Here is a 55,958-nt window from a genome sequence, read left to right on the forward strand (position 1 = left end):
CCCGCCGCCTCTCGCACGCCCCCCGCGCCCATGGCAGGTTCGCGCGCCATGCCTCTCCTCCGCCAACGCCGCTTCCTCGTCCTCCTCGCCCTCGGCTTCTCCGCCGGCGTGCCCCTGCCCCTGGTGGCCGGCCAGGTGCTGCGCCAGTGGTTCACCGAAAGCGGTATCTCCCTCACGGATATCGGCCTCACCGCCCTCATAGGCCTTGCCTATTCGCTGAAGTTCCTCTGGTCCCCTGCGCTGGACACGGTGGCGCCGCCCTTTCTCTCCCGCCTGGGGCGCCGGCGCGGCTGGCTGCTGCTCATCCAGCCCCTGCTGATCCTCGCCATCCTCGCCACCGGCTTCAGCAACCCCGCCACCGGCCCGCTCGGCACCGCCGCACTGGCCGCCTTCGTCGCATTCCTCTCCGCCAGCCAGGACATCGTGGTGGATGCCCACCGCATCGAGATCCTGGAGGAGGAGGAACAGGGCTACGGCCTGGCCTGCTACATCTGGGGCTACCGCCTGGCCCTGCTGGCCAGCGGCGGCGGCACGCTCTGGCTGGTGGGCGCCCTCGGCTGGGGCGGCGCCTATGCCTATGCCGCCGCGCTAATGCTCGTCGGCGTCGCCGCCACGCTCGCCTCGCGCGAAGCCCCTGCCCCCGTCACGCCGCCCGTCCCCTGGTCCACCCGCCTCAACACCTCGGTCGTCCAGCCCTTCGCGGATTTCATGCGGCGCCCGCTCTGGCTGGCCATCCTGCTCTTCATCGCCCTCTTCAAGCTGGGCGAGGCGCTGGCGGGCATCATGACCACGCCCTTCTACCGCTCCCTCGGCTTCACCCGGGAGGACGTGGCGGCGGTCGCCACCGTCTTCGGCCTCTTCGCCACGCTCGGCGGCGCGCTGGCCGGCGGCTGGGTGGTCGCCCGCCTCGGCACGGCGAAGGCCCTGGTCTTCACCGGCCTGGGCCAGATGCTCTCCAACCTCATGTATGTGGCGCTGGCCCATGCCGGGCATGACTACCCCATGCTCTGGGCCCAGGTCGGGATCGAGAACTTCACGGATGGATTGGCCGACGCCGCCTTCGTCACCTATCTCTCCAGCCTCACCAGCCGCGCCTTCACCGCCACGCAATACGCGCTGCTCTCCTCCCTCGCCGCCGTCCCGCTCCGCACCCTCGGCGCCTCCTCGGGCTGGCTCGCGGAATCCCTGGGCTGGCCCGGCTTCTTCCTGATGACCACCGCGGCCGCCCTGCCGGCCATGGCCATCATGGTCTTCCTCCTCTGGCGCCTGCCGCCCCCCGAGCCCGCGCGCGCCGTGGAACCCGTGCTGTGACGGAACCCGGCGGCCGCCCCTCCACCCCCTGGCGCGTGCTGGCCTGGCTGGCGGCCCATGCCCCGCGCCGGATGCAGGCGCAGGATTTCGCCCGCCTCGCGGGCTATCTCCTCTCCGCCATCGCCATCCTCGGCTTCGCCGGCCTCGCGGCCGAGGTTCTGGAAGGCGAGACCCTCGCCTTCGACCGCGCCGTCCTCCTCGCCCTGCGCGACGCCGGCGACCCTTCCGAACCCATCGGCCCCCGCTGGTTCGAGGAAGTGGCGCGCGACATCACCGGCCTCGGCAGCCATGTCATCCTCATCGGCCTCACCCTGGCCGTCACGGGCTACCTCGTCCTGGTCCGCAAGCGCGCCGCGGCCCTGCTCGTCCTCGCCTCCATCGGCGGCGGCACCGCCCTCAGCGCGGGGCTGAAGGTCCTGTTCCAGCGCCCAAGGCCGGACCTCGTGCCCCATGCCGTGGAGGTCTACACGGCCAGCTTCCCCAGCGGCCACGCCATGCTCTCGGCCGTCACCTATCTCACCCTCGGCGCCATCATCGCGCAGGTGGAGGCGCGCTGGCGCACCCGCGGCTACGTCCTCTTCCTCGCCATCACCACCACCCTCCTGGTCGGCGCCAGCCGCGTCTATCTCGGCGTGCACTGGCCCACAGACGTGCTGGCCGGCTGGTGCCTCGGCGCCGCCTGGGCGCTGCTCTGCTGGCTCGTCGCCCTCACCCTCCAGCGCCGCGGACAGGTGGAAACGCCGGACTCCGAGTCATGAGCAACGCCCTGCTCTGGACGCCGCTCCTCCTCATCGGCTCGAACGTGCTGATGACCTTCGCCTGGTACGGGCACCTCAAGCAGCCCTCCTGGCCACTCTGGCTCGCCATCCTCGTCTCCTGGGGTATCGCCTTCCTCGAATACTGCCTCGCCGTGCCCGCCAACCGCATCGGCTACGGCACCTTCACGGGCCAGCAGCTGAAGGTGATGCAGGAGGTGATCACCCTCTTCGTCTTCGCCGGCTTCTCCGTCGCCGTGCTGGGCGAGCCGCTGCGCTGGAACTACTTCGCCGCCATGCTCTGCCTCGTCGCGGCGGTGGGCTTCATCTTCCTGAAGGTGGAGTGAGGAAGGGGCGCCGATGCGCGTCTCCCTCCACGCGCTCGGCACGCGCGGCGACGTCCAGCCCTGCATCGCCCTCGCGCTCGGGCTGATGCGGCGCGGCCATGCGGTGCAGCTGGCCGCCCCGGCCCAGTTCGAGCGCATGGCCGCGGCGCGCGGCGTGCCCTTCGCACCGCTCCCCGGCGAATTTCTCGCCCTGCTGGATACGCCCGAGGGCAAGGCCGCCATCGCGGGCAGCAAGGGCTTCGGCGCGGGGCTGAAGCTCCTCAAGCCCCTGCGCCCCCTCATGCGGCGCCTGCTGGATGCCGAATGGGAAGCAGCCCGCGCCTTCGCGCCGGACCTCATCCTCCACCATCCCAAATGCATCGGCGCGCCGGCCATGGCCGGGCGGCTCGGCTGTGCCCACATCCTTGCCTCGCCCTTGCCGGGCTTCACCCCCACCGCCGCCTTCCCCAGCCCGCTCCTGCCCTTCGCCTCGCTCGGCCCCCTCAACAGGCTGAGCCACTGGCTGGCCATTCGGGGCGCCCAGTCCCTCTTCGCGCGGCTGCTGCGGGCATGGCGGGCCGAACAGCTGGGCGGCGCGGCCCCACGCCCCTCCGCCGGCACGCTCTATGCCTATAGCCGCCACATCCTCCCCCTGCCTGACGACTGGGGGGAGGATGTCTGCGTCACCGGCAACTGGTTCCTCGACGAGCCCGCCTGGCGCCCCCCGGAAGCCCTCGCCGCCTTCCTCCAGGCCGGCCCTCCGCCCGTGTATATCGGCTTCGGCAGCATGCCCGGCCTCGATCCGGCGAGGCTGACCGCGATCATCGCCGAAGCCCTGTCCCGCACCGGCCGGCGCGGGCTGCTGGCGCGCGGCGGCGGCGCCATCGGGGCGGCCGCCCTGCCACCCGGCATCATGGCCATCGACGAAGCCCCGCATGACCAGCTCCTCCCGCTGGTCCATGCCGTCATCCACCATGGCGGCGCCGGCACCACGGCCGCCGCACTCCGCGCCGGCAAGCCCTGCGCCATCCTCCCCTTCTTCGGCGACCAGCCCTTCTGGGCCCGCCGGATCACAGGCCTGGGCGTCGGCCCGCCGACCCTCGACCGCCGGACCCTCTCCGCCGAAAGCCTCGCCACCGCCATCGCCGCCCTGGACGCCCCGCCCATGCGCGCGCGCGCCGCGTCGCTCGGCGCCCGCATCCGGGCGGAGGACGGGATCGCGGCCGCCCTGGCCTTCATCGAAAAACGGATGCGGCGGGCGGGCTGAACCCCGCGCGGCCGGCCACCGCCGAACGCCGCCTCGGCCCCCGCCGCATGGCGGCTGGGCAGGGCCCAAAATTCCCCTTGCAGAAAGATGGAGGTTTCTCCATCTTCGCTCCTGATCCGGGCCCCTCTGGCGACCCGGCGGCCCCGTGCCCCTGCCCCCGTGGCAAGGCACGGCAGCTGCCCCGCGATGTCGGATCGTCTTCTCGCGCAATCGGGCCCGGTGCGCACCTTCCGCGATGTTCGCAGCCACCACTGCGTCTCGCTGCCGGCCGGGCCCCCTTCCTTGAGGAGCCGTACCGGTGGAAGCATCACTGTCGTTCTGGATTTTGTTCAACGCGGCCGTGCTCGGCCTGCTGCTGCTCGACCTCGGCGTCTTCGCGAAAAAGGACGCCAATGGCGACCCGGCCCCCGTGCCGGTGAGGACCGCCATCATCAAGTCGGCCGCCTATATCACCCTCGCCCTCGTCTTCTTTGCCTGGCTCCGCATGAGCTATGGCGCAACGCCCGAGGAACGCAGCGCCAAGAGCCTCGAATTCCTGACAGGCTACGTCATCGAATGGTCGCTCTCGGTCGACAACATCTTCGTCTTCATCCTGCTCTTCGCGAAATTCGGCGTGCCCGCCGCCTACCAGCACCGCGTGCTCTTCTGGGGCATCCTCGGTGCGCTGGTGATGCGCGGCATCATGATCCTCGTCGGCACCGCGCTGATGCGCGAGTTCGACTGGATCATGATCGTCTTCGGCCTGTTCCTGATCTGGAGCGGCTGGAAGATGCTGCGCGCGGCGGATGAGGAGGCGGACCCGACCGACAGCCCCATCCTCCTCTGGCTGCGCCGCCACCTGCCGGTCACGGATGGCTTCCGCGGCAACGCCTTCACCGTGCGGGAGGCGGGCAAGCTCATGGTCACGCCGCTTGCCCTCGTGCTGATCCTGGTGGAGCTGACGGACCTTCTCTTCGCGCTGGACAGCATCCCCGCCATCTTCGCGGTCTCGACCGACCCGTTCATCGTCTATACCGCGAATGTCTTCGCCATCCTCGGCCTGCGCGCCATGTATTTCGCGCTCGCCGGCATCATCCACCGCTTCAAGTACCTGAAGCACGGCCTCTCGATCGTGCTGATGATCGTGGGCGCGAAGATGCTCGCCAACTGGTTCGCGGGCGGCAAGGCGGTGCCGGTGGAATACGCGCTGGCTCTCACCGCCTCCATCATCGCGGGCTCCGTCGTCCTCTCACTGTGGAAGACCCGCAACAACCCGGCCCTGGAGGAGGTTCCCCCCATGGCCGAGCAGCCCCGCGGCTGACCGGGCCGGGGGCTGGGGCACTGCCCCGGCCCCCCACGCCGCCGCACCCCGCTCACCCGCGCATGGTCCCCTGGATGGAACCCGGGCACGATCACGCAAATGAGAACGAAACACCTATCTCCGGTTAATCCGCGAAGGTCGCTCCGTCACTATATGTCTGTGGATAAGAACAGGCTGTCGGAGGCGTGCCATGTCATATGGCCCTTCACTGGAATCCACGCCCAGCCGGGACCGCATCAACCTGGACGACCCCTACGAGGTCCGGAACTGGTCGAAGCTGTTCGGCGTCTCTGACCTGGATGTCGCCATCGCGGTCCGCAACGCCGGGCCGAAGCCGGCCGATGTCGCCTTCGTGCTCGGCCGCCCCTGGCCACCCGCAAGGCGCCCGCGCATCACGGACATCCTCCGCGACAGCGTGCGCGCCCCCGACAGCAACGACGCCTGAGGCAGGAACGCCCGAGGCCGCCGCGCGGCGTGGCCCGGGCCTCTCCCCGGGGCGGATCGCCGTTCCCGGCGGCCCGCCCCTGATCCTCAATCCTCCTCGTCTCCGCCGATCTCGCCCGGCCCACGCTCCAGCCGGCTGCGCACGGCCGTCAGTTCCTCCAGCCAGCGGTCCAGCATCGCCCGCAGCCCCTCGGGCGTGACGCCCTCCACGCCGTCCAGCCGCGAAACCACCACGCGCCGGTCGTCCGGCAGCTCCACCCGCGCCCAGCGGGTCAGCGCGTGCAGGGCCAGCGCCAGGGCCAGCGCATCCCCCTCCTCCACATTGATGGCCAGGGAGAAGATGATCGTCCCGTAATGCCAGGCCATGGCCGGGGGATCCTCCTCCTCCACCGGGTCCATCAGCTCCACCTGGAAAGGCAGCGGGGCGCCGTGCTGCACCAGGAAGGTGGGGGCCTCGTCCTCGTCCTCCGGCTCCCCTTCCACGATCTCCAGCCCGGCCTCGCGCAGCAGCCCCTCCACATGGATCGGCCGCAGCCCATCCAGGAAAGCCTCCGCCTCCCGCAGCGCGGTCTCATGGATCACCGAAGCCTGCAGCGGCACCGAGGGGTCCCATCCGAATCCCTCGGTCAGCGCCTCCATCACCATGCGCGCGAGGGAGGCACAGCCCGCCTCGTCCAGCGGCGGCAGGTCCTTGGACCAGTCCTCCCGCCCCTGCGGCGCCAGCGTCAGCCCCAGTGTCTTGAACACGCCCGCCCGCTTGCGCGGCGCCACCGGCAGGCGCGCGAACACGCCCTTCGGCGCGAAGCGGCCGGAGGCCACCTCCACCGCGCTGCTCGCATAAGGGGCGGAGAACACCTGCGCATAGGCCGCCTCCCCCACCCCCGGCAGCATCGCGGACACGGTGAGGAAGCGCATATCCCCCAGCGACCAGAGCGTGCCCTCCTCCTGCGGGTCCCACAGGCAGGTGGACATGATCGCCCGGGTCAGCTTTCGCAGCACCTCGGCCTGGGTGGCCCGGCCGCCCCCGCGATGCAGGGTCCAGCCACGGGCGCGTCGTTCCATCGTCATACCCCGTATTGTTTGCTGCCGAGGACGCCGCGCCAAGTGGTCCCCTCCGAACGGATGGGGCCAGCCCGCCGGCCCTGCTCTAAGCCCTGGCCGGGGAATGGATGCCGCCCCCGCATCCCGCCCCGACCGGAGACCGCCGAATGCGCCATGCCCTGCCCGCCATCCTTGTCCTGGCACTCACCCCCGCCGGGCCCGCCGCAGCCCAGGAACAGCCCCTGCCCATGCCCACGCGCGACGTGGCCGTGACCTACCAGGTGCCGAACACCCGCCCCTCCACCGACAGCGTCGCCTGGAAGCCTTCCGAGGGCCTGATCCGCACCGAGGGCCGCGCCATGATCAACCGGGTGACGCATCTGATCGACACGCGCAGCGGCAGCGTGACCGCCGTGGTCGATGCCGACCGCAGCTTCCACCACCTCGGCCGGATGGCCTCGGTGATGACGCAGGAGATCCTCCCCGTCCGCCCCCGCCAGACCCGTGTGAAGGAGGGCACCGACACCATCGCCGGCCAGCCCTGCACCATCTGGCGCATCGAGGAGGAGGGAGACGCCAGCCCGGAGGAGGCCGGACATGCCTGCATCACGGCGGATGGCGTGCCCCTGCGCCTGGTCACCGGCAGCGGCCCCCGGGCCCGCACGCGCTATGTCGCCACCCAGGTCACCTATGAGGCCCAGGACCCCGCGCGCTTCCGCGTCCCGGCCGGCTACCAGCCCCTGACGGGCCGCTGAACCAACGCCGCCTCCCAACCGCGGCCGTCCTTCCCGGGGCGGCCGCTCACTCCCGCGCGAAATCCAGCAGATCCGCGCCCAGCCGAAGCCTTTCGGTGAAGAACAGCCCGTGCGGCGCGCCGCCATAGGTGTTCAGCCGCGCCCCCAGGATCATCCGCGCCGCCGCACGCCCGGTCACGTCCACCGGCACCGTGTTGTCGGCATCACCGTGGATCACCAGCGTCGGCACGGCGAAGGCCCGCATGTCGTCCCGGAAATCCGTCTCGGAGAAGGCGCGCACGCAATCCAGCGTGGCCTTAGGGGAAGCCTGCATGGCCAGCCCATGCGCCCATTGCAGGATCTCGCCCGTCACCGTGAAGTTCAGCATCCCCGCGCCGAAGAACTGCCGCACGAAGCTCGTCAGGAAATAGGGCCGGTCGTTCCGCAGCCCCTGCACGATCTCGTCGAAGGTCTCGCGCGGCACGCCCTCCGCATGGTCCGGCGTCTTGAGCAGGAAGGGCGTCACGGCGCTCACCAGTACCGCCTTCGCCACCCGCGCGGCGCCATGGCGCCGGAGATAGCGCGCCACCTCCCCCCCACCCATCGAAAACCCGACCAGCATGGCCCCCTGCAGGTCCAGCCCATCCATCAGCACCGCCAGGTCATCCGCCAGCGTGTCGTAGTCATAGCCGGACCACGGCTTCCCGCTCTCCCCGAAGCCCCGCCGGTCATAGGTGATCACCCGGAACCCGTTCTCGGCCAGGTGAACCGCCTGGTACTCCCACATGGCCCCGCTCAGCGGCCAGCCATGGATCAGCACGATCGGCCTTCCGCTCCCCCAATCCGTGTAGTGAAGGGCCACGCCGTCCTGGGTCGTGATGAAGGGCATGGGCCGGGATCCTCCTCGGAAATCCCGGCCTGAACGGCCCGCCTCCCGCCGTGGTTGCCGCCGCGCACATGGCAGCCATGCCGCGCCGCACCCGCGCATCCTGCCGCCCCGGTCCCAGATAGGCCCCCAACCGCCGGGCCCCGGGCCCGGCCCCAGGCCGAAGGACCAACCCCTTGCCCGACAACGCTTCCAGCCCGCTCTTCCAGCCCACCCGGGTCGGCGCCATCGAACTCGCCAACCGGGTGGCCATGGCCCCGCTCACCCGCAGCCGCGCCCTGAAGGGCGATGTCCCCCGCCCCTCCGCCACCACCTACTACGCCCAGCGCGCCAGCGCCGGCCTCATCATCACCGAGGCCACCCAGATCAGCTGGACCGCCAAGGGCTACGCCTTCACCCCCGGCCTCTTCACCGAGGAGCAGGTGGCCGCATGGCGCCCGGTGACCGAGGCGGTGCACGCCAGGGGCGGCAGGATCGTCACCCAGCTCTGGCATGTGGGCCGCATCTCCCACCCCTCGCTGCAGCCCGGCAATGCCCGGCCCCTCGCCCCCTCCGCCGTCACGCCCAAGGGCCAGGCCTTCACCGAGACCGGCTTCCAGCCCCATGAGGAGCCCCGTGCCCTGGAGCTGGAGGAAATCCGCCAGGTCGTGGCCGATTTCGCCCATGCCGCCAGCATGGCCCGCCAGGCCGGGTTCGACGGCGTGGAGATCCACGGCGCCAATGGCTACCTGATCGACCAGTTCCTGCGGAACGGCGCCAACAAGCGCACCGACCTCTATGGCGGCAGCATCGAGAACCGCACCCGCTTCCTCTTCGAGGTGGTGGAGGCTGTCTCCCAGGCCATCGGCGGGGACCGCACCGGCCTGCGCCTCTCCCCCGTCACCCCCGCGAATGATTCGAACGACAGCGACCCCTTCCCGCTGTTCAGCCATGCGGTGGAAGGCCTGAACCGCTTCGGCCTCGCCTATCTCCACATGATCGAGGGCGCGACCGGCGGCCCGCGTGACGTGGCGCCGGGCTTCGACTTCCAGGCCCTCCGCCGCGCCTTCCGCGGCCCCTACATGGCGAACAACGGCTATGACTTCGCCATGGCCGACGCCGCCATCCGCGAGGGCCGGGCGGATCTCGTCGCCTTCGGCCGCCCCTTCATCGCCAACCCCGACCTGGTGGAGCGCATGAAGGCCGGCGCCCCGCTCGCCACCCCGGACCGCGAGACCCTCTATGGCGGCGACGAGCACGGCTACACGGATTATCCGGCGCTGGCGGCGTAAGCGGCCAGTCGCCCCGGCGCTGGCGGCGTAAGCGGCCGCACCACCGTCCCGATGCAGCCCGGCGCCCCCAAGCGCCGGGCTTTTTCATGTCAATCCCGGGCCGGGCAGCAAAAGCCCTGCCACAAGCCAGGCTGCTCCCGGATTCTTTGCTTCAAACAGCACGGGATCGATGGTCCCTGGGCCTCCGACGAAGACACGATTCCTCGATCAGGGGCGCAGCATCTTGGGACTCATCATCAACCCCCGCGGCACGGGCGGCTCGGGCAAGACCGAGCTCGCCCGCCGCATCCTCGCCGCCTATGGCTGGGGCAACCCCGGCCAGGTGCAGCCTATCCACCGCCCCGGGCGGGACCAGCCCATCGCCTACCGGCTCCGCCACCCATGCGGCGGCCGCCCCCTCCTCGTGCTCGGCCATTACGAGCGCCGCTCCGGCGGCTGCGACACCATCCCCGCCTCCCATGGCGGGGCGGAAGCGATCTTCCGCCTCGCCGATGGCGGCGCCGCGGCCGGCCATGACGTGCTGCTGGAGGGCTCGGCCTGGAGCGCGGAGCATATCCGCTCCACCCTGCTGGCCCAGCGGCACAGGCTGCACGTCCTCGCCCTGGCCACCCCGCCGGAGCAGGCGGCGCGCAACCTCGCCGCCCGCCGCCGCGCGCGCCGGGACAGCTGGCCGCTGATCACCCGCGCCGTCCTCGCCCAGCGCGACACGATCGAGGCCGCCTGCGCCCGGCTGCGCGGCCTCGCCGCCGTGGAGGCGCATGGCTTCGACGCCGCCCTCGCCCGCGCGAAGGAGCTGCTCGGGCTCGACACCGCCGGGGGCTCGGCCGCCAGCGGCGGCAGGCTCCGGGCCGCCTGAGCCACCATACCCACAACAGAAGAAGGAGAAGCCGCATGGCCAACACCATCCGGCAGGAGCGCCGCATCCTGACCGATGCCGAGTTCGAGACCGTGGCCGCCAGCCACTACCCCGCCATCTGCGACATGCCGCGGGAGGAGCTGGTCAGCCTCGCCCGCCGGCTGCGCGAATACCATGGCAAGGCCCGCGACCTCACCCACCACCGCCGGCGCGAGCAGCGCGGCAAGGCCGAGCCACGCGGCACCACCCCCGCCCCCAGCGAGGCCGGCACCAGCCGCAAGAAGCAGGTCTTCGCCGCCGCGCTGAAGCGGCTGAACCGCCAGATCGCCCGGCTGGACGACCTTGATCGCGGCCCCAGCCAGGGCGAGATCGCCCGCCGCGCGCTGGAGATGAAGCGCGCCAACCAGCGCCGCCACCATCCCAGCGCGGGCCGCAGCGCCGGCCGCGGCATGCAGGCCAGGCCCAGCACCGCCCCCACGCTGCGCACTGACCCGCGCGAAATCGGCCGCGTCTCGCAATTCGTGCGTGACGCCCAGCTCCGCCGGGACGGCTGATCCCGGCCCCTTTCCCCTCCCGGCGCCGATGAAGCAGCAACTTGCATCCATCGGCGCCGGGAATTGTTCCATCGCCGCATCGCCCTCACCGGGCGCCCGACTTCACGAACCGGAGAACACCGCATGGCCGCGCCCGCGAGGAGCGACAACCCCCGCCCCGTCTCGATGTTCCGGGCCTTCCTGGACAACTCGGCCTCCGGCGGCCTCGTCCTCATGGCCGCCGCCGCCCTCGCGCTGGTCATCGCGAACTCGCCGCTCGGTGGCGCCTACAACGCCGCGCTCCACGCCTATGTCGGCCCGCTCAGCCTGCTTCACTGGATCAACGACGGGCTGATGGCCGTCTTCTTCCTGCTCGTCGGGCTTGAGATCAAGCGCGAGGTGCTGGACGGCCAGCTCGCTACCTGGAGCCGCCGCGTGCTGCCCGGCGTCGCCGCCGCCGGCGGCATGGTCGTGCCCGCGCTCATCTTCGCCGCCTTCAACTGGAACGATCCGAACACGCTGCGCGGCTGGGCCATCCCCGCCGCCACCGACATCGCGTTCGCGCTGGGTGTCCTCGCGCTGCTCGGGCCGCGCGTCCCCACCTCGCTGAAGGTGTTCCTCACGGCGCTCGCCATCATCGACGACCTCGGCGCCGTCATCATCATCGCCCTCTTCTACACGGGCGATCTCTCCACCATGGATCTCGGCCTGGCCGCCGCCGTGCTGGCCGCGCTCTTCGCGATGAACCGCATGGGGGTCACGCGCCTGCTGCCCTACATGCTGCTCGGCGCGCTGCTCTGGTTCTTCGTCCTGCGCTCGGGCGTCCACGCCACCATCGCCGGCGTGCTCCTCGCCTTCACCATTCCCATCTTCCCCGCCCCCGCCCGGCCGGACGACATGCAGCACTCCCCGCTCCACCGGCTGGAGCACGGGCTGCACTACTGGGTGGCCTTCCTCATCATCCCGATCTTCGGCTTCGCCAATGCCGGCGTGTCCTTCTCCGGCCTCACCATGGACGCGCTGCTGGACCACCTCACCCTCGGCGTCGCCCTGGGCCTGCTGCTGGGCAAGCTCTTCGGCGTCTTCGGCACGGCCTGGCTCACCATCCGCCTCGGCTTCGCCGACCTGCCCATGGGCGCCACCCGCGCCCAGCTGCTGGGCGTCTCGCTCCTCTGCGGCATCGGCTTCACCATGAGCCTCTTCATCGGGATGCTGGCCTTCGCCAACGACCCCGCCCTGCAGGACGAGGTGAAGATCGGCATTCTCGGCGGCTCCATTCTCGCGGGAATCCTCGGCTGGGCGGTGCTCCGCATCGCCCCGCGCGAGGCGCCGATCCCCCGCGCGGACCGGGAAGCCTCGGAAGGCCGCGCCATCGGCTGAACCGCCTGTTCCGGGAGGGGCGCCCGCCCCTCCCGGCGCCGTGCTAACCGCCTGCCCCCAGCCCCGCCGGAACGTCCTCCGGCATCGCCGGCCCAAGCCCCAGCGCCGCTCCGATCCGGGCGCAGAAGACCTCCGGCCCATGCGTAGCCACGTAGCGGGCAATCCCCTCCCGCCGGTCCGCCCCGCCCGCGATCTCCTCGGCCATCACGGCCGCCAGCGCCTCCGCCGTGATGCCGGGCGGCACGGCGCGCACGGCATCCCCGAATTCCAGGAAGCTCCCGGTCGCGGACACCACGACCGGCGTGCCACAGCCGAGAAGCTGCGGCACCACGCCGGAGCTCTCGCCCCGGTTCCCGCTGCGAAGCTGCACCGCGAGATCGACGGACCGCATCATCCCGAGCAGCGCCCCGTCGGAAGGCGCATCCACCACCCGCAGATAGGGCAGCCCATCCAGCCCCATCCGCTGCGCATAGTCCCCCGCACCATACCCGGCCAGCAGCAGCACCGCCTCCGGCATGCGCTGCCGCAGCAACGCCATCGCCTCCAGCACCACCTCCGTCTGCTTGTACGGGGAAGGAACGCCGAAGCTGCCGATCACCGGCCTCCCCGCGCGCGGCGCCGCCGTCAGCGCAACATCCGCCTCCGGGAAGACAGGGTGGAAAAGCTGCAGCACCTGCTCCGGCCGGAGCGACGGCATCTCCGCCAGCAGCAGCTCCCGCGCCGCCGCCGAATTCACCAGCAGGCGATCGATCGGCAGCCCGTCCAGCAAGGCGCGCACGCCCAGGATTCCCCGCTCCGCCAGCAGCCCCGGGTCTTGCTGCGCCCGCGCCATGTCGAGCCCGCCCAGGCGGTCCGCGTAATGGGCGCGGAGCATGGGAGCCAACCCGCCCCGCAGCCCGGCAACGGGGGCGAGCAGATGCATCAGGCCGGGGTCGTGCACATGCACCCACAGCCTGCCCGCGGGCGGGAAGTCCCGGCTGCGCCGCAGCGCCTCATAGACCGGCAGGTTGTGATCCGAATTGCCGAGGACATAGATCTCCGCGGCATAGTCATTCGCCTGCCGCCCCATCGCCAGCGCCTGCAGTGCGAACACCCGCGCCGGGGAATCCTTCAGCGCGGGATCATGCAGCCGGTCCGCGTAATCCTCGAAGGAGAAGCAGGGCGCGTAGATGTCCACCGGGTATCCAGCATGGCGGAAGCTCGCGCGCGTGAAGGTCGCGATCCCCGTCTCCGCCGGCGGCATCACGGATATCACCGCGATGCCCCCGCGCCGCGGCCCTTCCGCCAGCCGGGCCAGCGAGTGCCGAAGCGCCGTCCCGTCCTGCGGCCGGATGGCGGCCGCATGGCGCAGCCGCTGCAGCTCGGCCAGCACCTCCGCCATCCGTGCGCCGCGCAAGGTCCCGTACACATCCCGCAGCAGCTGCCCCAGCCAGGGCGAGGCGCGGTCCAGCATCCGCATGGCGGCCCGTTTCATGCGAAGCTCCTCTCCCCGTGCCGCCCGGGAACGGCGCGCTTCGCGGGCACGCATGGCAGCCTGGGCATCAAGGACAACCTCCTCGGACAGGGCCCAACCGCACGGCATCCTGACCGCCGCGCCCTGCGCGCATACCAAAGGAAGCGCCCCGTAACATGGGCGGACCCGCCCGGCCAGGGCGCGGCGGGCGCCTCGTCGGGGATGCAGCCGGGACGCGTGCGGCCCCAAGGAAGGAGAAAGAATTCTCCCTCCTGGACCTCCCTCATCTTCTTCTACCGGTTTCAGCGATAGGGCTGGCGGTGCGCCTCCGGTCCAGGACCGGAGGCAATTGCAAGGGCAGCACCATGGGATGGGGGCCCCGTCCTGCACCGCATCCGTGGCAGCCCCTCCGCCTCAGCCCGCGCCGAGCGGCACCAGCGCCTCCCGGAACCGCGCCGCGCAGGCCGCCCAGGAGAAGCCTTCCGCATGCGCGCGGCACGCCGCCCGGTCCACCGGCAGCGCCGCCAGGCAGGCCGCGCGCAGGTCCTCGTCCAGCGCTCCCACCGGCGCATCGCCGATCACGTCCAGTGGCCCGCTGACGGGATAGGCCGCGACCGGCGTTCCCGCCGCCAGCGCCTCCAGCAGCACCAGCCCGAAGGTGTCGGTGCGGGAGGGAAAGACGAACACATCGGCCGAGGCATAGGCCGCCGCCAGCTCCCCGTTCTCGCGGTATCCCGTGAACACCGCCCCGGGAAAGCGCCGCTGCAGCGCCGCGCGCTGGGGCCCATCGCCCACCACCACCTTCGTCCCGGGCAGGTCCAGCGAGAGGAAGGCCGCGATGTTCTTCTCCACCGCCACCCGCCCGGCATAGAGGAAGACCGGCCGCGCCATCCCCGGGAAGGCATCCGGCAGCCCCGGCCGGAACCGCGCCAACTCCACCCCGCGCGACCATCGGCGCACGCGCGTGAAGCCACGCTCCCCCAGTTCCCGCTCCAGCGATCCCGTGGCCGCCAGCACCGCGGCCGATGGTGCATGGAAGCGCCGCATCACCGCCCAACTCCAGGAAAGCGGCGCGCCCATGCGGGCCTGCATGTATTCGGGAAAGCGCGTGTGGAAGGAGGTGGTGAAGGGCCAGCCCCGCCGCAGGCAGATGCGCCGCATCGCCCAGCCCAGCGGCCCCTCGGTGGCGATATGCACCGCATCCGGCGCGAAGCGCTCCGCCAGCTTCCGCAACCGCCGCCCGGGCAGCACGGCCAGCCGGATCTCCCGGTATCCCGGCGTGGGGACCGAGCGGAACTCCGCCGGCCCCAGCACCTCCACCACGTCCCCCGCCGCGCGAAGGTGCTGCACCACCTGTTCCATGGTGCGCACCACGCCATTCACCTGCGGATGCCAGGCATCCGAGACGATCAGGATGCGCAGCGGCCCACCCTCACTCCGCCGGCAGCGGCGCAGGCGCCGGCTGCACGGCGCCGCGCCGCGTGCGGAAGAAGGAAAGCCGCCGCTCCGCCGCCCAGTCCACCAGCTCGAACCGCCCGTCCGCGTGCTCCACCAGCGCCGTGCAGCTCTCCACCCAGTCGCCGTCATTCATGTAGAGCACGCCGTCGATCTGGCGCATCTCGGCGTGGTGGATATGCCCGCACACCACCCCGTCGAAGCCGCGCTTGCGCGCCTCCAGCGCCAGCGCCCCCTCGAAGCGGTCGATCGCCTTCACCGCCCCCTTCACCTGCCGCTTCAGCCATTGGCTCAGCGACCAGTAGGGATAGCCGAAGCGCCGCCGCGCCAGGTTGAACAGCCGGTTCAGCTCCAGCGCCGTGTCATAGGCCCAGTCGCCCAGCAGCGCGATGAACTTGGCGTAGCGCACCACGCTGTCGAAGGCGTCGCCATGCACCACCAGCAGCCGCCGCCCATCGGCGGCCAGGTGCTCCGCCTCGCCCGCCAGCCGCACCCCCGCGATCTCCAGCCCCAGCCAGTCGCGGAACATCTCGTCATGGTTGCCGGGGATATAGACCACCTCCGTCCCGTGCCGCGCCATGCGCAGCACCAGCCGGATCACCTCGTCATGATGCGTGTCCCAGTACCAGGACTTCCGCAGGCGCCACCCGTCCACGATGTCGCCGACAAGGTAGAGCTTCTCGCACTCCACCTGCTTGAGGAAATCCGCCAGGAAATCCGCCCGGCATCCCCGCGTGCCCAGATGCACGTCCGAAAGGAAAACGCTCCGGTACCGGCGCCGCGCCCCGGCCCCGTCGCCCCTGGATTGGTGCATCTCGGCCCCGTCCATCTGCATGGCCGGCGGAGTAGCCCCCGCGCCGGGACATCCCCGTGACCCTCGCATGACCATCGCGCGACACGGGTTGAACCCACACCCGCCCCCGGACGTTCCCCGGCAACACCCCAAGGGAGAACCAACCCATGTCCGATATCGGCCCCGCCGGCATGACCCCCACCCCCGCCGGCCTCGACAGCAACCGCCGCCTCATCTCCGCCGACAAGGTCGAGGGCACCGCCGTGTACAACCGCGCCGGCGACCGCCTCGGCACGATCGAGGACGTGATGATCGACAAGATCTCCGGCCGCGTCGCCTTCGCCGTCATGTCCTTCGGCGGCTTCCTCGGCATGGGCGAGAACCACCACCCCCTTCCCTGGTCCGTCCTCACCTATGACACCGCCAAGGGCGGCTATGTCGTGGACCTCACCCGCGAGCAGCTCGAAGGCGCCCCCAGCTACGCCGCCGCCGAGAATGTGGACCTCAGCGACACGCATGGCCGCCGCGTCTACGACTACTACAAGGCCCAGCCCTTCTGGCTCGACGTCGCGTAACCGCCCCACTTCCCCCCGCCCGCATTCCGCCCCAAAACGGGCGGGCAACGCGGGCAGGGGGAACCACCACATGACCAAGATCGGCATCCTCGGCATCTCCGGCCGCATGGGCCGCCTCCTGGCCGAGGAAGTCTCCACCGCCGGCGCCACCCTCGCCGGCGGCACCGCCCGCCGGGGCGAGCAATGGCCCGCAGACCCCAGGGCCCTCGCCCGCGTCTCCGACGTGCTGATCGACTTCACCACCGCAGAGGCCGCCGAACCCCACCTTCAGGCCGCGCTGGAAGCCCGCAAGCCCCTCATCCTCGGCACCTCCGGCCTCAACGGCGCCCAGGAAGCCGCCCTCGCCGAAGCCGGCCGCGACATCCCGATCGTCTACGCCGCCAACTTCTCCCCCGGCGTGAACCTTCTCCTCGCCGTCGCCGAACGCCTCGCCGCCGGCCTCCCCCCCGAATCCTACGACGCCGAAATCGTCGAAACCCACCACCGCCAGAAGATCGACGCCCCCTCCGGCACCGCCATCGCCCTCGGCCGCGCCGTCGCCGCCGGGCGCGGAACCACGCTGGAAGAAGCCGGCATCGAATCCGGGCGGGACGGCCACACCGGCCCCCGCAAGACCGGCGCCATCGGCTTCGCCGCCCTCCGCGCCGGCCAGGTGGTGGGCGAACACACCCTTCTCTTCGCCAGCGGCAGTGAGCACATCGCCCTCACCCACCGCTCCTTCGAACGGCGCGTCTACGCCACCGGCGCCGTCCGCGCCGCCCTCTGGGCCGTGCGGCAGCCACCCGGCCTCTACGGGATGAAGCACGTCCTCGGCATGGGTTGAGGGCGAAAAGGGAATGACGGAATTCGCCCACCGCATCCCCCAGCTCTTCCACGTCACCCAGCGCAGCGCGCTCGAATCCATCCGCGCCCAGGGCCTCCGCCCCGCGGCCGAACTGGCGGCTCACCACCCCGAAGCCATCACCGAGAACCGCCGCGCCTGGACCCCCATCCCCCGCCCCGGCGCCCCGACGGCCTGGCTCCGTTGGCAGAACATGCCCGACGGCCCCATCGCCACCCGCCTCGCCCCGGGCATCACCCCCGCCCAGTGGCGCCGCTTCATCAACTCCTTCGTCTTCTTCTTCCCCACGGAAGCCGATGCACGCCGCCTCCAGGCCTCGCCGAAGGACAAGGGGCAGAACCAGGCCATCCTCCGCTTCGAAACCGCCGCCCTGCTGCAGGCCGGCGTCACGCTCCTCACCTGCCGCTGGAACAACGGCTACCTGGACCGCGACCCGCCCGAACGCCGCCGGCTCCGCGGCTTCGCCGATTACCGCCCCGCCCATCTCTGGCGGCGCGGCGAAAACCTCGGCGAAATCACGGCCCAGGGCGGCACCCCGCCCGGCCTGCCCTTCGCCATCATCGACTGAACCGCGCCATGCAACGCCCCGCGTGATCCTGGGCCAGCAGAGCGCAGCTTCGCCCGCCCAACCGCGTTCCGCCGCAAGATCGCAGCAACCAAGGAACGCACCACCATGCGCGACACCACCCGCCGCCACCTGGCGACCCGCCTCCTCCCGGCCACCGCCCTCGCCCTGGCCGCCCCCGCCCTGCTCCGCCCCCGCCCGGCACAGGCCGCCACCCGCGCCGAGATCGACGCCGAAGTCCGCGCCGCCCTCGTCTCCCTCCGCCAGCGGGAGGAAACCCGGAACCTCTTCCGCCAGGCCCGCGCCACCCTCATCTTCCCCCGCATCATCCAGGGCGGCTTCATCGTCGGCGGCCAGTACGGCGAAGGCGCGGCCCTGCGCGGCGACACCATCCAGGGCTACTACAACATCGCCGGCGCCTCCTTCGGCCTCCTCGTCGGCGCCCAGGCCGCCGGCCTCGCCATGTTCTTCATGACCGACGAAGCCCTCGCCGCCCTCATGCGCGCGGATGGCTGGGAAATCGGCACCGGCCCCTCCGTCGTCGTGCTGGACCGGGGCGACCAGGTGAACTTCACCGCCACCACCCTCCGCGAACCGGTCTACGCCATCACCTTCAACCAGCAGGGGCTGATGGCCTCCATCTCCCTCAACGGTACGAAGATCACCCGCATCAACCCGTCCTAAGGCCCGCCACCGGCCCGGGGGAGGCACCGCCTCCCCCCATTCCCCCTCCGCCGGGGGGTGGACGCACCCCCCGGACCCCGCGATCTAATACGCGGATGGAAAACGTCCTCACCGTCCCCGCGGAACTGCTGCACCGCCAGCTCACCACCGTCTTCACCACCTGGGGCATGTCCCAGGACCACGCCGACATCGCCGCCACCATCATGGTCGAAACCGACCTGACCGGAATCGACTCCCACGGCATCGGCATGCTCCCGCACTACCAGAAGCTCCTCCGCGAAAACCGGCTGGACCCCCGCGCCACCCCCACCATCGCCCGCGACAACGGCCCCGCCGTGCTGGTGGACGGCAACAAGGCCATCGGCCACGTCCCCGCCCATTTCGCCAACGCGATCGCCATCGAGAAAGCCCGCCAGCACGGCATCGGCATCGCCGCCGTCACCAACTCCAACCACTACGGCGCGGCCGGCTGGTATGCCCGCATGGCGGCGGAAGCGGGGATGATCGGCATCTCCCTCACCAACGCCTCCCACCTCCTCGTTCCCATCCACGGCACCCAGCCCGCCCTGGGCACCAACCCCATCGCCTTCTCCGCCCCCACGCGGGACGAAACCCGCCCCGTCCTGCTGGACATGGCCACCACCACGGTCGCCTACGGAAAGGTCTCCATCGCCCGCCGCGCCGGCAAACCCCTGCCCCCGGGCTGGGCGCTGGATGAAAACGGCAACCCCGAAACCAACTCCGCCCGCGCCGCCGAAACCCGCCGCCTCGCCCCTCTCGGCGGCACGCGCGAACAGGGCGCCCATAAGGGCTATGGCCTGGCCCTGATGGTCGAAATCCTCTGCGCCACCCTCACCGGCGCCGGCTCCGCCCAACTCCGCACCGGCCACTTTTTCCTGGTGCTGAACCCCACCGCCTTCCGCGACCGCGAGGACTTCCAGGCCGATCTGGACGACCTGATCGCCCGCCTGCGCGGCAACACGCCCGCCGAGCCGGGCCAGCCCGTGATCATCCCAGGCGACCCGGAGCACGACACCTTCATCCAGCGCCAGCGGGACGGGATTCCGATGATGCCAACGCTGGTGGAGGAGGTGCGGGCGGTGTGTGAGGAGAGTGGAGCAGGCTTCATCCTTACCTGAAGCAGGCGGAAATCAGCCAATAACAGCTAGGAACGATTTCGACGCAATTCCTGGAACTTGCTCTCTTGGAGGAGGGTGAACGCACTCCTCCGATTCCGCCTCTGCAGAAGGCAACTGGCGGCCATAGAACCGGTCCCGCCCGGAAATTAAAGGGCTCCGATAGTGAAAAGCACAACTTTATCGCCGAATGAGGAAAACCGCGCCCGCGACAAGCAAGAGATCGCGCACGAGCCTCGGTACCGGCGCTTGGACACGACGAGCCTCAAAACCACCAACCTTCATCTTCCGGCCAAGATCGGGAACCAGTTCATGGATCGCCCAGGCGAGCTCCATGCGATCTGCATCCTGCCTCATCTTCCTTGCGAGCCATAGCGAGGCGATGGTCCAGATCACGCCGGGAATTATCACGAACAGGATTCTTGCCCGCTCAGAACCCCAAATCCCGGCATTGATGAGGTCGGGAATGAAAAGACCGATGGTGAAACCGATGACAACCGCGCAGGCACAGGTTTCGCCAAGATAATTGTAGCTTCTCCTCCGCCGTGCCCACTCGATCAGGTGCTGCGGAGCGGTTCTGTGATAGATCGATACGAACACACGATCGTCGACGCCCGAATCGAGCAGATCACCGAAGGTGCTCCGCCAATTCGCGTCCGAATGAATCGCTTCCCTGAAGCGCCGGGCCACAAGGCGGCGAGCATCATCCGTGAACATGTCCCGGCGTGTATAGCGGAAGATAAGCACCAAGCTTTGCAGACAAATGCCGATAACCGGAGTCGCCGCCGCCACAAGCGCTACGACCAGTGATTGCACGTCTGTCAACGCCCCGAAAACTCTGGCCGCATCGTCTGGTGACGTGGCCCACATTCCCGCGAAAGCGAGAGCGAGAAAAATCCCGCCGGCGATACCGTTTCGGATCAGGAAGTGGAAATCCACGTCTCCCTCCCGACAACTTGGTAGCGCAACAAAATCCGAAATCCGAAGCCAATTGCAAGTACATTCGCGCTTGGAGCCTCTGGTCGCTGTCGAGCCGATGCAATGGATGGCGGCCGAGGACCTCGTGCGCCCTCCTGTCCCAATCCTGGGAGCAGGGACGCATGGATGGGGTTGCAGATGACCGGCCGGACCCGCTTCCAACTTGGCCACCTGCCACGCTCACTTCGAAGCGGGCCGAGCAGCGCCCCGTCCGGCTCAGCCTTGGCCGGGAGGCGGCGCAACAGCGCCAACGAACGAAATTCCCGTCCTCGTGCAGGCTGCCACGAAGGGACACCAAATCCGGACGCGTCAAGATCCCCCTTCTTGACCCCCCCTCTCGCGCCTGCGAAACCCCCTCGCCGCCCGGATTCCCGGGATCCGGTTTCCACACCCGCGACAAGAGGCCGAATCACGCCATGCGCGATCAGGGCGAGTACCTTTTCACGTCGGAATCCGTTTCCGATGGCCACCCGGACAAGGTGGCGGACCGCATCTCGGATACGGTGCTCGACACCTTCCTGGAAGCCGATCCCTACGCCCGCGTGGCGTGTGAAACCCTGGTGACGACGAACCGCATCGTCATCGCCGGCGAAACCCGCGGCCCCGGTGACATCACGGCCGATCTGCTGATGCACGCCGCCCGCATGGCCGTGCGCGAAATCGGCTATGACCAGGAAGGTTTCTCCTGGCGCAACGCCCATGTGGAATGCCACCTCCACGCCCAGTCCGCGCATATCGCGCAGGGCGTGGATGCCGCCGGCAACAAGGATGAAGGCGCCGGCGACCAGGGCATCATGTTCGGCTACGCCTGCCGCGAAACGCCCGATCTGATGCCGGCCCCCCTCTACTACTCCCACCTGATCCTCCGCCGGATCAGCGAAGCCCGCCGCAACAGCGACATCTCGGCCAAGGGCCTCCTGCCGGACGCCAAGTCCCAGGTCACCCTCCGCTACGTCGATGGCAAGCCGGTCGGCGCCACCTCCGTCGTCGTCTCCACCCAGCATGAGGAGGGGATGAGCCAGGAAGACGTCCGCGCCCTCGTCCTCCCCTTCATCGAAACCAGCCTCCCCCCGGGCTGGATGCCCTCGGCCGAGGAAATCTACGTCAACCCCACCGGCACCTTCGTCATCGGCGGCCCGGATGGTGACTGCGGCCTCACCGGCCGCAAGATCATCGTGGATACCTATGGCGGCGCAGCCCCCCATGGCGGCGGCGCCTTCTCCGGCAAGGACCCCACGAAGGTGGACCGCTCCGCCGCCTACGCCGCCCGCTACGTCGCCAAGAACGTCGTCGCCGCCGGCCTGGCCGATCGCTGCACCATGCAGGTCTCCTACGCCATCGGCGTCGCCAAGCCCCTGTCGATCTACTTCGACCTCCACGGCACCGGCCACGACGTGGACGAGGCCAAGCTGGTCAAGGTCATCAGCGACATGGTGAACCTCTCCCCCCGCGGCATCCGGGAACACCTGCACCTGAACCGCCCGATCTACGTCCCCACCTCCAGCTACGGCCATTTCGGCCGCACGCCGGATTCGGAAAAGGGCACCTTCACCTGGGAACGCACCGACCTCGCGGCCGAGCTGAAGCGCGCCTTCAACCGCTAGGCGGAACGGGCACGGGAACGAATCTGTTGACGTTTTGTTCTCGTTAACCTATCTCTCACCTCGCCGGGCACCCCCAGGCCCGGCCGGCCTCCCCCAAGGCCGGACCAGAGCGTGATCACGTGAAGCAAAGGGCCGTCCCGCACCCCCTGCGTGGCGGCCCTTCCCCCTCAGGCACCACGCTCATGGCCTACGATACCAACCGCCCCTCGCCCCCCGCCGAAGGCATCCCCGACCGTCTCTATGGCCGCCGCCGCGGCCATCCGCTGCGCCCCCGCCAGCAGCGCCTGCTCGATCTCACCCTTCCCCGCATCACCCTCGCCCCCCCCGAATCCCCCCGCGCCGGCTTCCCGATGGAGGCCGAGTCCCTCTGGCTCGAAGTCGGCTTCGGCGGCGGCGAACACGCCCTCGAACTCGCCCGCGCCAACCCCCGCGTGGCCCTCATCGCCTCCGAGGTCTTCGAGAACGGCCTCTGCTCCCTCCTCACCCACCTTGTCCCCGAGGAGCAGGAGGCCACGGCCCCCCTGCCGCCCAACCTGCGCCTCTGGCCGAAGGATGCCCGCCACCTCCTCCAGGCCCTGCCGGACGCCTCGCTGGACCGCCTGTTCCTGATGTTCCCGGACCCCTGGCCCAAGGCCCGGCACGCGAAGCGCCGCTTCGTTCACCCGGCCCTGCTGCCCCTGCTCGCCGCGAAGCTGAAGCCCGGCGCCGAATGGCGCATCGCCAGCGACGATCCCACCTACCAGGCCTGGGTGGACGAGGTGATGGGCGCCCAGGACCTCTTCGGGCTCAGCGCCCACCACGACGCCCCGCCCGCCGACTGGCCCCGCACCCGCTACGAGGCCAAGGCCCTGCGCGAGGGCCGGCATCCCCGCTACTGGATCTGGCGCCGCCGGTAACATCATGGCGCGGCCCCGGAAGATCCTTGCTCCGGCAGCCGCGCCGCTCTATATGCCGGATACAAGACAATCCGCCGATTTAGGGGGGTGGCCTTCGCGGGCCGCCTTTTTTGTTTTTTGAGCGACGACACCCCACAGCATGAGGGCCTTGAGGCCCGCATCGCCTCCGCCATCGCGCCCACCCTCACCGCCATGGGCTATGAGCTCGTGCGCGTGCAGATCCAGGGCAAGGAACGCCCGACCGTGCAGGTCATGGCGGACCGCGCCGATGGCAGCCTGATCGGCGTGAAGGACTGCGAGGCGATCTCCCATGCCGTGGGCGCCGTGCTCGACGTGGACGATCCCTTCCCCGGCGTCTGGAACCTTGAGGTATCCTCCGCCGGCATCGACCGCCCGCTCACCCGCACCAAGGACTGGATCCGCTTCGCCAGCCAGGTGGCCACGGTGGAGATGGTCGTGCCCCAGGATGGCCGCCGCCGCTTCCGCGGCCGCATCCTCTCGGCCGACGAGAACGAGGTCCGCCTGAAGCTGGACGAAGGCGGCGAGATCACCCTTCCCCGCGGCAATATCCGCCGCGCCAAGCTGGTGCTGACGGATGAGCTGATCGCCGCCACCGCCCAGCCCGAATCCGAAGGCGAAGACGCCGAGGCGGCCCCGCGAAAGGCCCCGAAGCGCTGGCGCCCACCGTCTGAGAGGAACTGAGAACATGGCCGTGGATGTCGCCATCGCTCGCCCTGAGCTTCTCCAGGTCGCGGATGCCGTGGCCCGGGAGAAGATGATCGAGCGCGAAGAGGTGCTCGAGGCCATGGAGCAGGCCATGTCCAAGGCCGGCCGTGCCAAGTACGGCCAGGAGAAGGACATCCGCGCCACCATCGACCGCCGCAACGGCGAGGTGCGTCTCTCCCGCTGGACCGAGGTGGTCGAGGCAGAGCCCGTCGAGAACGAGGCCACCCAGATCCCGCTGCGCATCGCCCAGCGCATCAAGCCCGGCATCGCCGCCGGCGAGTTCATCGTCGATCCGCTGCCCCCCATCGATTTCGGCCGCATCGCCGCGCAGACCGCCAAGCAGGTGATCGTGCAGCGCGTGCGCGAGGTGGAGCGCAAGAAGCAGTTCGACGAGTACAAGGACCGCGTCGGCGAGATCATCAACGGCGTCGTCAAGCGGACCGAATACGGGAACCTCATGGTCGATCTCGGCCGGGCCGAGGCCCTGCTGCGCCGCGACGAGACCATCCCGCGCGAGGCCTTCCGCAACGGCGACCGCGTGCGCGCCTATATCTACGACGTGCGCGAGGAGCAGCGCGGGCCGCAGATCTTCCTGTCCCGCACCCATCCGGGGTTCCTGGCGAAGCTCTTCGCCCAGGAAGTGCCCGAGATCTACGACGGCATCATCGAGATCAAGGCCGTGGCCCGCGATCCCGGCAGCCGCGCCAAGATGGCCGTGATCAGCCGCGACAGCTCCATCGACCCTGTCGGCGCCTGCGTCGGCATGCGCGGCAGCCGCGTGCAGGCGGTGGTGGCCGAGCTGCAGGGCGAGAAGATCGACATCATCCCCTGGTCCGGCGACCAGCCGACCTTCATCGTGAACGCCCTGGCCCCGGCCGAGGTGAGCAAGGTGGTGCTGGACGACGACAACCGCCGGGTCGAGGTGGTGGTACCGGACGACCAGCTCAGCCTGGCCATCGGCCGCCGCGGCCAGAATGTGCGCCTGGCCTCCCAGCTCACCCGCTACGACGTGGACATCCTGACCGAGGCCGAGGAGAGCGAGCGGCGCCAGGCGGACTTCCACAAGCGCACCTCCCTCTTCGTCGAGGGGCTGGACGTGGACGACGTGATCGCCGGCCTGCTGGTGACCGAGGGCTTCACCTCCCTCGAGGAGGTTGTCGAGGTCGATGACGAGGAGCTCGCCTCCATCGAGGGCTTCGACGAGAACGTCGCCGCCGAGCTGAAGCGCCGCGCCCAGGCCAGCCTGGAGCGCCGCGACCAGGAGCTGGACGAGAAGCGCCGCGAGTTGGGCGTCGAGGACAAGGTCGGCGAGACCGGCGGCTTCACCCCGGCCATGATGGTCGCGCTCGGCGAGAAGGGCGTGAAGACGCTTGACGACCTGGGCGACCTGGCGGCCGACGAGCTGATCGAGATCCTCGGCGAGGACAGCGTCGACGAGGAAACCGCCAACGCCATCATCATGGCCGCCCGCCAGCGCGCCGGCTGGTTCGGCGAGGAGGAGAAGGCCCGTGCGGAGGCGGAAGCCGCTGCGGCCGCCGCCGCCGCCGCCGCCGCCGCGGCCGAGCTGGGGGATGAGGGCGAGTTCGAGGGCGAGGGTGATGCCGAAACCGGCATGACCGCCGAAGGCGAGGCCCAGGACGAGCCCGGGGATGACACCCAGGGCGAGGAGAACGGTGACGCCCGGGCCTGACCCCCAGACCCCGCCCCCGGAGCCCCGGGACAAGGAGGCCGGCAACCCCGACCTTCCCGGGCAGGCCCCTGGCCTGCCCGATCCCGAGGAAAAGGGTCCCCGCCGCCGCTGCGTGGTGACGCGGGAGTCCCTTCCCAAGGAGGCGATGATCCGCTTCGTCCTCGGCCCGGACCGCGTCCTGGTGCCGGACCTTGCCGGCCGCATGCCCGGGCGGGGAATGTGGTTGAGCGCGCGCGGCGATGTGCTAGAACGCGCCCTGACCCGCGGGGCCTTCATGAAGGCGGCCCGCGGCCCGGTTCACCCCATCCCCGACCTTCGCCAGACGATCGTCGACGGACTCCGGAGGCGCATCCGGGACCAGGTCGGCCTCGCGCGGCGCGCGGGGAAGGCCGTGGTGGGCTTCCAGCAGGCGCGCGAATGGCTCCAAACCGGCCGCGCCGCCTTGCTGGTCGAGGCGTCTGACGGAAGCGCCCCGGAGCGCGCGAGGCTGGTGGGGAGCCATGAGGTTCCCATCGTCTCCGTCCTGGGCGCGGCGGAGCTGGGTTCGGTGTTCGGTCGCGATCACGCGGTGCATGCGGCGATAGCGTCGGGCCGGCTGGCCGAGGGCATCCTGGCGGAGGCCGCGCGCCTGGCCGGGATCCTGTCGGCGGAACCCGCCGCAGAGGCTGCGCGCCGTGGCGGGCAGGGCAGGGATGCAGGCCGCAAGGCTGGCGCCCGGGGCCCTGCGGGGCCACATGACGCGAATGCCGCTGGTCCCACCGGGGCCAGCAGGAAGGAGGCACCCCGCCGGGGTGCCGATGAGGAGGCGCCCCGCATGGGCGCCGCAGACCAGGCGCCCCGGCGGGGCGACGGAGGCCCGGCGTCCCGGAAGGGCGGCAGGCAGGGAACGCGCCCTCGGCGCGGAGGGGAGCCGGCCGTGCCAGTGACGCAAAAGCGATGAGCCGCTAGTCGGCCGGACGGCGAGGGGCCGGGGATCCTTCCCCAGCCCTGACGGGATCGCGCCAGGGGCGTGGCCCAGGGATGCGCGCCCCTGATGGCGCGATAGAGATGATGGGCCGCCCTTGGCGGCCGGCACCGCCGGGAAACAGTCCCGGGGCGGTGCGTTGGAGATCAGTGTGGCCGATAGCAAGCTGAACACGGAAGGCTCGAACGCGGGCGGAAGCATGAGCGACGAGAACGGACAGGACCAGGGCAAGGGGCGGCTCTCGCTGCGCCCCGGCGGACGGATGGAACTCGGCAAGACCGAGCAGGCTGGCAGCGTGCGCCAGTCCTTCAGCCATGGCCGTAGCAAGACGGTGCAGGTGGAAGTGGTGAAGAAGCGGGCCGGCGGCCCCGGCGGGGCGCCCAGCCCGGCCGGCGGGGCCCCGTCCCGCCCGGCTGGCCCGCAGGCTGGCGGCCCGGCCGCGGGTGGCCCCCGTGCGGGTGGCCCGCAGCGTGCCGGCGGCCCGCGTGCCGGCGGCCCCGCCGCGGCGCCTGGCCGCCCCCTCACCCAGGGCGAGCAGGCCAACCGCCTGCGCGTGCTGGAGGAGATGCGGCGCCAGGAGGCCGAGCGGCAGCGCGTGGAGCGTGAGCAGCAGGCTCTGATGGTGCGTTCCGCCGCCGAGGAGGCCGCGCGCCGCGCCGAGGATGACCGCCGCGCCGCCGAGGAGGCCGAGCGTGCGGCCGCCGAGGCGCGCCGCAACCAGGAGGAGGCCGCGCGCCGTGCCGAGGAGGAGCGCCGCGCCGCTTCCACGGCCCAGCCCGCCGCCCCGGCGCGGGACGAGCCGGCTCCGGCTCCGGCGCCCAGCGCGGCGCCTGCGCCCGCGCCGCGTGCCCCCGAGCGCCCGGCCCCTGTGGCCGCGCGCCCGGCACCGGAGGCGCCGCGCGTTCCCCAGCCCTCCCGCGCCCTGTACCAGGACCGCGACCGTGGTGGCGACCGCGCCGGCTATGGCGATCGTGGCGGGGATCGCGGCTATGCGCCGCGTCCGGGCGGCGCGCCTTCGGGCGACCGTGGCTATGTGATGCGCACGGGTGGCCCCGGTGGTGACCGTGGCGGCGACCGTGGCGCCCCTGGTGGGGATCGCGGCGGCGACCGTGGCTATGCGCCGCGTCCGGGCGGCGCGCCTTCGGGCGACCGTGGCTATGTGATGCGCACGGGTGGCCCCGGTGGTGACCGTGGCGGCCCGGGTGGTGATCGCGGCTATGCGCCGCGTCCGGGCGGTGCGCCTTCGGGCGACCGTGGCTATGCGCCGCGCACGGGCGGCCCCGGTGGCGACCGTGGCGGCGACCGTGGCGGCCCTGGCGGTGATCGCGGCGGCTATGCGCAGCGTCCCTCTGGCCCTGGCGGCTTCGGCCCCCGGGCCGGTGGCCCGGGTGGCGGCTATGGCGGCGGCTCCGGCGCGCCGCTGGCGGCCCGCCGCCCTGGCCCGGTGCCGAGCGGCGCTCCCGCCGGCGGTGCCGCGGGCAAGCTCTCCCTGCGCCCGCGTGGTCCCGGCGACGCGCCGGTGCCCGGGATGGAGGAGGAGGGCCGTCGCAGCCCGCCCCGCCGCCTCGGCACCGCGCCGGCCGCCGCGGCCCGCAAGGCCGCGCCGGCTCCTGCCAAGAAGGGCATGGGTCCGTCGGACCGGAAGCGCGAAGGCCGCATCGACGTCGCCGCGGCGATCGAGGGTGATGACGACCGCGGGCGTTCGCTCGCCTCGGTCCGCCGCGCCCGCGAGCGCGAGCGGCGCCAGGCCGAGCTGGCCCGGCTTCGTTCGGGCCAGGAGCGCGTGGTGCGCGACGTGGTCATCCCCGACATCATCACCGTGCAGGAGCTGGCGAACCGCATGGCCGCCCGCGCCGGCGAGGTGGTGAAGGCGCTGTTCCGCATGGGCGTGATGGCCACCATCACCCAGTCCATCGACGCCGACACGGCGGAGCTGGTGGCGACCGAGTTCGGCCACCGCATCCGCCGCGTTTCCGAGGCGGATGTGGAGCAGGGCCTGGAGGGCGAGGTGGATGCCGAGGAGGCGCTGGAGCCGCGCCCGCCGGTCGTCACCATCATGGGCCATGTCGACCACGGCAAGACGAGCCTTCTGGACGCCCTTCGCAAGACGGACGTGGCGGCGCGCGAGGCGGGTGGCATCACCCAGCACATCGGCGCCTACATGATCCAGATCCCGTCGGGCGACCGCGTGACCTTCATCGACACCCCGGGCCACGAGGCCTTCACGGCCATGCGCGCCCGCGGTGCCTCGGTGACGGACATGGTGGTGCTGGTCGTGGCCGCGGATGACGGCGTGATGCCGCAGACCGTGGAAGCGATTAAGCACGCCCAGGCGGCCAACGTCCCGATGATCGTCGCGATCAACAAGATCGATAAGCCCGGCGTGAATCCCGACCGCGTTCGCAACGAGCTGCTGCAGCACGAGGTCGTGGTGGAGAGCCTGGGCGGCGACACGCAGGAGATCCAGGTCTCCGCGCTCAAGGGCACGGGCCTCGACAAGCTGCTGGAGGCCATCATCCTCCAGTCCGAGGTGCTGGACCTGAAGGCCAACCCGAACCGGGCGGCCGAGGGCACGGTCATCGAGAGCAAGCTGGACAAGGGCCGTGGCCCCGTGGCGACGGTGCTGGTCCAGAAGGGCACGCTCAACCAGGGCGACATCGTGGTGGCCGGCGCCGAATGGGGCCGCGTCCGCGCGATCATCGACGACATGGGCATCCCGCTCACGGGCGCCGAGCCCTCCGAGCCGGTCGAGATCCTCGGCCTCTCGGGCGTGCCTTCGGCCGGCGAGACCTTCGTGGCGGTCGAGGACGAGACCCGGGCGCGCGAGATCACCGAGTTCCGTCAGCGCAAGCTGCGCGAGAAGCAGGCCGCCGCGGCGGGTGCGGCGCGCGGCACGCTGAACGACATGCTGGCCCGCATCCAGGCGGGCGAGCAGAAGGAGGTGGCCGTCGTCGTCAAGGCGGATGTGCAGGGCTCGGCGGAGGCGCTCGGCGTCACCCTCGGCAAGCTCTCGCGCGAAGAGGTCAGGGTGCGCGTGCTGCACTCGGCGGTCGGCCAGATCACCGAGAGCGACATCCAGCTCGCCAAGGCCTCCAACGCCGTGGTCGTCGCCTTCAACGTCCGGGCCACCACCCAGGCGCGCGAGATGGCGAACCGCGACGGCGTGGAGATCCGCTACTACTCGATCATCTACGAGGTGGCCGACGACATCGAGAAGCTGGTCAAGGGCAAGCTCGCCCCGATCCAGCGCGAGAAGTTCCTGGGCTACGCGCAGATCCTGCAGGTGTTCGAGGTCAAGCGCCTCGGCAACATCGCGGGCTGCCGCGTGACCGAGGGCGTCGTGAAGCGCGGCGCCGGCGTGCGCCTGCTGCGCGACGGCATCGTGATCCACCAGGGCACGCTCTCGACCCTGCGTCGCTTCAAGGATGACGTGAAGGAGGTCGCCAACGGTTACGAGTGCGGCATGTCCTTCCATAACTACAACGACATCCGCGTCGGCGATCAGATCGAGTGCTACGAGACGGAGACGGTGGCGGCGGACTGATCCGCCACCCCTCTCTCCCGGTTTGACTTGTCCGCCGCGCCCGGCTGAAACCGGGCGCGGCGGATGCTTTTCGAGGCTCTTTCCATGCCCAAGCACACCACGGCCACCCAGGCCCCCTCCCAGCGGATGCTGCGCGTGGCGGAGGAGGTGCGGCACGCCCTCTCCGCCGTGCTCGCGCGCGGCGATGTGCGCGACCCCGATCTGGCGGATTCCCGCGTGACGGTGACGGAGGTGCGCGCCTCCCCCGACCTGAAGCACATGACGGTCTTCGTCTCCCGGCTCGGCCAGACCGCGGATAAGGCGCTGCTGGACCTGCTTCGCCGCAACCAGCCGGACCTGCGCCGGCAGGTGGCACGCGCCGTGCGCCTGAAATTCGCGCCGGAGCTGCACTTCCAGGCCGATACGGCGCTCGACCATGCGATGCATATCGACGCGCTGATGCGCCGGCCGGAAGTGGCGCGCGACCTGGGGCCGCGCCCGCATGCCGAAGACCAGGCCGACGAGCAGGACGACGACGAGACGTGAACCCAGCCCCGCTTCCGCCAGAGATGGCGCCGGTGATCCGGACCATCGCCATGCCGGCGGACACGAACCCGGCCGGCGACATCTTCGGCGGCTGGCTCATGGCGCAGATGGACCTGGCGGCCGGCAATGCGGCGGCCCGCCGGGCCCGCGGCCGCTGCGCGACGGTGGCGGTGGAGGCGATGACCTTTCACCGGCCCGTCCATGTGGGCGACGAGGTGAGCCTCTATGCCCGTATCCTGGCGGTCGGGCGCAGTTCCCTCCGCATCCAGGTGGAGGCCTGGCGGCGGGAGCGGCATTCGGACCTGCGGGAGCGGGTGACGGAGGCAGCCTTCACCTTCGTGGCGCTGGACGAGAATGGCCGTCCCCGCCCGGTGCCGGCCGAGGGAAGCTGAGCCCTTGGGCCTCGCGCTCTATGCCCTGCTGAAGAATGCCCCCTTCTGGCTGCCGAGCTTCCTGGCCTGGTACCGGATCATCCGCGGCGGGCAGCGGGCCAGGCGCGTGGCGCTGATCCTCTGGCCCCTGGCCGTGCTGGCCTGCTTCGTGGGCCCCCTGGCCGAATGGCAGCCGGCGCAGGCGATGGCGGTGAACATCCTGCTCGGCACCGTGCTGGGGGCCCTGGCGGGCTTCTGGCAGCGCCGGGTCCAGGCACGCCCGAGCGAACCAAGCCGCTGATCCGCCGTTCCCCCGGGATGGAACCGCGCATCGCCTGGGTCTGCCAATGGCTCGACCCCTCCCTGCCTCCGAAGGAGCAGGCCGCGCTCAATCTGCGCGACACCACCGTCACCCATCTCCAGAAGCTTGAGCCCAGGGCGGCGATCGAGAAGCTGATCGGGCTGGTGCGCGTGAACGGGGAGACGCTGCTCGCCCAGGTCGCACGCACCGCGCGGCTGCCCCCGGGACAGCGGGCCATGCGGATGGTCAGCCATATCCTGCCTGCCTACAGCCACCCGGCCATCCGGCCCCTTTATGACGACCCCGCGCTGCGGCGGATCGTGGAGACCAGCCTGAAGCCGGCAGGGGAGGCGGCGCGGCAGGGCGGGGTGCGGCTTTCCATGCATCCCGGCCAGTACACGGTGCTGGCCACAGAGCGGGACAGCACCCGCGCCGCCGCCGTGGCCGATATCGAGTACCACACGGATGTCATGCGCTATCTCGGCCATGCCGGGGGGTGGCACCCCCATGGGGCGCATATCAACGTGCATGCGGGCGGCCGCGTGGCGGGGATCGAGGGCTTCCGGGCCGGGCTGCGGCTGCTGTCGGAGGATGCGCGCAACCTGCTGACGGTGGAGAACGAGGAAACCGCCTATCGGGTGGAGGACCTGCTGCCCCTGGCGGATGAGTTGCCCATCGTGCTGGACCTGCACCACCACTGGGTGGTGACCGGGGAGTACATGGAGCCGGACGATCCGCGCATCGCGCCCATCCAGGCCTCCTGGCGGGGGGTGCGGCCCATCATCCATATCAGCGCGCCCAAGCCGGACCTGGCACCGGGCCAGGACCCGGATGTGCTGCCGGACCGCGAGGCCCTGATCGCCGCCGGGGTTTCCGCCCGCGACCTGCGGGCCCATTCGGCACGGCTGTGGAACCGGCCCCATGCGGAATGGGCGGCGCGGCACCTGGCCTGGGCGGATATCGAGGTGGAGGCGAAGGAGAAGAACCTGGCGACGGAAGCCTTCGCGCAGATCTGCTTTCCGGTGGCTGCCGAGGCATAGGGCGGCGCGGGGGAGGGCAGTGCCCTCCCCCGCGCGCTAGGCATCAGCTTCCGTCAGCTTCCCGTGAACTGCGCCTCGCGCTTCTCCAGGAAGGCCGCGCGCCCTTCCTTGTGGTCGGCGGAGAGGAAAAGGGTGGACTGGAAGTGGCGCTCCGTCTCCAGCGCCGCGTCCAGCCCGGCGGCGAACATGGCCTTCGTCAGCGCCATCGGCGCCGGCGCCTGGGCCGCCAGGAAGCGCGCGCGCTCCAGCGCGAAATGCAGGGCCTGGCCGCGATGCACCACCTCCTCCACCAGCCCGATGCGCTCGGCCTCTCCGGCCGAGAGCTGCTGGTGCAGCATCAGCATCCTGCGCGCGCGCCCGGCGCCGATGCGGGCCGGCAGGGTGTAGGGCAGGCCGAGATCGGCCATCAGCCCGATCTTGCCGAAGCCCGCCATGAAGCGCGCATCCTCGGCCGCCACGATCAGGTCGCAGGCGCAGGCCAGCGAAAGGCCCGCGCCCACGCACCAGCCCTCCACCGCCGCCACGACGGGCTTGTTGCCCGCCGCGATCAGCCGGATCAGCCGGTGGGAGCGGCGCATGCGCTCCGCGCCCGACATGGCATCGCGCACATCCATGCCCGAGATATCGGCGCCCGAGCAGAAATTGCCCGCCGCGCCGGTGACGACGAAGGCGCGCACGGAAGGATCGCCCTGCGCCTCCTCGAGCACCTCGGCCATGCGCGCGCGCAGCGGCACGGCCAGCGCGTTGCGCCGGGCGGGGAAGTCGATGGTCAGGGTCACCACCCCGCCATCCCGCGCGACGCCGAGCGACATGCCTTCCGGCATCCCGGTGGAAGATGCAGCCTGGCTCATCCGTGTCGTTCCCCTTCCTGCGCTCTTCAGGCGCCTGCGGTCTCGCGCGCGTCCCGCAGCGGCGCCGCGGTGACGGAGCGGAGGTGATCCAGCGTCACGCCGGGGGCGAGGTCGCGGATGGCGAAGCCATCCTCGGCCACGTCCAGCACGGCCAGGTTGGTATAGATGCGCGAGACGGCCCTCATCGCCGTCAGCGGGTAGCCGCAGGCCTCCACCAGCTTCGGGCGCCCGTCCTTGGTGGTGTGCTCCATCATCACCCACACCCGCTTGGCGCCGGCGGCGAGGTCCATCGCGCCACCCACGGCGGGGGCGCTGTCATTCTCGCTCGTCGCCCAGTTCGCGATGTCGCCGTTGGAAGCCACCTCGAAGGCGCCGAGCACGCAAAGGTCGATATGCCCGCCGCGGATCATCGCGAAGCTGTCGGCATGGTGGAAATAGCTGCCGCCCGGATGCAGCGTCACGGGCTGCTTGCCGGCATTGATCAGCCAGGCGTCCTCCTTGCCCTTCTCCGGCGCGGGCCCCATGCCGAGGATGCCGTTCTCAGAGTGCAGCACCACTTCGCGCCCCTCGGGGATGTGGTCGGCGATCAGCGTCGGCATGCCGATGCCGAGATTGCAGTACCAGCCATCCGGGATGTCCTGGGCGGCCCGGGCGGCCATCTGGGTGCGGGACCAGGGTTGCATGCGTCGTTCCTCCGTCAGGCCGCGCCGGCTTCGCCCCAGGGGGCACCGCGCTTCACGTTGACCACGCGATCCACGAAGATGCCGGGCGTCACCACCCGCTCGCCCTCGATCTCGCCCAGCTCGACGATCTTCTCCGCCTGCACGATGGTGAGCGTCGCGGCCATCGCCATCACCGGGTTGAAGTTCCGCCCGCTGCGCCGGTAGGTCAGGTTCCCCCAGCGGTCCGCCTCCCAGGCCTCCACCAGCGCCACGTCGCCGGGCAGGGCCAGCTCCATGACATGCGCGCGCCCGTTGAACTCGCGCTCCTCCTTGCCACGGCCGAGCTGCGTGCCGGCGGCGGTGGGGGTGTAGAAGGCGGGGATGCCGGCGCCGGCGGCGCGCATGCGCTCGGCCAGCGTGCCCTGCGGCACGATCTCCAGCTCCAGCTTGCCGGCCTTGTACAGGTCCTCGAACACCACCGAGCCGGCGCTGCGCGGGAAGGAGCAGATGATCTTCCGCACCCGCCCCAGTTCCATCAGCCGCGCAAGGCCCACGCGCCCGGTGCCCGCGTTGTTGCAGACCACGGTCAGGTCCGTCGCACCCTGCTCGATCAGCCCGTCGATCAGCTCATCCGGCTGCCCCGCGGCGCCGAAGCCGCCGATGAGCACGGTGCTGCCATCCTTCACCCCCGCCATGGCCTCCGCCATGTCGCGGACGATCTTGTTGATCACGTCTGCTTCTCTCCCGGTGTCATGTAGGCCGCTATGCGGTCATAGGGCGTGAGCGCGGCGATGGAAGCCATGTCCCCCGCCAGCAGCGCGCGCCCGGCTTCCAGGGCCGCGCCATAGGCTGCGCGGGCCAGGGCGCCGCCCACGCTCACGCGCCGCACGCCCATCTCAGCCAGCCGCGCCAGCGGCAGGGCGCCGGAACGCGGGCCGATCAGCACGTTCACCGGCTTCGGCGCCACGGCGCGCACCACGGCGCGGATGGCGTCCTCATCCGGCAGGGCGGGCGCGTAGAGGCAATCCGCACCCGCCTCCGCGAAGGCCACCAGGCGCCGGATCGTGTCGTCCAGGTCCGGCCGCCCATGCAGGAAATTCTCGGCCCGTGCCGTCAGCACGAAAGGATGCGGGGCGTCCCGCGCCGCCCGTGCCGCCGCCGCGATACGCGCGACGGACTGGTCGAAGCCATGGATGGGGGATGCCGGATCGGCGGTGGTGTCCTCGATCGTGCAGCCGCAAAGCCCGGCCGCGATCGCGCCGCGCACCGTCTCCGCCGCATCCTCCGGCGCGGGGCCGAAGCCGTCCTCCAGATCGGCCGAGGCGGGCAGGTCCGTGGCGCACACGAGATCCCGCGCATTGGCCAGCGCCTCGGCCCGCGAGATCGCCGCCTCGCCATCCCGCCGCCCGAGCATGAAGGCCAGCCCGGCCGAGGTGGTGGCCACGGCCTGGAAGCCCAGCCCGGCCATCAGCCGCGCGCTGCCGGCATCCCAGGCATTGGGCAGGGCGAAGCAGCCCGCCGCATGCAGGGCGCGGAACCGCTCCGCCTTCTCCGCCACCGTTCCGCTCACGCCGCCCTCCGTCCCGCGCGCTCATTGGTGAAGCCGTGCAGCCGCATCGGTGCCGGTTCCATGCCGTGCAGGGCGCGCAGGATGTTCGCGGCCAGCCAGGCATCCTCCAGCGCGCCGTGCAGCGCCGTCTCCCGCGCCAGCCCGCATTCGGCCGCGGCATGGCCCAGGCCGGAACGCAGCCCCGGCCGCATCCGCCGCCAGGCCTGCATGGTGCAGAACTCCCCGGACCAGGGGCGCGCCATGCCCAGCCGCTCGAACTCGCCGCCCAGCATCCGCCGGTCGAAGGAGAGGTTGTGCGCGCAGCCCACCGCGCCGCCGAAGAAGCCGGCCACCTCCTCCGCATGCGCCGCGAAGCCCGGCTGCCGCGCGAGATAGGAATCCGAGAGCCCATGCACCCGGAAGGCGCTGAAATGGCAGGGCATGCCGGGGGAGAAGACGAGATGCAGCGTCGCCTCCGGCTCCAACGCGGCATCCAGCCGCACGGCGCCGAGGGAGACGACGCGGTCCTGGCCGGTGCAGCCCGTGGTTTCCGTGTCGAAGACGATGACGGGGTGTCCGGGGATCAAGAAAGCGCCTTTCCGGAAGCCAGCATGGCCGGGAAGCTGCCACAGGCGGGGGGAGGCGTCTCCCCCCAACCCCGCCTCATCCGCCCTGCGCCAGTTCGATCACCGCATCCGCCGCCCAGGCCCCCTGGCCTTCCGGCAGGACCAGCACCGGGTTCACATCCACCGAGACGAGCCTTTCCCCGGCCGCCACGGCGAAAGCCGAGAGGGCGGAAAGGGCCCACGCCAGGGCCGGCACATCGGCCCGGGGCCGCCCGCGCGCGCCATCCAGCAAGGGGAAGCCACGGAGGGAGCGGATCATCGCCTCCGCCTCCGCCACGTCCACCGGGCAGCGGCGCAGCGCCACGTCCCGCAGCACCTCGATGAACACGCCGCCCAGCCCCACCATGGCCACGGGGCCGAAGACGGGATCGCGCAGGATGCCCAGCGCCACCTCCACCGCCCCGCTGACCTGGCGCGCCACCAGCACCCCAGTCACGCGGGCCTTGGGCGCGTTCTCGGCCGCGTTCCACATCAGTCGCTCGTAATTCGCCCGGACCGCCTCCTCGTCGGCCACGTTCAGCATCACGCCGCCGATCTCGGACTTGTGCAGGATGTCCGGGGAGAGAAGCTTCATCACCACGGGGAAGCCGATGGCGCGGGCGGCCTCCACCGCCTCCTCCATGCTGGTCGCGGTGGCCTCGGGCACGGCGGGCACCCCGGCATCGGCCAGGATGCGCTTCGCCTCCGCCTCGTTCGGCGTGGCCTGCGGCAGGGTCACGGCCGGCAGCGGCACCGTTCCGCGCGGCACCCGGGCGAAGGCCGCCCCGAACCGCCCCTGGGCCGCCAGCGCCACCACGGCGCGGGAGGGATCCTCGAACACCAGATAGCCGTCCGCCTCATACTCCCTCACCCGTTCCGGCGGCGCGAGGACGCTGAGGCACCAGAGCCGGTCCGGATGGTCCGCCCGCACCGCGTTCAGCTCGGCCCGCAGCCGGGGCGCCAGGGCGGGGGAGGCACCCACCGTGGTGAAGAAGGCGATCAGGCTGGAATAGCCCCCATCCTCGACCATGCTGCGGGCGAAGGCGCCCACGAGGGCCATGTCGTTGAAGACCTGCGCCGTGCAGTCCACGGGGTTGGAGGGATTGCTGAACGGGATCAACGCCTTCAGTCGCGCCTGTGCCGCCTCCGGCATGGGGGGCATGGGGATTCCCTGCTCCTCCGCCGCGTCGGAGATCATCACCCCCGCCCCGCCGGAGATGGAAACCACCCCCAGCGTGTTCCGCACCGGGTAGATCCGGGGCGTCGCGGCATAGACGACATCCAGCATCTCCTCCGTGTTCCGGGCGCGGTGGACGCCGAATTCCTCGAGCACCACCCCGGTCACGGCATCATCCCCCGCGATGCTGGCGGTGTGGGACTGCGCCGCATGGGCGCCCAGGGCGGAGCGGCCGACCTTCATCATCACCACGGGCTTGCCCGCCCGGCGCGCGGCTTCCAGCGCCGCCAGGAAATGCGGCCCTTCCCGCACGCCCTCGGAATAGGCGGCGATGATGTCCACCCCGTCATCCTCGGCCATCCAGCCGATCACGTCGCCCAGCGTCACCTCGGCCTCGTTGCCCGTGGTGACCAGCACGGGGGTGGAGATGCCCCGGTTCCGGGCCGCGCCGAACAGATGGGTGCCATAGGCGCCGGACTGGCTGGCGATGCCCACCCGCCCGCGCCCGGGGATGGGGTCCACCGGCCAGCCCACATCGAAGGAGGAGGTGAAGATCGGGAAATAGCCGAGCGGCGCGTTGAACAGGCCCAGGCAGTTGGGGCCCAGCAGCCGCATGCCATGCGCGCGCGCGGTGGAGACGAGCTGTTCCTGCGCCGCGCGGCCGGCCTCGTCCACCTCCGCATAGCCGGCGGTGAAGACGATGGCCGCCGGGCAGCCCCGCCGCCCCAGCTCATCCACCGCCTGCTCGGCCAGGGCGCCCGGCACGGCAATGATGGCCGCGTCCGGCGCGCCGGGAAGGGCGGCTATATCGGGATAGGCCACCAGCCCCTGCACCCGGTCCCGCTTTGGGTTCACCGGCCAGAGCGCGCCGGAGAAGCCCCGCTGGATCATGCTGTGCACCGGCCGGCCGCCAATGCGGGTGGGCTCGTCGGAGGCCCCGATCACCGCCACGCTGCGCGGCGCCACCATGGGCCGCAGGGAGGCGAAGCCCGCCCCCGCCGCCACGCCCGAGCCACCATCGGCCATGCCGCATCCTCCCGCCCGTTATGGCGGAAGGCTGCCCCCGGGCCGCCTCGGGGGCAAGCGGCCCCTAGCTCTCCTCCTCCTCGACCTCCTCGTCATAGGAAACCTCGGCGCCGCCGACCACGGCGAGGCAATCGGCATAGGTGGAGAGGATCCAGTCGCGGTCATGCACCTCCCCTTCCTGCGAGGACGCCATGATGATCCGCAGCAGGGCGAGCGCCACAGCGGGCTCGCCCTCGCCCTGGATCTCGATCTTCGGCAAGTCGGACACAGCAACCCCTTCCACGTCGCGCACGGGTGGTTTCTACGCGTCAGAACCGCGACGGATGCGGCGGCTTGCCCGGGATCACGGGGAGTTTGAAACGCGGCATTCTGCAAATCGTTCGCAACTTCATTGCATCTGCTCTGCGGGTGGGTTATGGGCTGCGCCTCCGACTGACGCATCGCGGTTCCGGCGCCCCCCGCCGGGCCGCCCCGCGGGGTTCCATCCCCCGCATGCCGCGATGACCGGTCGCGTGTGACAAGGACGCGCAGAGCATGCCCCTCGCCCGCCCCTTCCGGCTCCTGCCCATGCTGCTGATGGCGGCGCTCGCCACGGGCCCAGCCCTGGCGCAGAACACCCCCGCCCCGGCGGCGCCCGGACCCGATGCCCCGAAGCTATCGGTCGAGCTGAACCGGCTCGAGGCGCGCAACGAGGGCTGCCGCGTCTGGATGCTGGTGCGGAACCCGGGCCCGGCGGTCGATCCCCTCCGGCTCGACCTCGTGATCTTCGGGAAGGACCAGGTGGTGAACCGCCGCATCGCCCTGGATCTCGGCCCGCTCCCGGCCGAGAAGACCATGGCACGCATCTTCGACCTGGCCGGCACGCCCTGCGACGGCGTGGGCCATATCCTCCTGAATGACGTGCTGGCCTGCGCCCCGGATGCCCCGGCGGCCTGCCTCGCCCGCCTTTCGGTCAGCTCGCGCGCTCAGGGCGTGGCGCTGGAGAAGTAAGGCATGAACCCCGCCGCGCCTGCCGCCACCCCCGCCATGCCCGCGGCGCCTTCCGCCGCCCTCCCCCCCGCCCCGGGCGCGGCGGCGCTGCCGCCCCCCGGCACCGGCCAGGGCGCCGCCGACCTCGCCCATGCGGCGGCCGCGCATGACCTCTCCCCCCTCGGCCTGTTCATGATGGCCGACCCGATCGTGAAGGGGGTGATGCTGCTGCTCATCCTCGCCTCGATCGCCTGCTGGGGCATCATTATCGAGAAGATGATCGCCGCCCGCCGCCTGAAGGCGGAGGCGAACCGCCTGGCGGGCGCGGTCACCGGCGCCGCCACCCCCGAGAGCGGCCTGGCCGCCGAGGTGATCCGCGCCGGCGCCCGCGAATGGCATGAGGGCCGCGACGCCGCCGAGAGCCGGGGCGAGTACCGCGAGCGCATGGAATACGCGATGCGCGCCCCCCTCGTCGCCGCCTTCCGCGCGGCCGAGCCGGGGCTGCCGCTGCTGGCCACCATTGGTGCCGTCGGCCCCTTCGTCGGCCTGTTCGGCACGGTCTGGGGCATCATGAACTCCTTCTCCGGCATCGCCCGCAGCGGCGACACCAGCCTGGCCGTGGTGGCGCCGGGCATTGCGGAGGCGCTGTTCGCCACCGCCATCGGCCTCGTGGCCGCCATCCCCTCGGTCATGGCCTATAACCGCTTCACCGTGGCCTTCACCCGCATCCGCCAGGGCGCCATGGCCTCCATCCATGAGCTGGCGGCCGGCATGGCGCGCCGCCCCGCCCCCTCCCGTGTGCGGGCGGCGGAGTAGCGCGGCATGGCCATGTCCTTCGGCGGCGGCCGGGGGGATGACGACGACGCCGCCCCGATGGCGGAGATGAACGTCACCCCGCTGGTCGATGTGATGCTGGTGCTGCTCATCATCTTCATGGTGGCGGCACCGATGATGACCGTGGGCGTGCCGGTGAACCTGCCGCGCACCGCGGCGGCGCGCGCCGCCTCCTCCAACCCGCCGCTGATCCTCACCGTGGCGCCGGGCAACCGGCTCTATGTCGGCAAGGAGGAGGTGACGGAGGAGGCCCTGACCCAGCGCCTCCTTGCCCTGCGGGAAAGCGACCCCGAGGCCCCGGTGCATGTGCGCGGCGACCGCAGCGTGCCCTATGGCGACGTGCTGCGCGCGATGGGCCGCGTCTCCCGCGCCGGGATCACCAAGGTGTCCCTCATCGCCGAGGCCGACGCCGCCGCGCCCGCGGTGCAGGCGCGCTAAAGGCTCTCTCCATGGCCCCGCTCCTCGCCGAGAAGCCGCGCGAGACGATCGTGCCGAAGCTGCCCGCGGCCCCGCCGCCCGGCCCCGCCCCGGCGGTGCTGGCGGCCGCCATGGCCGGCGTGGCGCAGTCGGCGCCGCCAGCCCCCGCGCCGGTGGGTGCGCGCCGCTTCCTGCGCCCGGCAGCCTGGGGCCTTTCCGCCCTCATCCATCTCGGCCTGGTTCTGCCCTTCCTCCTTGCGGAGGATGCGCCCGGGCCGCCCGCCGCGCTGCTGGAGGTGGAGACCATGCCCGCGCCGGAGCCGATGGCGGAGCAGGAACAGGCCCCCGTGGCGGAGCAGGCCGCCACAGCGCCGGCCGAGGCCGTGGCCGCCGCCGCGCCGCCCGAGGCCGTTCAGCCCCCGCCGCCCGACACGGCCCAGCCCCCGCCGCCGGAACTGGCTCCGCCGCCCCCCCCGGAGGCCGCCCCGCCGCCTCCGCCGGAGACCGTGGCCGCGGTGCCGCCCGCGCCCGCCCCCATGCCGCCGCCCGAGGCCACGCGCCCGCCCCCGCCTGAGCAGGTGGCGATGGTGGAGCCCGACCCGGTGGCCGCGGCCGAGCCCGACCTTCCGCCCCCGCCCGAGCCGCCGCCTGTCCAGGCGGTGGAGCCGCCGGTGGAACTGGCCGAGCCCCTTCCCCTGCCGCCGCCGCCCGCGCCGCCACCACTCCCGGAGCCGCAGCAGGCCCGCACCCCTCCCCGGCCCACGCCGCCACCCCAGCCCCGCCGCCCACAGGTGGCGGAGCGGGCGCCGGTGCAGCCCTATTCCCCGCCCGCGGCCCCGGCGCCCGTGGCGCCCAGCCCGGCCCCTGCCGCCCCCGCGGCGGCGGCCGCGCCGGCCCGCGCCTCCTCCATCCCGCCCAGCTATGTCGGGCAGATCCAGGCGGCGCTGCGCCGGGTGCAGCGCTATCCCGCCGGCGCCCGCGCCCGCCGCGCCCAGGGCGTGGCCATGGTGAACTTCACCCTGGCCCGGGATGGCCGCGTGGTCAGCGCCCGCCTCGCCCGTTCCTCCGGGGACGAGGACCTGGACGAGGAAGCCCTGGCCATGATGGAGCGGGTGAGCATGCCGCCCCTGCCGGACGACTATGCCGGCAACACCATGCCGCTAGTTGTACCCATTAGTTTTACGCTCCGCTGAACAGGGCGGGTCCTACCCGGCCCGGCAGGCGCTTGTTTGCGGGGCGAATTCATCCGCCCCGCCCGGTTCCGCCCTTCGCCGATCCGCTCTAGCCTCCGCGCCGGAACGACCAGGCAAGGCCAACAACCATGAATCTCGCCCGCTTTCCCCGCGTCCGGCTTGGCCACATGCCCACGCCGCTGGAGCCGATGGAGAATCTTTCCAGGCACCTCGGCGGGCCGAAGCTCTGGATCAAGCGGGACGACTGCACCGGTCTTTCCAGCGGCGGCAACAAGACCCGCAAGCTGGAATACCTGATGGCCGAGGCCCTGGCGCAGGGGGCGGACACGGTCATCACCCAGGGTGCCACCCAGTCCAACCATGCCCGCCAGACCGCCGCTGCGGCCGCGAAGCTTGGCCTGGCCTGCCACATCCTGCTTGAGGACCGGACGGGCTACACCGACCCTGCCTATACCCAGTCCGCCAATGTGCTGATGGACAAGCTGCACGGCGCCACCGTCTCCCGCCGCCCCGGCGGGGCCGACATGCAGGCGGAGATGGAGACCCTGGCGGAGGAGCTGCGGAACTCCGGCAAGCGCCCCTATGTCATTCCCGGCGGTGGATCCAACCCCGTCGGCGCACTGGGCTATGTCGGCGCCGCGCTGGAGCTGGTGAACCAGGCTTCCGAAATCGGGCTTCGGATCGACCATGTGGTGCATGCCACGGGCAGCGCGGGCACCCAGGCCGGGCTGGTCACCGGCCTCGTTGCCCTGAACAGCGGCATTCCCGTGCTCGGCATCGGCGTGCGCGCCCCGCGCGAGAAGCAGGAGGCGAATGTCCTCGCCCTCGCCCAGCGCACCGCCGACCATCTCGGCCTGCCCAAGGACACGATCCGGGCCGAGCATGTGCGCGCCAATTGCGACTATGTCGGCCAGGGCTACGGCATCCCCACCCAGGGCATGGTGGATGCCGTGAAGCTGCTGGCGGAGAAGGAAGGGATCCTTCTCGACCCCGTCTATTCCGGCAAGGGCATGGCCGGGCTGATCGACCTGATCGGCCAGGGGCACTTCAAGCCGGAGGAGAACGTGGTCTTCATCCACACCGGCGGCGCGGTGGGCCTGTTCGGCTACCCGAGCGCCTTCGACCTGCCGGCCGAAGCGGCCTGACCCGGTGATCCCGGAGAGGGCAGCGCTCTCTCCGGGCCAGTGCCCTGGTACCGGCGACGGGCAAGCGCGCCGTCTCCATCCCGGGGGGAGCCGGGCCGCGATGCCTCAGGCCGGCTCCGTCGCCTTCCGCCCCTCGCCGCAGAGCCGCCGCACATCCGCCACCAGGGCCGCCCCGTCCCAGGCCGCCGCGCCTTCCAGCCGGCCGCGCTCACGCCCCTCGCGATCGATCAGGATGGTGGTGGGCAGCCCGCGCGCCTTGAAGGCGCGCATGGCGGCGGAGCCCGGATCCAGCCAGATGCCGAGATTCTTGATCCCGATGCGCGTGTAGAAGGGCTCCACCTGCGCCCGCCCGCCGCGGTCGGATGAGGCGGGGATCACGAGGATCTCCTCCCGGGCGAGCAGGGCGGCCAACCGGTCCAGCGCCGGCATTTCCTCCACGCAGGGCGGGCACCAGGTGGCCCAGAGGTTGAGCACCACCCCCTTGCCCCGGAAATGGCCAATCTCCCGCCGTGTCCCCTCGGGGTCGGTCAGGGCGAATTCGGGCAGGGGCTTGGGTCCGTCCTCCCGAAGCACCCCCACGGTCTGCGCCCGCGCTGGACGTTGGGGGAGGGCCGCGCCTAGTGTCCCGCCCGCAAGAAGGCCCAGCGCGCCGCGGCGGCCAAAACTCACCACTGATCGAGATCTCCTCACCCGTGCCCGACGACCACGCCAAGCCCCAGAACCCTGCCAACGCCGCCCAGGCCAATGCGGCCTGGGGCGGGCGCTACGCGGCCGGGCCATCCGCCATCATGCAGGCGATCAACGCCTCCATCGGCTTCGACCGCAAGATGTGGCGCCAGGACATCAAGGGAAGCCTGGCCCATGCCGCGATGCTGGCGCATGTGGGGATCATCTCGGCCGAGGACGAGGCCGCGATCCGCGATGGGCTGGAAGCCATCGGCCAGGAGATCGAGGCGGGCGAGTTCCCCTTCAGCGAGGCGCTGGAGGATATCCACATGAACATCGAGGCCCGCCTGACCGAGCGCATCGGGGAGGCGGGCAAGCGCCTGCACACCGGGCGCAGCCGCAACGACCAGGTGGCCCTGGATGTCCGCCTCTGGACCCGCGACGCGATCGACGGGCTGGATGCCCAGATCGCCGACGTGATGAGGGCGCTGGCGGAAAAGGCCGCCGAGCATGCCGGCACGGTGATGCCGGGCTTCACCCATCTCCAGCCCGCCCAGCCCACCACCTTCGGCCACCACCTGCTGGCCTATGTGGAGATGCTCTCCCGCGACCGCGGCCGGCTGGCCGATTGCCGCCGCCGCCTGAACGAAAGCCCGCTCGGCGCCGCCGCCCTCTGCGGCACGGGCTTCCCGATCGACCGGCACATGACCGCCGCCACGCTGGGCTTTGACGGCCCCACCCGCAACAGCCTAGATTCCGTGGCGTCCCGCGACTTCGCGCTGGAGTTCCTCTCCGCCGCCGCGATCTGCGCCACCCATCTCTCCCGCTTCGCGGAGGAGGTGGTGATCTGGACCAACCCCTATTTCAACTTCATCAAGCTGAGTGACGCCTTCACCACCGGCTCCTCGATCATGCCGCAGAAGCGCAACCCGGATGCGGCGGAGCTGGTGCGCGCCAAGCCCGGCCGGATCACCGGCGCTCTGGTCGGCCTGCTGACCGTGATGAAGGGCCTGCCCCTGACCTATGGGAAGGACATGCAGGAGGACAAGGAAGGCATCTTCGACGCGGCCGAGAACCTGGCCCTGGCCCTGGCCGCCACCGCCGGCATGGTGCGGGACATGGAGCCCGTGGTCGGGCGCCTGGCCGATGCGGCCGGCGCCGGCTTCTCCACCGCGACCGACCTCGCGGACTGGCTGGTGCGGGAGCTGAAGCTGCCCTTCCGGGACGCCCACCACGTGACCGGCCGCCTTGTCGCCAAGGCCGAGAGCCTGAAGGTGGACCTCTCCGGCCTCACGATCGGGGAGATGCAGGCGGTGGAGCCGCGCATCACGGAAGCGGTGTTCAACGTGCTCTCCGTCGCCGCCTCCGTCCGCTCCCGCACCTCCTTCGGCGGCACGGCCCCGGCCAATGTGGCCGCCATGGCACGGGAATGGGTGGAGAAGCTGGCATGAGGATTCTCCTTGCCCTCTCCGCGCTGCTGGTGCTCGCGGCCTGCGGGCGCGTGGGCCCGATCCGCCCGCCCGGCCCGCAGGAGGCCATCATCTACCCGCGCACCTATCCCTACATCCCGCCGGCGAGCCGCTCCGGCGTCGCCGCGCCGACGGGGACACCGGTGCCGGAATCCCTGACCCCCGGTGCTCCCCCGGCCTGGACCGGCGGCGAGGCGGGCGACACGCCCATCTCCCGCCCGGGCAGCCCGCGCTAGGCCACCCATGCGCGGCCTGGTGGTGATGCTGCTGGTGGCGGGCGGGGCGGGGGTGCTTGCCACCTTCGGACTCGCCCTCTCCGGTGACACGCCGGGCGCCATGCGGGCTGCCGGCATGGCCTCCTCGGCCCTGATCCTGGGCATCATCCTGCACCGGCGCTGAGACGGGGACACCAGGAAGGGGAGACCAAAACGGGGGGCGCGCGCCCCGCCGCAGGGCAGGGATGCGCAGCCACCGGTTGTCCCCGAACCCATGAACCCCGATATGGACGGACAGGCGAGGCGGCCTTGGTAGCCCTCGCCCTCCCATGCGCCGTCCCCCGCGCCGGGTCCTGCCTGATGAGGCAGGCCGCCGCGTCCAGGCGCTCCCTTCTTCCTTGGACGTCTGGAATGCCTTTCGAAACGCTCCCCGCGCCGCTGCGCGATGCGCTTGCCACCCGTGGCTACGCCAACCCCACCCCGGTCCAGTCCGCCGTGCTCGCCGAGGGCACCGCGGGGCGTGACCTGCTGGTCTCCGCCCGCACCGGCTCCGGCAAGACCGTCGCCTATGGCCTGGCCATGGCCGGCGACCTGCTGGGCGACGCCGCCCGCCTCCCCTCGGCCGGGGCGCCGCTGGCCCTCATCGTCGCCCCCACCCGGGAACTGGCGCTGCAGGTGAAGACCGAGCTGACCTGGCTCTACGGCCCGGCCGGCGGCCGCATCGCCTCCTGTGTCGGCGGCATGGACCCCGTGGCCGAGCGCCGCGCCCTCTCGGCCGGCGCGCATATCGCGGTGGGCACCCCCGGCCGCGTGCGCGACCATATCGAGCGCGGCAACCTCAAGACCGACGCCATCCGCGCCGTGGTGCTGGACGAGGCCGACGAGATGCTGGACCTCGGCTTCCGCGAGGAGCTGGAGGCCATTCTCGGCGCCCTGCCGGCCGAGCGCCGCACCCTGCTCTTCTCCGCCACCGTGCCGCGGCCCATCGCGCAGATGGCCAAGCAGTTCCAGCGCGACGCGCTGCGGATCGAGGCCACCTCCGGCGACGAGCCGCATGGCGATATCGCCTACCGCGCCGCCCTTGTCGCCCCCGGCGACATCGAGCGCGCGGTGGTGAACGCCCTCCGCCTGGAGGACGCGCCGATCTCCATGGTGTTCTGCGCCACCCGCGCCGCCGTGGCCCGCCTGCATGGCAACCTGGCCGAGCGCGGCTTCACCGCCGTGGCGCTTTCGGGCGAGCTGTCCCAGGCCGAGCGCACCCGCGCCCTGCAGAGCCTGCGCGACGGCCATGCCCGGATCTGCGTGGCCACCGACGTGGCCGCCCGCGGCATCGACCTGCCCGAGCTGGACCTGGTGATCCATGCGGAGCTTCCGCGCGATCCCGAGACCCTGCTCCACCGCTCCGGCCGCACGGGCCGCGCGGGGCGCAAGGGCGTCAGCCTCCTCATCGTCCCGCCCGCCCGCCGCCGCATGGCGGAGCGCCTGCTCCAGGCCGCGCGCGTGGAGGCCAGCTGGGGCCCCGCCCCTTCGGCCGAGCAGGTGCGCGCCAAGGATGCCGAGCGCATCGCGGCCCGCGCGACCGAGTTGCTGGGCGAGGAGGCGGCCGAGGAGGACATGGCCATCGCCCGCACCCTGACGGGCATCACGGGCGATCCTGCCGGCTGGAGCAACGCGGAGGACGGTGTCTCCCCCACCGGCATCAACCCGCTCGCCCTCGCCGCCGCCCTGGTGAAGCTCATCCGCGCGCCCTTCCCGGCGCCGGAGGAACTCGCCCCCATGCAGGACCGTGGCCGCCGCCCCGGTTTCGAGGGGGCCGGGGATGACCGCAGCCGCGACCGTGGCGCCGGCGCGCCGCCGCCCGCCTCCGAGGGGGTATGGTTCCGCGTCAGCGTGGGGCGCGAGGGCCAGGCCGATCCGCGCTGGATGCTGCCCTTCCTCTGCAAGCGCGGCGACGTCTCCCGCGCGGAGATCGGGCGCATCCGCATCCAGGGCCGCGAGACCCAGGTGGAGATCGCGCCCTATGCCGCCGCGCACTTCGCCACCAATGCCCGGCGGCCCGGCGGCGAGGAAGCGCATATCCGGATCGAGCCGATGCAGCCCATCTCGCGCGGGGCCCCGCGCCGGCACCGGGCCTGATGGCCGGGGGGAAGCCCCGCGCTTCCCCCTGCCCCGCCGCGCCGGGGCTACAGGCCTTCGAGCAGCCTGATCTTCAGGTCGCGGAACGCGCTCTGGAAGCGCGACGTCCGCTGCTCCTCCAGCATCGTCTCCAGCGCCTGCCCCAACTCGCGCAGGCGGGCATCGCCGAGGCGCTGGGCGTGCAGGAACATGGAGCGTTCCTCCGAACCGGCATGGTGGTCCACGGCCGCGTGCAGCGCGCGGAGATGCGCCTCGAACTCGGGGCTGGCCGTGTTCAGCTTCAGCGTCATCGCCAGCAGGTCCGAGAGCTGGCGGTGTTCGGAATGCGCGACCGGCACATCCTCGCTGACCGGCTGGACCGCCGGGTAGAAGATGTGGTCCTCGATCTGCTCGTGGATCTCCAGCTCGGAGGCGAGGGTCCGCATCAGGTCACGGCGCTGCGGATCCTCGGCCGGCATCGCCCTGATGGTCTCAAAGAGGCGGCGGAGCAGCTGGTGATGCTCGACCAGCACCTCATCCGCTTTCCGGCCCTGGGGGGCGCCGCTCCCCGCCGCCGCCTGGCGGGCGGGCTTCGCGTCCAGCCGGGCGGCCGTCACGGCATCGTCGCCGCGCTCCTGCTCCCGCCGGATCTCGATCATGCCACCCGTCACGCGCACCTCGTACCGGGGCTGCGGGCAGGTGGAGGGACCGCTGCTCGGCCATCCCGTCGCCAGATCGTAGCGGGACCCGTGCCAGGGGCAGACCAGCTCGCCATTCAGGACCCAGCCCTGGTCCAGCGGCCCCCCGAGATGCGAGCAGCGCGCGCCCATCGCGCGCACGCGCCCCCTGTGACGGACGAGGACGATGCCGATGGCCTGGCGGGCATGCTCGTCCCATACCTCCACCCGGCGCGGCCGGTCCTCCTCCAGTTCCGCCAGGGGCAGCACGGGCGTGAAGTCGCGGGGTTCAGGGCTCCGGTCGGCATGGTCGCTGCCGATCCGGCGGCGGTACACCATGTGCCCGCCGAGATAGCCGCCCAGGAACATGCAGGCCCATCCGGCCGCGCTCGCCAGCCTTCCCTCGTTCCGGCGCCCACGCCCGCGCAGGACGATGGAGGTGAGGTTGAGCGCCAGCGCGGTGCTGTTGACGATCGCATGGACCAGCCCGACCCGGCGGTCCCGCCCATTGACATGCTGCCAGTCGGCCATGCCGGTCGCCGCCGCCGCCACGGCGCCCGCCGCGCCGGCCTTCAGCGCGATCTCGGCTGCCCGGGCCGCCCCTCTCGGCCGCAGGCCGAGCACGGCCAGCAGGTCCAGCGCCAGGGCGAAGGTCCAGGTTCCGATGGGGATGGTGACGAGCATCGGATGAATCGGATGCCCGAACCAGGTGCCGTGCAGGGCATCCCCGAGCTTCCCGGCCGGGCGGCCCGCGATCTGCGCCGGACGGGCCATGGCCGTTTCGATCGCGTGGCCTGGCCCGTCGAGCGCCGAGGCGCTCTCGATCCGGCTGATTCCGGCATCGGCAGCCCGTGCAAACCTGCCCCTTGGAAATCTGAAAAATCCCATCCGGAGGCCTTTCGCGTCTGACCGGCCGGAGGGTTGCGCCAACCGCCGCGGCCCCTCCTCAACGCGCCTGGCCGCCGACAGTTCGCACCGGCCCCAGCGCGGTCACCCCGCCGCCTCAGCCCTTCCCGGAGGCGATCGACAACACGCGCCGCGCCATTTCGGATACGCCCGGGCCGGCTTCCCGCAGCACCCGGTCGCGGTCGAGCATGAAGGCCGGGGCGCCGCAGTTGAAGGCGGCGATCCCGCCATCCGGGAGGATGATGGCCGCGCCCGCCGCATGCACCTCCCGGTTCCAGTCACCGATGGAGATGGTGAAGCCCAGGGCGGCGTGCATATCCACCGCCTCGTGCAGCGCGTCGCGCACCCGGGCCCAGCGCTCGGGGAAGCGCTCCTCGATCTGCTGGTCGATGGCCGCGCGCTCCTCCGCCTGCGCCACGGCGTAATAGGCGCGACCCATGGCGGTGACGGCGAGCGGGAGGCGCGAGCCGAGGCCGAGCTGCAGCGCCACGGCCGAGGCGGGCTGCGCATGCTCCACATAGAGCATCGAGAGCCGGTCCCGCCGCCCGAGCGAGACCGAGGCGCCGAGGCGCTGGGACAGCGCCTCCATCAGCGGCCGCGCCACGCCGCGCACGGCCATGTTCGCCAGGGCAAGCTGCCCCAGCGCCACGGCGGCGATGCCCAGCTGGTACTTCGCGAAGCGCGGCAGGTATTCCAGGTAGCCCAGCCGCGTGAGCGTATGCGTGAGGCGGGATATCGTGGGGCGGGGCAGGCCGGAGCGCTCGGCGATCTCCTGGTTGCCCAGCATGCTGTCCCGCGTGGTGAAGGCTTCCAGGATGGTGAAGCCGCGCGCGATCGCCTCGACGAATTGCGGGTCGCGCGCGGCCTCCTCCCCGCCGGGGGCGGAGCGGGCCGGGCGGGCATCGCCGGGAATGACCTTGCGGATCCTCATCCCGCCGCTCTAGGCGGAATGCCCGGAGGCGTCCAACCGGTGCTACTCCACGCGCAGGTTCAGGCGCTGGATCATCTCCCGCTCGTATTCGGTGCGGCGGGCGATGAACTCGCGGAATTCCTCGGTGCTGCGGTATTCCAGCGGCATGTCGAACTGGCTGCGCACCTGGACGTTGCGCGGGTCGAACAGCGCCTCGCGGAAGGCGTCGTGCAGCACGCGGACCACGCCGGGATCCATCCCCTTCGGCCCCATGACACCATAGGGCGAGGTGACGACCATGTCGTAGCCCAGCTCCTTCAGCGTCGGCACGTCCGGGAAGCGCGGCGCGCGCTCGGCGGACCACACGCTGAGCACGCGCATGCTGCCGGCTTCCGCATGCGGGGCCCAGGCGGAGCTGTCCGCGATGCTTTCCACCTGCCCGCCGAGCACGGCCGTCACGCCCTCGTTCGAGCCTCGGAAGGGCACATGGGTGAACTCCACCCCCTCCTTCCGCGCGATCTCCTCCATCGCCAGGTGGTTCGTCGTCGCGATGCCGGAGGTGGAGTAGGTCACGCGGCCCGGATTGGCGCGGGCGCGGGCCAGGTAGTCCGCCCAGGTCCTGACGGGGCTGTCCGCGCGCACGGCCACGCCGAAGAGCCAGCCGGTGAGGCCGATGATGGGCGTGAAATCCGCCACCGGGTCCCATCCCGCATTCCGCACCATGAAGGTGCGGCGGATGACCGAGAGATGCATCTGGCCCAGCGTGTAGCCATCCGGCCGCGCCTCCCGCGCGATGAAGGGGGCGTGCATCGTGCCGCCCGCGCCCGGGCGGTTCTCGATGATCACGGGCTGGCCGAGCCGTGCCTGCGAGATGTCGGCCATGGAGCGCAGCTGCGCATCGGCCGAGGCGCCGGGCGGCCAGGGCACGATCAGGCGGATCGGCCGTTCGGGGTAGCGCCCCTGCGCCCGCGCCAGGCGCGGGGCCGCCAACGGCGCCGCCAGCACGGCCGCCCCCGCCGCCACCAGGCCACGGCGTGGCAGGATGAGGGGCCCGCTGGCCCCCTTCTTCGTGTCACTCATGCTTTCCTCCCTGTCGCCGGCCCTTATCCGCCCCTTGTGGCAGGGGCGCCGTGCCGGTCGTGTCAGTCGATGCTCAGCTTCAGCTTGGCGACCATTTCCTGCTCATAGGAAACACGTTCGCGCGCGAAGCGGAGATAGTCCTGCGGGCCGAGATATTCGAGCGGCATCTCCCAGCGCCGCATCACGGCCTGGGTGTTCTCGTCGAACAGCCCCTTCCGGAAGGACTGGTGCAGGGTTTCCACCACTGCCGGGTCCATCCCCTTCGGGCCCGTCACGCCATAGGGCGAGGTGACGACCATGTCGTGCCCCAGTTCCCGCAGCGTGGGCGCATCGGGGAAGGCGGGCAGGCGATCCTTCGTCCAGACGCAGAGAAGGCGGAACTCGCCCGCTTCCACATTCGGGCGCCAGGCCTGGGCATCGGCCACGCAGTCGATCTGCCGGCCCAGCAGCGCCGTCACGCCCTCCTGCGCGCCGCGGAAGGGCACATGCGTCATCTCCACCCCTTCCCGCGCCAGGATGTCCTCCATGGCGATGTGGTTGGAGGTGGCGACGCCGGAGGTGGAGAAGGTGAGCATCCCCGGCTTTGCCTTCGCGGCCGCCGTCAGGTCCCGCCATGTGCGGTAGGGACTGTCCGAGCGCACCACCACGCCGAAGAGGAAGCCGCTGACCTGCAGGATGTAGGTGAAGTCGTTCACCGGGTCCCAGCTCTGCTGCTTCGTCAGGAAGGGCTGGCGCAGGATGGAGAGGTGGTGCTGCGCGATGGTGTAGCCATCCGGCCGCGCGTTCAGCAGCGCCTGGGCGCCGAGCAGCCCGCGCGCGCCGGGCCGGTTTTCCAGCACCACCTGCTGGCCCAGGTCGCGCCGCACCACGTCGAACATGGAGCGGAACAGCGCATCCAGCGAGCTGCCCGGCGGCCAGGGCACGATGAAGCGGATGGGCCGGTCGGGGTATCGCCCCTGCGCGCGCGCCAGCCGCGGAGCGGCAAGCCCCAGCGCGGCGAGGCCAAGCGCCCCCCGCCGCGATACGCCGCGCGATTCGTTGATCGCGTCCATTGCCTTTCCTCCCTGCATCCCCGGACTCCGGGGAGAACCGTCAGCCCGCCGGAACGAGCCCTCCCGCATCGGAGAGCTGGCGCAGATGGCGCTCCGCATCCCCGAACAGTGCGTCGATCGCGGTCAGCCGCGCGAAGTAGTGGCCCACCGCGTATTCCATCGTCATGCCGATGCCGCCGTGGAGCTGGATGGCCTCCTGCCCCAGCTTCCGCGCGGCGCGGCCGACCTGCACCTTCACGGCGTGGATGGCGCGGCGGCGCTCGGCCGCATCCTCCTCGCCCGCCATCATGGCGGCGTACATCGCCATGCTGCGCGTCTGCTCCAGATGCACCATCATGTCCGCGGCGCGATGCTGCAGCGCCTGGAAGCTGCCAATGGCGGTGCCGAACTGCCTGCGGGTCTTCAGGTAGTCCAGCGTCAGCGCATGGGCCGCCTCCATGGCGCCCACGGCCTCGGCGGCCAGGGCGGCGATGGTCTCGTCCACCACGCGCTCCACCAGGGGCAGCCCATCCTCCGGGTCGCCCAGCACCGCCTCGGCCCGTACGCCGGAGAAGTGGATCTCGGCCGCGCGCCCGCCATCCATGGTGCGATAGGGCTGGCGCGAGACGCCCTCGGCTCCCGCATCCACCAGGAACACGCCCACGCCCCGGCGGTCCCGCGTCTCCCCGGCGGTGCGGGCGGTGACGACCAGCTTGTCCGCGCTGTCGCCATGCAGCACCACGCCCTTGCGGCCCTCGATCACCCAGCCCTCGCCATCCCGCCGCGCGGTGGTGGCGACATCGCCGAGGTCGTAGCGGGATTGCGGTTCCGTCTGCGCGAAGGCGAGCAGCAGCGCGCCTTCCGCGATGCACGGCGCGAGTTCCGCACGCAGCGCGGGCTCGGCGCCGTGGCGCAGGAAGCCGCCGCCGAGCACGACGGTGGTGAGGTAGGGCTCGAGCGCGAGTGCCCCGCCCAGCGCCTCCATCACGATCATCGTCTCCACCGGCCCGCCGCCGAAGCCGCCCTCCTCCTCCGCGAAGGGAAGGCCGAGGATGCCCAGCTCCGCGAAGGCGGCCCAGATCTCCCGGCCCCATCCCCCGGGCGTGGCGGCGATGGCGCGGCGCTGCTCGAAGCCGTAGCGGTCGGCCAGCAGGCGCTTCACGCTGTCCTGGAGAAGCCGCTGCTCCTCGCTGAGTTCGAAATCCATGCCCGTCAGAGTCCCAGGAAGGCCTTGGCCATGATCTGGCGCTGGATCTCGTTCGATCCGCCATAGATCGAAAGCTTGCGCCAGTTGAGATAGGTGCCTGCCACGGTGGTGGCCCATTCCGGCGCCACCTCCGGCATGTTCGAGCCTTCCTGCGGTTCCGGCGGCACCGGCAGGGCATAGGGCCCGGCGGCCTCGAGGTAGAGTTCGGTGATGCGCTGCAGGATCTCCGATCCCCGCACCTTCAGGATGGAGGAGGCGGGGTCCGGCTTGCGCTCGCCGGTGCGCCGCGCCTCGGCGGCGACGACGCGCATCACCGTCATCTCCAGCGCCTTCAGCTCCACCTCCACCTCGGCCAGCTTGTCGCGGAAGCGCGGGTCCTCGATCAGCGGGCGGCCATCCTGCATGGTGCGGGCGGCCAGGCCCTTGAGGCGGCGGATGCGCTCCTGGCTCGTGCCCACGCGGGCCTGGCCCGCGCGCTCATTGCCCAGAAGGAACTTGGCGCAGTCCCAGCCCTTGTTCTCCTCGCCGACAAGGTTCTCAACCGGAACCCTGACATCGTCGAAGAAGACCTCGTTCACCTCATGCGCGCCATCGATGGTGATGATGGGCCGCACGGTCACGCCGGGGCTCTTCATGTCGATCAGCAGGAAGGAGATGCCCTCCTGCTTCTTCGCCTTCGGATCGGTGCGCACCAGGCAGAAGATCCAGTCGGCATGCTGGGCCAGCGTCGTCCAGGTCTTCTGGCCGTTGACGACGTAGTGGTCGCCGTCGCGCACCGCGCCTGTCTTGAGGGAGGCGAGATCCGATCCCGCGCCCGGCTCGGAGAAGCCCTGGCACCACCAGATGTCGAGATTGGCGGTGGCGGGCAGGAAGCGGCGCTTCTGCTCCTCCGTGCCGAAGGCGATGATGACGGGGCCGACCATCAGCGTGTTGAAGGCAACGGGCAGCGGCGCGGGCGCCTTCTGCAGCTCCTCCGTCAGCAGGTAGCGCTGGGTGGAGGTGAGGTCCGATCCGCCCCATTCCCTGGCCCAGTGCGGCACGGCCCAGCCGCGCGCGTTCAGCTTCCGCTGCCACTGCACCCAGTCCTGCTTGTCCAGGTGGTAGCCGCCTTCCAGCTTGCGGCGCGTTTCCGGGTTCAGCTCGGCCTGGACGAAGTCGCGCACCTCCTGGCGGAAGGCACGTTCTTCCGGGGTGAAGCGGAGATCCATCAGGAGGCCTTTTCTTCCGGGGTGGTGGCGGCACGGGCTTCATCGCGCAGCACGCTGGCCAGCAGCTTGCCCGTGGGGCTGCGCGGCAGGGTTTCGCGGATTTCCAGCGCGGCGGGCATCTCGTGCCGGCCGATGCGGTCGCGCAGGAAGGCGAGCAGGTCTTCCAGCGTCATCTCCGCCGCACCGGGACGCAGGGTGACGAAGGCCTTCGCCGCCTCGCCGCGATAGGCATCGGGGATGCCGACCACGATGCATTCGGCCACATCCGGGTGCTCGTAGATCGCCTGCTCGATGGCCGCGGGATACACGTTGAAGCCACCGGAGATGATCATGTTCTTCCGGCGGTCCACCAGGGTGATGTAGCCGCCCCCATCCATCCAGCCGACATCGCCCGTGAGGAAGAAGCCGTCGCGGAAGGACGCTTCCGTCGCATCGGGGCGGTTCCAGTAGCCCTTGAAGACATTGGGGCCGCGGATCGCGATCTCCCCCGTCTCGCCGGCCGGCAGCACGCGGGAGGGATCGTCGAGCGAGACGATCCGCATCTCCACCCCCGGGAGGGGCAGGCCGATCATGCCCGGGCGCGCCGGCGCATCCGGCGTCACGCGCGTGCCGGCGGGGCTGGTCTCCGTCATGCCCCACCCGCCGCCCAGAAAGCGGCCCGTCACGGCCTGCAGCCGCTGCTGCACCTCGAAGGGCAGCGGCGCGCCGCCGGATGAGGTGGAGCGCAGCGAGGAAAGGTCGCGCCTGCCGATATCCGGCTGGCCCAGCAGCCCGATCCACATGGTCGGCACGCCGGGGAAGACGGTCACGCGGCGCCTCTCGATATCGTCCAGCGCGCCGGCCGCGTCGAAGCGCGGGCGCAGCAGCAGTTCATTGCCATCCGCCAGGTGGCGCAGCAGCACCGCGGTCAGCGCGTAAATGTGGAACAGCGGCAGCACCAGCAGCACGCGCTGCTCGCCCGGCGTCAGCGCCAGCCGGTCCCGCCAGCTGCGATAGATGGAAACGGCGGAGGTCAGGTTGCCATGGGTGAGCATGGCACCCTTGGGCAGGCCCGTGGTGCCGCCGGTGTATTGCAGCAGCAGCACGTCATCCGGGTTCGGCTCGGGCCAGATGGCGGGCGGGGGGGAATCCAGCAGCGGCTCCAGCGCGTCCAGCCGCTGCGGCAAGGGCTGCCCTTCGGCGCCGGTCCAGAAGCCGTCGCGCGCGACGAGAACGCGCTCCGCCGCATCGCTGTCCAGCAGCCAGCCGGCGCTGTCGAGCAATGGCGGGAAGTCGGTGGTGATGACGGTGCGCGCGCCGCTGTCGCGCAGCTTGTGCGCCAGCTCCCGCCGCGCATCCAGCGCGCTGAGATGCACGATGCGCGCCCCGGCCCGGGCAAGGGCGAAGAAGCACACGGGGTGCCAGGGCGTGTTGGGCAGGTGCAGCGCCACCGTGCTGCCCGGCCCGATATCGGCCGTGAGGAGACCCGCCGCGAGCCGTTGCACCATGGCGCCGAGCTCGCGATAGGCGATCTGCCGGCCGCGATACTCGATAGCGGGCTTGTCGCCCCATTCGGCCACCGCGCGCTCCAGCAGCGCGGGCAGGGTGCCGATCTCGAGCGGCGCGTCCCAGTGGCATCCCTCGGGGTAGGAAGCTTCCCAGGGACGCCGGCAGCCGCTCATCACGCCCCGGCCTTTTGATCGAGTTCGGCGAAGGTGGAGCCTTCCTGAGCGAGGCGCGTGAGGAGGGGTGCGGGCTGGAGGGTGTCGTCGCGGGTCTGTGCGGCGAAGTGGCGCAGCCGTTCGACGATGCGAGGCAGGCC

General features: G+C 71.5%; 56 protein-coding genes. 35 read left to right on the forward strand and 21 right to left on the reverse strand.

Going from position 1 to position 55,958, the window contains the following annotated elements; genetic code table 11:
* The first annotated feature begins 48 nt into the window (after positions 1-48).
* The 6 genes from J8J14_RS16460 to J8J14_RS16485 all read left to right on the forward strand — a co-directional run bounded on the left by J8J14_RS16460 (position 49) and on the right by J8J14_RS16485 (position 5,404).
* Complete coding sequence (locus tag J8J14_RS16460; protein ID WP_245215857.1) at positions 49-1,311, forward strand: AmpG family muropeptide MFS transporter; 1,263 nt, start codon at positions 49-51, stop codon at positions 1,309-1,311.
* Positions 1,308-2,069: a phosphatase PAP2 family protein gene (locus J8J14_RS16465; RefSeq protein ID WP_342452469.1), complete on the forward strand. Its 762-nt coding sequence runs from the start codon at positions 1,308-1,310 to the stop codon at positions 2,067-2,069. Before J8J14_RS16460 ends, J8J14_RS16465 begins: the two co-directional genes overlap by 4 nt.
* Positions 2,066-2,413 (forward strand): DMT family protein, encoded by a 348-nt coding sequence (locus J8J14_RS16470; protein ID WP_209380631.1) that lies wholly within the window; start codon positions 2,066-2,068, stop codon positions 2,411-2,413. Before J8J14_RS16465 ends, J8J14_RS16470 begins: the two co-directional genes overlap by 4 nt.
* 13 nt (positions 2,414-2,426) lie before the next feature.
* Positions 2,427-3,659, forward strand: coding sequence for a glycosyltransferase (locus J8J14_RS16475; RefSeq protein ID WP_209380632.1), 1,233 nt, complete (start codon positions 2,427-2,429; stop codon positions 3,657-3,659).
* Positions 3,660-3,957: 298 nt separating this feature from the next.
* Positions 3,958-4,959, forward strand: a complete 1,002-nt coding sequence (locus J8J14_RS16480) for a TerC family protein (protein ID WP_209380633.1) — start codon at positions 3,958-3,960, stop codon at positions 4,957-4,959.
* 190 nt (positions 4,960-5,149) lie between these two features.
* Positions 5,150-5,404 carry a DUF3606 domain-containing protein gene (locus J8J14_RS16485; RefSeq protein WP_209380634.1) on the forward strand — a complete coding sequence of 85 codons (255 nt, stop codon included), beginning with the start codon at positions 5,150-5,152 and terminating at the stop codon, positions 5,402-5,404.
* Between the two features lie 86 nt (positions 5,405-5,490).
* Here J8J14_RS16485 and J8J14_RS16490 read toward each other — a convergent pair whose 3' ends face one another.
* Positions 5,491-6,465, reverse strand: a complete 975-nt coding sequence (locus J8J14_RS16490) for a hypothetical protein (RefSeq protein ID WP_209380635.1) — start codon at positions 6,463-6,465, stop codon at positions 5,491-5,493.
* A 146-nt stretch (positions 6,466-6,611) separates the two neighbouring features.
* Here J8J14_RS16490 and J8J14_RS16495 point away from each other — a divergent pair, with 146 nt between their 5' ends.
* Positions 6,612-7,199, forward strand: a complete 588-nt coding sequence (locus tag J8J14_RS16495) for a hypothetical protein (RefSeq protein ID WP_209380636.1) — start codon at positions 6,612-6,614, stop codon at positions 7,197-7,199.
* A 46-nt stretch (positions 7,200-7,245) separates the two neighbouring features.
* Here J8J14_RS16495 and J8J14_RS16500 read toward each other — a convergent pair whose 3' ends face one another.
* On the reverse strand, positions 7,246-8,067 hold the full coding sequence (locus J8J14_RS16500) for an alpha/beta fold hydrolase (RefSeq protein WP_209380637.1): 822 nt from the start codon (positions 8,065-8,067) through the stop codon (positions 7,246-7,248).
* 173 nt (positions 8,068-8,240) lie between these two features.
* On the opposite strand from J8J14_RS16500, the gene J8J14_RS16505 reads away from it, so the two are divergent.
* The 4 genes from J8J14_RS16505 (at position 8,241) to nhaA (ending at position 12,104) form a co-directional block, all read left to right on the forward strand.
* Positions 8,241-9,335: an alkene reductase gene (locus J8J14_RS16505; protein ID WP_209380638.1), complete on the forward strand. Its 1,095-nt coding sequence runs from the start codon at positions 8,241-8,243 to the stop codon at positions 9,333-9,335.
* A gap of 223 nt (positions 9,336-9,558) precedes the next feature.
* The gene (locus tag J8J14_RS16510; protein WP_209380639.1) at positions 9,559-10,191 is read left to right on the forward strand and encodes a hypothetical protein; all 633 of its coding nucleotides are present in this window, start codon (positions 9,559-9,561) and stop codon (positions 10,189-10,191) included.
* Positions 10,192-10,226: 35 nt separating this feature from the next.
* Entirely contained in the window at positions 10,227-10,745 is a 519-nt protein-coding gene (locus J8J14_RS16515; protein ID WP_209380640.1) for a hypothetical protein, read from the forward strand.
* 123 nt (positions 10,746-10,868) lie between these two features.
* Entirely contained in the window at positions 10,869-12,104 is a 1,236-nt protein-coding gene (nhaA, locus tag J8J14_RS16520) for a Na+/H+ antiporter NhaA (RefSeq protein WP_209380641.1), read from the forward strand.
* 43 nt (positions 12,105-12,147) lie between these two features.
* Here nhaA and J8J14_RS16525 read toward each other — a convergent pair whose 3' ends face one another.
* The 3 genes from J8J14_RS16525 to J8J14_RS16535 form a co-directional block, all read right to left on the reverse strand.
* Positions 12,148-13,578 (reverse strand): glycosyltransferase family 4 protein, encoded by a 1,431-nt coding sequence (locus tag J8J14_RS16525; protein WP_209380642.1) that lies wholly within the window; start codon positions 13,576-13,578, stop codon positions 12,148-12,150.
* Positions 13,579-13,971: 393 nt separating this feature from the next.
* On the reverse strand, positions 13,972-14,979 hold the full coding sequence (locus tag J8J14_RS16530; protein ID WP_209380680.1) for a glycosyltransferase family 4 protein: 1,008 nt from the start codon (positions 14,977-14,979) through the stop codon (positions 13,972-13,974).
* A 10-nt stretch (positions 14,980-14,989) separates the two neighbouring features.
* On the reverse strand, positions 14,990-15,841 hold the full coding sequence (locus tag J8J14_RS16535; RefSeq protein WP_245215858.1) for a UDP-2,3-diacylglucosamine diphosphatase: 852 nt from the start codon (positions 15,839-15,841) through the stop codon (positions 14,990-14,992).
* A 131-nt stretch (positions 15,842-15,972) separates the two neighbouring features.
* Between J8J14_RS16535 and J8J14_RS16540 the strand changes: the two genes are divergently transcribed.
* The 5 genes from J8J14_RS16540 (at position 15,973) to J8J14_RS16560 (ending at position 19,609) form a co-directional block, all read left to right on the forward strand.
* Positions 15,973-16,380 carry a PRC-barrel domain-containing protein gene (locus tag J8J14_RS16540; protein WP_245215859.1) on the forward strand — a complete coding sequence of 136 codons (408 nt, stop codon included), beginning with the start codon at positions 15,973-15,975 and terminating at the stop codon, positions 16,378-16,380.
* A gap of 70 nt (positions 16,381-16,450) precedes the next feature.
* Complete coding sequence (gene dapB, locus J8J14_RS16545; protein ID WP_209380643.1) at positions 16,451-17,203, forward strand: 4-hydroxy-tetrahydrodipicolinate reductase; 753 nt, start codon at positions 16,451-16,453, stop codon at positions 17,201-17,203.
* 13 nt (positions 17,204-17,216) lie between these two features.
* Positions 17,217-17,789 (forward strand): DUF7002 family protein, encoded by a 573-nt coding sequence (locus J8J14_RS16550; protein ID WP_209380644.1) that lies wholly within the window; start codon positions 17,217-17,219, stop codon positions 17,787-17,789.
* Between the two features lie 105 nt (positions 17,790-17,894).
* A complete protein-coding gene (locus J8J14_RS25480) occupies positions 17,895-18,470 on the forward strand; it encodes a lipid-binding SYLF domain-containing protein (RefSeq protein ID WP_209380645.1) in 576 nt (191 codons plus the stop codon).
* 95 nt (positions 18,471-18,565) lie between these two features.
* Complete coding sequence (locus J8J14_RS16560; RefSeq protein WP_209380646.1) at positions 18,566-19,609, forward strand: Ldh family oxidoreductase; 1,044 nt, start codon at positions 18,566-18,568, stop codon at positions 19,607-19,609.
* A gap of 177 nt (positions 19,610-19,786) precedes the next feature.
* On the opposite strand, the gene J8J14_RS16565 is transcribed toward J8J14_RS16560, so the two are convergent.
* A complete protein-coding gene (locus J8J14_RS16565; RefSeq protein ID WP_209380647.1) occupies positions 19,787-20,545 on the reverse strand; it encodes a hypothetical protein in 759 nt (252 codons plus the stop codon).
* Between the two features lie 455 nt (positions 20,546-21,000).
* Between J8J14_RS16565 and metK the strand changes: the two genes are divergently transcribed.
* From metK to J8J14_RS16615, 10 genes are all read left to right on the forward strand, one after another.
* Entirely contained in the window at positions 21,001-22,188 is a 1,188-nt protein-coding gene (metK, locus tag J8J14_RS16570; protein ID WP_209380648.1) for a methionine adenosyltransferase, read from the forward strand.
* A 182-nt stretch (positions 22,189-22,370) separates the two neighbouring features.
* Complete coding sequence (trmB, locus tag J8J14_RS16575) at positions 22,371-23,084, forward strand: tRNA (guanine(46)-N(7))-methyltransferase TrmB (RefSeq protein ID WP_209380649.1); 714 nt, start codon at positions 22,371-22,373, stop codon at positions 23,082-23,084.
* A gap of 117 nt (positions 23,085-23,201) precedes the next feature.
* Positions 23,202-23,786: a ribosome maturation factor RimP gene (gene rimP, locus J8J14_RS16580; protein ID WP_245215860.1), complete on the forward strand. Its 585-nt coding sequence runs from the start codon at positions 23,202-23,204 to the stop codon at positions 23,784-23,786.
* Between the two features lie 4 nt (positions 23,787-23,790).
* The gene (gene nusA, locus J8J14_RS16585) at positions 23,791-25,500 is read left to right on the forward strand and encodes a transcription termination factor NusA (RefSeq protein WP_209380651.1); all 1,710 of its coding nucleotides are present in this window, start codon (positions 23,791-23,793) and stop codon (positions 25,498-25,500) included.
* Positions 25,484-26,440 (forward strand): RNA-binding protein, encoded by a 957-nt coding sequence (locus tag J8J14_RS16590; RefSeq protein ID WP_342452470.1) that lies wholly within the window; start codon positions 25,484-25,486, stop codon positions 26,438-26,440. The genes nusA and J8J14_RS16590 overlap by 17 nt, the downstream gene beginning before the upstream one ends.
* A gap of 223 nt (positions 26,441-26,663) precedes the next feature.
* Positions 26,664-30,008, forward strand: coding sequence for a translation initiation factor IF-2 (infB, locus tag J8J14_RS16595; RefSeq protein WP_209380653.1), 3,345 nt, complete (start codon positions 26,664-26,666; stop codon positions 30,006-30,008).
* 84 nt (positions 30,009-30,092) lie between these two features.
* On the forward strand, positions 30,093-30,533 hold the full coding sequence (gene rbfA / locus J8J14_RS16600; protein WP_209380654.1) for a 30S ribosome-binding factor RbfA: 441 nt from the start codon (positions 30,093-30,095) through the stop codon (positions 30,531-30,533).
* A gap of 23 nt (positions 30,534-30,556) precedes the next feature.
* Positions 30,557-30,925, forward strand: a complete 369-nt coding sequence (locus J8J14_RS16605; protein WP_209380683.1) for an acyl-CoA thioesterase — start codon at positions 30,557-30,559, stop codon at positions 30,923-30,925.
* Between the two features lie 4 nt (positions 30,926-30,929).
* Complete coding sequence (locus tag J8J14_RS16610; RefSeq protein WP_209380655.1) at positions 30,930-31,205, forward strand: hypothetical protein; 276 nt, start codon at positions 30,930-30,932, stop codon at positions 31,203-31,205.
* A 17-nt stretch (positions 31,206-31,222) separates the two neighbouring features.
* The gene (locus J8J14_RS16615; RefSeq protein WP_209380656.1) at positions 31,223-32,245 is read left to right on the forward strand and encodes an apurinic/apyrimidinic endonuclease family protein; all 1,023 of its coding nucleotides are present in this window, start codon (positions 31,223-31,225) and stop codon (positions 32,243-32,245) included.
* A gap of 53 nt (positions 32,246-32,298) precedes the next feature.
* On the opposite strand, the gene J8J14_RS16620 is transcribed toward J8J14_RS16615, so the two are convergent.
* The 7 genes from J8J14_RS16620 to J8J14_RS16650 all read right to left on the reverse strand — a co-directional run bounded on the left by J8J14_RS16620 (position 32,299) and on the right by J8J14_RS16650 (position 38,407).
* Positions 32,299-33,096, reverse strand: a complete 798-nt coding sequence (locus tag J8J14_RS16620; protein WP_245215861.1) for an enoyl-CoA hydratase/isomerase family protein — start codon at positions 33,094-33,096, stop codon at positions 32,299-32,301.
* Positions 33,097-33,122: 26 nt separating this feature from the next.
* On the reverse strand, positions 33,123-33,779 hold the full coding sequence (locus J8J14_RS16625; protein WP_209380657.1) for a 3-oxoacid CoA-transferase subunit B: 657 nt from the start codon (positions 33,777-33,779) through the stop codon (positions 33,123-33,125).
* Between the two features lie 14 nt (positions 33,780-33,793).
* Positions 33,794-34,489 carry a 3-oxoacid CoA-transferase subunit A gene (locus J8J14_RS16630; protein ID WP_209380658.1) on the reverse strand — a complete coding sequence of 232 codons (696 nt, stop codon included), beginning with the start codon at positions 34,487-34,489 and terminating at the stop codon, positions 33,794-33,796.
* Positions 34,486-35,328: an isocitrate lyase/PEP mutase family protein gene (locus J8J14_RS16635; protein ID WP_342452471.1), complete on the reverse strand. Its 843-nt coding sequence runs from the start codon at positions 35,326-35,328 to the stop codon at positions 34,486-34,488. The genes J8J14_RS16630 and J8J14_RS16635 overlap by 4 nt, the downstream gene beginning before the upstream one ends.
* Entirely contained in the window at positions 35,325-35,894 is a 570-nt protein-coding gene (locus tag J8J14_RS16640) for a 3'-5' exonuclease (protein ID WP_209380659.1), read from the reverse strand. The genes J8J14_RS16635 and J8J14_RS16640 overlap by 4 nt, the downstream gene beginning before the upstream one ends.
* Before the next feature lie 76 nt (positions 35,895-35,970).
* Positions 35,971-38,115 carry an acetate--CoA ligase family protein gene (locus J8J14_RS16645; RefSeq protein ID WP_209380660.1) on the reverse strand — a complete coding sequence of 715 codons (2,145 nt, stop codon included), beginning with the start codon at positions 38,113-38,115 and terminating at the stop codon, positions 35,971-35,973.
* Positions 38,116-38,179: 64 nt separating this feature from the next.
* Positions 38,180-38,407 carry a hypothetical protein gene (locus J8J14_RS16650; protein ID WP_209380661.1) on the reverse strand — a complete coding sequence of 76 codons (228 nt, stop codon included), beginning with the start codon at positions 38,405-38,407 and terminating at the stop codon, positions 38,180-38,182.
* Between the two features lie 242 nt (positions 38,408-38,649).
* Between J8J14_RS16650 and J8J14_RS16655 the strand changes: the two genes are divergently transcribed.
* The 5 genes from J8J14_RS16655 to cuyA all read left to right on the forward strand — a co-directional run bounded on the left by J8J14_RS16655 (position 38,650) and on the right by cuyA (position 42,673).
* Complete coding sequence (locus J8J14_RS16655) at positions 38,650-39,105, forward strand: Tat pathway signal protein (RefSeq protein WP_209380662.1); 456 nt, start codon at positions 38,650-38,652, stop codon at positions 39,103-39,105.
* 3 nt (positions 39,106-39,108) lie between these two features.
* On the forward strand, positions 39,109-39,900 hold the full coding sequence (locus J8J14_RS16660) for a MotA/TolQ/ExbB proton channel family protein (protein ID WP_245215862.1): 792 nt from the start codon (positions 39,109-39,111) through the stop codon (positions 39,898-39,900).
* Between the two features lie 6 nt (positions 39,901-39,906).
* Positions 39,907-40,356, forward strand: a complete 450-nt coding sequence (locus J8J14_RS16665; RefSeq protein WP_245215863.1) for an ExbD/TolR family protein — start codon at positions 39,907-39,909, stop codon at positions 40,354-40,356.
* 11 nt (positions 40,357-40,367) lie between these two features.
* Positions 40,368-41,528, forward strand: a complete 1,161-nt coding sequence (locus J8J14_RS16670; protein WP_209380663.1) for an energy transducer TonB family protein — start codon at positions 40,368-40,370, stop codon at positions 41,526-41,528.
* 128 nt (positions 41,529-41,656) lie between these two features.
* Entirely contained in the window at positions 41,657-42,673 is a 1,017-nt protein-coding gene (gene cuyA, locus J8J14_RS16675) for a D-cysteate sulfo-lyase (protein ID WP_209380664.1), read from the forward strand.
* Positions 42,674-42,778: 105 nt separating this feature from the next.
* On the opposite strand, the gene J8J14_RS16680 is transcribed toward cuyA, so the two are convergent.
* The gene (locus J8J14_RS16680) at positions 42,779-43,342 is read right to left on the reverse strand and encodes a TlpA family protein disulfide reductase (protein ID WP_342452472.1); all 564 of its coding nucleotides are present in this window, start codon (positions 43,340-43,342) and stop codon (positions 42,779-42,781) included.
* Positions 43,343-43,365: 23 nt separating this feature from the next.
* Between J8J14_RS16680 and argH the strand changes: the two genes are divergently transcribed.
* From argH to J8J14_RS16700, 4 genes are all read left to right on the forward strand, one after another.
* Positions 43,366-44,790: an argininosuccinate lyase gene (gene argH, locus J8J14_RS16685; RefSeq protein ID WP_342452473.1), complete on the forward strand. Its 1,425-nt coding sequence runs from the start codon at positions 43,366-43,368 to the stop codon at positions 44,788-44,790.
* On the forward strand, positions 44,787-45,044 hold the full coding sequence (locus tag J8J14_RS16690; RefSeq protein ID WP_209380690.1) for a hypothetical protein: 258 nt from the start codon (positions 44,787-44,789) through the stop codon (positions 45,042-45,044). The genes argH and J8J14_RS16690 overlap by 4 nt, the downstream gene beginning before the upstream one ends.
* Positions 45,045-45,051: 7 nt before the next feature.
* Positions 45,052-45,207, forward strand: a complete 156-nt coding sequence (locus tag J8J14_RS16695; RefSeq protein WP_209380666.1) for a hypothetical protein — start codon at positions 45,052-45,054, stop codon at positions 45,205-45,207.
* A 227-nt stretch (positions 45,208-45,434) separates the two neighbouring features.
* Positions 45,435-47,159 carry a DEAD/DEAH box helicase gene (locus J8J14_RS16700; RefSeq protein WP_209380667.1) on the forward strand — a complete coding sequence of 575 codons (1,725 nt, stop codon included), beginning with the start codon at positions 45,435-45,437 and terminating at the stop codon, positions 47,157-47,159.
* Positions 47,160-47,206: 47 nt separating this feature from the next.
* On the opposite strand, the gene J8J14_RS16705 is transcribed toward J8J14_RS16700, so the two are convergent.
* From J8J14_RS16705 to J8J14_RS16735, 7 genes are all read right to left on the reverse strand, one after another.
* On the reverse strand, positions 47,207-48,589 hold the full coding sequence (locus tag J8J14_RS16705) for a DUF2231 domain-containing protein (protein ID WP_209380668.1): 1,383 nt from the start codon (positions 48,587-48,589) through the stop codon (positions 47,207-47,209).
* Positions 48,590-48,818: 229 nt separating this feature from the next.
* On the reverse strand, positions 48,819-49,652 hold the full coding sequence (locus tag J8J14_RS16710) for an IclR family transcriptional regulator (RefSeq protein ID WP_209380669.1): 834 nt from the start codon (positions 49,650-49,652) through the stop codon (positions 48,819-48,821).
* A 42-nt stretch (positions 49,653-49,694) separates the two neighbouring features.
* Positions 49,695-50,711, reverse strand: a complete 1,017-nt coding sequence (locus J8J14_RS16715) for a tripartite tricarboxylate transporter substrate binding protein (protein ID WP_209380670.1) — start codon at positions 50,709-50,711, stop codon at positions 49,695-49,697.
* Positions 50,712-50,773: 62 nt separating this feature from the next.
* Positions 50,774-51,763, reverse strand: coding sequence for a tripartite tricarboxylate transporter substrate binding protein (locus tag J8J14_RS16720; RefSeq protein ID WP_245215864.1), 990 nt, complete (start codon positions 51,761-51,763; stop codon positions 50,774-50,776).
* A gap of 40 nt (positions 51,764-51,803) precedes the next feature.
* The gene (locus J8J14_RS16725; protein ID WP_209380671.1) at positions 51,804-52,949 is read right to left on the reverse strand and encodes an acyl-CoA dehydrogenase family protein; all 1,146 of its coding nucleotides are present in this window, start codon (positions 52,947-52,949) and stop codon (positions 51,804-51,806) included.
* Positions 52,950-52,954: 5 nt separating this feature from the next.
* Positions 52,955-54,157 carry an acyl-CoA dehydrogenase family protein gene (locus tag J8J14_RS16730; RefSeq protein ID WP_209380672.1) on the reverse strand — a complete coding sequence of 401 codons (1,203 nt, stop codon included), beginning with the start codon at positions 54,155-54,157 and terminating at the stop codon, positions 52,955-52,957.
* Positions 54,157-55,818 (reverse strand): AMP-binding protein, encoded by a 1,662-nt coding sequence (locus J8J14_RS16735; RefSeq protein WP_209380673.1) that lies wholly within the window; start codon positions 55,816-55,818, stop codon positions 54,157-54,159. Before J8J14_RS16735 ends, J8J14_RS16730 begins: the two co-directional genes overlap by 1 nt.
* Positions 55,819-55,958: the final 140 nt, after the last annotated feature.

Source organism: Pararoseomonas baculiformis (assembly GCF_017813395.1).
Classification (GTDB): Bacteria; Pseudomonadota; Alphaproteobacteria; order Acetobacterales; family Acetobacteraceae; genus Roseomonas; species Roseomonas baculiformis.

Coding starts and splice junctions, on each gene's coding strand:
- J8J14_RS16625 (WP_209380657.1), bottom strand. CDS start 33,779: ATGCAACCCTGGTCCCGCACCCAGATGGCCGCCCGGGCCGCCCAGGAC.
- J8J14_RS16720 (WP_245215864.1), bottom strand. CDS start 51,763: ATGGACGCGATCAACGAATCGCGCGGCGTATCGCGGCGGGGGGCGCTT.
- J8J14_RS16560 (WP_209380646.1), top strand. CDS start 18,566: ATGGAAAACGTCCTCACCGTCCCCGCGGAACTGCTGCACCGCCAGCTC.
- J8J14_RS16700 (WP_209380667.1), top strand. CDS start 45,435: ATGCCTTTCGAAACGCTCCCCGCGCCGCTGCGCGATGCGCTTGCCACC.
- J8J14_RS16645 (WP_209380660.1), bottom strand. CDS start 38,115: ATGGCCGATGGTGGCTCGGGCGTGGCGGCGGGGGCGGGCTTCGCCTCC.
- J8J14_RS25480 (WP_209380645.1), top strand. CDS start 17,895: ATGCGCGACACCACCCGCCGCCACCTGGCGACCCGCCTCCTCCCGGCC.
- J8J14_RS16735 (WP_209380673.1), bottom strand. CDS start 55,818: ATGAGCGGCTGCCGGCGTCCCTGGGAAGCTTCCTACCCCGAGGGATGC.
- J8J14_RS16690 (WP_209380690.1), top strand. CDS start 44,787: ATGAGGATTCTCCTTGCCCTCTCCGCGCTGCTGGTGCTCGCGGCCTGC.
- J8J14_RS16515 (WP_209380640.1), top strand. CDS start 10,227: ATGGCCAACACCATCCGGCAGGAGCGCCGCATCCTGACCGATGCCGAG.
- J8J14_RS16475 (WP_209380632.1), top strand. CDS start 2,427: ATGCGCGTCTCCCTCCACGCGCTCGGCACGCGCGGCGACGTCCAGCCC.
- J8J14_RS16500 (WP_209380637.1), bottom strand. CDS start 8,067: ATGCCCTTCATCACGACCCAGGACGGCGTGGCCCTTCACTACACGGAT.
- J8J14_RS16540 (WP_245215859.1), top strand. CDS start 15,973: ATGTCCGATATCGGCCCCGCCGGCATGACCCCCACCCCCGCCGGCCTC.
- J8J14_RS16605 (WP_209380683.1), top strand. CDS start 30,557: ATGGCGCCGGTGATCCGGACCATCGCCATGCCGGCGGACACGAACCCG.
- J8J14_RS16535 (WP_245215858.1), bottom strand. CDS start 15,841: ATGGACGGGGCCGAGATGCACCAATCCAGGGGCGACGGGGCCGGGGCG.
- J8J14_RS16695 (WP_209380666.1), top strand. CDS start 45,052: ATGCGCGGCCTGGTGGTGATGCTGCTGGTGGCGGGCGGGGCGGGGGTG.
- cuyA (WP_209380664.1), top strand. CDS start 41,657: ATGAATCTCGCCCGCTTTCCCCGCGTCCGGCTTGGCCACATGCCCACG.
- J8J14_RS16550 (WP_209380644.1), top strand. CDS start 17,217: ATGACGGAATTCGCCCACCGCATCCCCCAGCTCTTCCACGTCACCCAG.
- J8J14_RS16525 (WP_209380642.1), bottom strand. CDS start 13,578: ATGAAACGGGCCGCCATGCGGATGCTGGACCGCGCCTCGCCCTGGCTG.
- J8J14_RS16485 (WP_209380634.1), top strand. CDS start 5,150: ATGTCATATGGCCCTTCACTGGAATCCACGCCCAGCCGGGACCGCATC.
- J8J14_RS16665 (WP_245215863.1), top strand. CDS start 39,907: ATGGCCATGTCCTTCGGCGGCGGCCGGGGGGATGACGACGACGCCGCC.
- J8J14_RS16620 (WP_245215861.1), bottom strand. CDS start 33,096: ATGAGCCAGGCTGCATCTTCCACCGGGATGCCGGAAGGCATGTCGCTC.
- nusA (WP_209380651.1), top strand. CDS start 23,791: ATGGCCGTGGATGTCGCCATCGCTCGCCCTGAGCTTCTCCAGGTCGCG.
- J8J14_RS16725 (WP_209380671.1), bottom strand. CDS start 52,949: ATGGATTTCGAACTCAGCGAGGAGCAGCGGCTTCTCCAGGACAGCGTG.
- J8J14_RS16705 (WP_209380668.1), bottom strand. CDS start 48,589: ATGGCCCGTCCGGCGCAGATCGCGGGCCGCCCGGCCGGGAAGCTCGGG.
- J8J14_RS16655 (WP_209380662.1), top strand. CDS start 38,650: ATGCCCCTCGCCCGCCCCTTCCGGCTCCTGCCCATGCTGCTGATGGCG.
- J8J14_RS16670 (WP_209380663.1), top strand. CDS start 40,368: ATGGCCCCGCTCCTCGCCGAGAAGCCGCGCGAGACGATCGTGCCGAAG.
- J8J14_RS16615 (WP_209380656.1), top strand. CDS start 31,223: ATGGAACCGCGCATCGCCTGGGTCTGCCAATGGCTCGACCCCTCCCTG.
- J8J14_RS16470 (WP_209380631.1), top strand. CDS start 2,066: ATGAGCAACGCCCTGCTCTGGACGCCGCTCCTCCTCATCGGCTCGAAC.
- J8J14_RS16460 (WP_245215857.1), top strand. CDS start 49: ATGCCTCTCCTCCGCCAACGCCGCTTCCTCGTCCTCCTCGCCCTCGGC.
- metK (WP_209380648.1), top strand. CDS start 21,001: ATGCGCGATCAGGGCGAGTACCTTTTCACGTCGGAATCCGTTTCCGAT.
- trmB (WP_209380649.1), top strand. CDS start 22,371: ATGGCCTACGATACCAACCGCCCCTCGCCCCCCGCCGAAGGCATCCCC.
- J8J14_RS16660 (WP_245215862.1), top strand. CDS start 39,109: ATGAACCCCGCCGCGCCTGCCGCCACCCCCGCCATGCCCGCGGCGCCT.
- nhaA (WP_209380641.1), top strand. CDS start 10,869: ATGGCCGCGCCCGCGAGGAGCGACAACCCCCGCCCCGTCTCGATGTTC.
- J8J14_RS16730 (WP_209380672.1), bottom strand. CDS start 54,157: ATGGATCTCCGCTTCACCCCGGAAGAACGTGCCTTCCGCCAGGAGGTG.
- J8J14_RS16495 (WP_209380636.1), top strand. CDS start 6,612: ATGCGCCATGCCCTGCCCGCCATCCTTGTCCTGGCACTCACCCCCGCC.
- infB (WP_209380653.1), top strand. CDS start 26,664: ATGAGCGACGAGAACGGACAGGACCAGGGCAAGGGGCGGCTCTCGCTG.
- J8J14_RS16715 (WP_209380670.1), bottom strand. CDS start 50,711: ATGAGTGACACGAAGAAGGGGGCCAGCGGGCCCCTCATCCTGCCACGC.
- J8J14_RS16490 (WP_209380635.1), bottom strand. CDS start 6,465: ATGGAACGACGCGCCCGTGGCTGGACCCTGCATCGCGGGGGCGGCCGG.
- rbfA (WP_209380654.1), top strand. CDS start 30,093: ATGCCCAAGCACACCACGGCCACCCAGGCCCCCTCCCAGCGGATGCTG.
- J8J14_RS16710 (WP_209380669.1), bottom strand. CDS start 49,652: ATGAGGATCCGCAAGGTCATTCCCGGCGATGCCCGCCCGGCCCGCTCC.
- dapB (WP_209380643.1), top strand. CDS start 16,451: ATGACCAAGATCGGCATCCTCGGCATCTCCGGCCGCATGGGCCGCCTC.